Source organism: Sinomonas halotolerans, assembly GCF_039615075.1.
Taxonomy (GTDB): Bacteria; Actinomycetota; Actinomycetes; order Actinomycetales; family Micrococcaceae; genus Sinomonas; species Sinomonas halotolerans.
The window spans coordinates 1-56,282 of the sequence record NZ_JBDFRB010000007.1; the positions used below are offsets into that span (position 1 = coordinate 1).

General features: G+C 72.8%; 48 protein-coding genes and 1 other annotated feature (1 of these 49 running past the window's edge). Of the genes, 21 read left to right on the plus strand and 27 right to left on the minus strand.

Annotated features, from left to right (window positions below):
• Positions 1 to 2: 2 nt before the first annotated feature.
• A protein-coding gene (locus ABCQ75_RS09530) for an IS3 family transposase (RefSeq protein ID WP_345885050.1) occupies positions 3 to 1,267 on the plus strand; the annotation gives its coding sequence in 2 pieces (ribosomal slippage) (positions 3 to 288 and positions 288 to 1,267; 1,266 coding nt in all).
• Positions 288 to 415 (plus strand) — a sequence feature (AL1L pseudoknot). (Overlaps the previous gene by 128 nt.)
• 12 nt (positions 1,268 to 1,279) lie before the next feature.
• Here the strand turns inward: ABCQ75_RS09530 and ABCQ75_RS09535 are convergent.
• From ABCQ75_RS09535 to ABCQ75_RS09545, 3 genes are all read right to left on the minus strand, one after another.
• Positions 1,280 to 2,284, minus strand: a complete 1,005-nt coding sequence (locus tag ABCQ75_RS09535; protein WP_345885052.1) for a hypothetical protein — start codon at positions 2,282 to 2,284, stop codon at positions 1,280 to 1,282.
• 314 nt (positions 2,285 to 2,598) lie between these two features.
• Entirely contained in the window at positions 2,599 to 2,922 is a 324-nt protein-coding gene (locus tag ABCQ75_RS09540; protein ID WP_345885053.1) for a helix-turn-helix domain-containing protein, read from the minus strand.
• Positions 2,923 to 2,926: 4 nt separating this feature from the next.
• The gene (locus ABCQ75_RS09545; protein ID WP_345885055.1) at positions 2,927 to 3,964 is read right to left on the minus strand and encodes a tyrosine-type recombinase/integrase; all 1,038 of its coding nucleotides are present in this window, start codon (positions 3,962 to 3,964) and stop codon (positions 2,927 to 2,929) included.
• 189 nt (positions 3,965 to 4,153) lie between these two features.
• On the opposite strand from ABCQ75_RS09545, the gene ABCQ75_RS09550 reads away from it, so the two are divergent.
• Complete coding sequence (locus tag ABCQ75_RS09550; protein ID WP_345885057.1) at positions 4,154 to 5,230, plus strand: MFS transporter; 1,077 nt, start codon at positions 4,154 to 4,156, stop codon at positions 5,228 to 5,230.
• On the opposite strand, the gene tgt is transcribed toward ABCQ75_RS09550, so the two are convergent.
• The 3 genes from tgt to ABCQ75_RS09565 form a co-directional block, all read right to left on the minus strand.
• Positions 5,221 to 6,507, minus strand: coding sequence for a tRNA guanosine(34) transglycosylase Tgt (tgt, locus tag ABCQ75_RS09555; RefSeq protein ID WP_345885058.1), 1,287 nt, complete (start codon positions 6,505 to 6,507; stop codon positions 5,221 to 5,223). The genes ABCQ75_RS09550 and tgt overlap by 10 nt on opposite strands.
• A 19-nt stretch (positions 6,508 to 6,526) precedes the next feature.
• The gene (locus tag ABCQ75_RS09560) at positions 6,527 to 7,735 is read right to left on the minus strand and encodes a DUF6707 family protein (RefSeq protein ID WP_345885060.1); all 1,209 of its coding nucleotides are present in this window, start codon (positions 7,733 to 7,735) and stop codon (positions 6,527 to 6,529) included.
• Positions 7,736 to 7,845: 110 nt separating this feature from the next.
• Positions 7,846 to 8,385 carry an NUDIX hydrolase family protein gene (locus ABCQ75_RS09565; RefSeq protein WP_345885061.1) on the minus strand — a complete coding sequence of 180 codons (540 nt, stop codon included), beginning with the start codon at positions 8,383 to 8,385 and terminating at the stop codon, positions 7,846 to 7,848.
• A 224-nt stretch (positions 8,386 to 8,609) separates the two neighbouring features.
• Here ABCQ75_RS09565 and ABCQ75_RS09570 point away from each other — a divergent pair, with 224 nt between their 5' ends.
• On the plus strand, positions 8,610 to 9,200 hold the full coding sequence (locus ABCQ75_RS09570; RefSeq protein ID WP_345885064.1) for a YdeI/OmpD-associated family protein: 591 nt from the start codon (positions 8,610 to 8,612) through the stop codon (positions 9,198 to 9,200).
• A 36-nt stretch (positions 9,201 to 9,236) separates the two neighbouring features.
• Here the strand turns inward: ABCQ75_RS09570 and ABCQ75_RS09575 are convergent, their stop codons facing one another.
• Positions 9,237 to 9,626 (minus strand): heavy metal-responsive transcriptional regulator, encoded by a 390-nt coding sequence (locus tag ABCQ75_RS09575; RefSeq protein WP_345885066.1) that lies wholly within the window; start codon positions 9,624 to 9,626, stop codon positions 9,237 to 9,239.
• Positions 9,627 to 9,828: 202 nt separating this feature from the next.
• On the opposite strand from ABCQ75_RS09575, the gene ABCQ75_RS09580 reads away from it, so the two are divergent.
• Positions 9,829 to 10,563, plus strand: a complete 735-nt coding sequence (locus ABCQ75_RS09580; RefSeq protein WP_345885278.1) for an alpha/beta fold hydrolase — start codon at positions 9,829 to 9,831, stop codon at positions 10,561 to 10,563.
• Positions 10,564 to 10,596: 33 nt separating this feature from the next.
• Here ABCQ75_RS09580 and ABCQ75_RS09585 read toward each other — a convergent pair whose 3' ends face one another.
• Entirely contained in the window at positions 10,597 to 11,241 is a 645-nt protein-coding gene (locus ABCQ75_RS09585) for a cysteine hydrolase family protein (protein ID WP_345885067.1), read from the minus strand.
• Positions 11,242 to 11,464: 223 nt separating this feature from the next.
• Between ABCQ75_RS09585 and merA the strand changes: the two genes are divergently transcribed.
• From merA to egtD, 5 genes are all read left to right on the plus strand, one after another.
• Positions 11,465 to 12,889 carry a mercury(II) reductase gene (gene merA / locus ABCQ75_RS09590; RefSeq protein WP_345885068.1) on the plus strand — a complete coding sequence of 475 codons (1,425 nt, stop codon included), beginning with the start codon at positions 11,465 to 11,467 and terminating at the stop codon, positions 12,887 to 12,889.
• 282 nt (positions 12,890 to 13,171) lie between these two features.
• Entirely contained in the window at positions 13,172 to 14,521 is a 1,350-nt protein-coding gene (locus tag ABCQ75_RS09595; RefSeq protein WP_345885069.1) for a glutamate-cysteine ligase family protein, read from the plus strand.
• Positions 14,518 to 15,939, plus strand: coding sequence for an ergothioneine biosynthesis protein EgtB (egtB, locus tag ABCQ75_RS09600; protein WP_345885070.1), 1,422 nt, complete (start codon positions 14,518 to 14,520; stop codon positions 15,937 to 15,939). Before ABCQ75_RS09595 ends, egtB begins: the two co-directional genes overlap by 4 nt.
• On the plus strand, positions 15,939 to 16,739 hold the full coding sequence (egtC, locus tag ABCQ75_RS09605; protein WP_345885072.1) for an ergothioneine biosynthesis protein EgtC: 801 nt from the start codon (positions 15,939 to 15,941) through the stop codon (positions 16,737 to 16,739). The genes egtB and egtC overlap by 1 nt, the downstream gene beginning before the upstream one ends.
• Positions 16,736 to 17,722, plus strand: a complete 987-nt coding sequence (egtD, locus tag ABCQ75_RS09610) for an L-histidine N(alpha)-methyltransferase (RefSeq protein WP_345885074.1) — start codon at positions 16,736 to 16,738, stop codon at positions 17,720 to 17,722. Before egtC ends, egtD begins: the two co-directional genes overlap by 4 nt.
• Here egtD and ABCQ75_RS09615 read toward each other — a convergent pair.
• Positions 17,719 to 19,806: a glycogen debranching N-terminal domain-containing protein gene (locus ABCQ75_RS09615; protein ID WP_345885076.1), complete on the minus strand. Its 2,088-nt coding sequence runs from the start codon at positions 19,804 to 19,806 to the stop codon at positions 17,719 to 17,721. The genes egtD and ABCQ75_RS09615 overlap by 4 nt on opposite strands.
• Before the next feature lie 115 nt (positions 19,807 to 19,921).
• Here ABCQ75_RS09615 and ABCQ75_RS09620 point away from each other — a divergent pair, with 115 nt between their 5' ends.
• Positions 19,922 to 20,206, plus strand: coding sequence for an acylphosphatase (locus tag ABCQ75_RS09620; RefSeq protein WP_345885078.1), 285 nt, complete (start codon positions 19,922 to 19,924; stop codon positions 20,204 to 20,206).
• A gap of 84 nt (positions 20,207 to 20,290) precedes the next feature.
• On the opposite strand, the gene ABCQ75_RS09625 is transcribed toward ABCQ75_RS09620, so the two are convergent.
• The 5 genes from ABCQ75_RS09625 to ABCQ75_RS09645 form a co-directional block, all read right to left on the minus strand.
• On the minus strand, positions 20,291 to 21,103 hold the full coding sequence (locus ABCQ75_RS09625) for an MBL fold metallo-hydrolase (protein WP_345885079.1): 813 nt from the start codon (positions 21,101 to 21,103) through the stop codon (positions 20,291 to 20,293).
• A 252-nt stretch (positions 21,104 to 21,355) separates the two neighbouring features.
• Positions 21,356 to 22,516 (minus strand): ABC transporter ATP-binding protein, encoded by a 1,161-nt coding sequence (locus ABCQ75_RS09630; RefSeq protein ID WP_345885081.1) that lies wholly within the window; start codon positions 22,514 to 22,516, stop codon positions 21,356 to 21,358.
• Positions 22,513 to 23,949 carry an ABC transporter permease gene (locus ABCQ75_RS09635; RefSeq protein WP_427916086.1) on the minus strand — a complete coding sequence of 479 codons (1,437 nt, stop codon included), beginning with the start codon at positions 23,947 to 23,949 and terminating at the stop codon, positions 22,513 to 22,515. The genes ABCQ75_RS09630 and ABCQ75_RS09635 overlap by 4 nt, the downstream gene beginning before the upstream one ends.
• A gap of 199 nt (positions 23,950 to 24,148) precedes the next feature.
• A complete protein-coding gene (locus tag ABCQ75_RS09640) occupies positions 24,149 to 25,183 on the minus strand; it encodes an iron ABC transporter substrate-binding protein (protein WP_345885084.1) in 1,035 nt (344 codons plus the stop codon).
• A gap of 173 nt (positions 25,184 to 25,356) precedes the next feature.
• Positions 25,357 to 26,637: a glycoside hydrolase family 76 protein gene (locus ABCQ75_RS09645; RefSeq protein ID WP_345885085.1), complete on the minus strand. Its 1,281-nt coding sequence runs from the start codon at positions 26,635 to 26,637 to the stop codon at positions 25,357 to 25,359.
• A 218-nt stretch (positions 26,638 to 26,855) separates the two neighbouring features.
• Between ABCQ75_RS09645 and ABCQ75_RS09650 the strand changes: the two genes are divergently transcribed.
• Both ABCQ75_RS09650 and ABCQ75_RS09655 read left to right on the plus strand, forming a co-directional pair.
• Positions 26,856 to 27,632: an SDR family NAD(P)-dependent oxidoreductase gene (locus ABCQ75_RS09650; RefSeq protein ID WP_345885088.1), complete on the plus strand. Its 777-nt coding sequence runs from the start codon at positions 26,856 to 26,858 to the stop codon at positions 27,630 to 27,632.
• Positions 27,629 to 28,894 (plus strand): acyl-CoA dehydrogenase family protein, encoded by a 1,266-nt coding sequence (locus ABCQ75_RS09655; protein WP_345885089.1) that lies wholly within the window; start codon positions 27,629 to 27,631, stop codon positions 28,892 to 28,894. The genes ABCQ75_RS09650 and ABCQ75_RS09655 overlap by 4 nt, the downstream gene beginning before the upstream one ends.
• A gap of 38 nt (positions 28,895 to 28,932) precedes the next feature.
• Here ABCQ75_RS09655 and ABCQ75_RS09660 read toward each other — a convergent pair whose 3' ends face one another.
• Together ABCQ75_RS09660 and ABCQ75_RS09665 are read right to left on the minus strand one after the other, a co-directional pair.
• Positions 28,933 to 29,739 (minus strand): DUF1684 domain-containing protein, encoded by an 807-nt coding sequence (locus ABCQ75_RS09660; RefSeq protein WP_345885091.1) that lies wholly within the window; start codon positions 29,737 to 29,739, stop codon positions 28,933 to 28,935.
• A 54-nt stretch (positions 29,740 to 29,793) separates the two neighbouring features.
• Positions 29,794 to 30,441 (minus strand): LysE family translocator, encoded by a 648-nt coding sequence (locus ABCQ75_RS09665; protein WP_345885093.1) that lies wholly within the window; start codon positions 30,439 to 30,441, stop codon positions 29,794 to 29,796.
• Between the two features lie 223 nt (positions 30,442 to 30,664).
• Here ABCQ75_RS09665 and ABCQ75_RS09670 point away from each other — a divergent pair, with 223 nt between their 5' ends.
• Genes ABCQ75_RS09670 through ABCQ75_RS09675 form a run of 3 tightly spaced genes read left to right on the plus strand, consistent with a single transcriptional unit; the run spans position 30,665 to position 32,504 of the window.
• Positions 30,665 to 32,053: an OFA family MFS transporter gene (locus tag ABCQ75_RS09670; RefSeq protein ID WP_345885095.1), complete on the plus strand. Its 1,389-nt coding sequence runs from the start codon at positions 30,665 to 30,667 to the stop codon at positions 32,051 to 32,053.
• A gap of 1 nt (position 32,054) precedes the next feature.
• Positions 32,055 to 32,156 (plus strand): MFS transporter small subunit, encoded by a 102-nt coding sequence (locus ABCQ75_RS16210; protein ID WP_427916083.1) that lies wholly within the window; start codon positions 32,055 to 32,057, stop codon positions 32,154 to 32,156.
• A 42-nt stretch (positions 32,157 to 32,198) separates the two neighbouring features.
• Positions 32,199 to 32,504: a hypothetical protein gene (locus tag ABCQ75_RS09675; RefSeq protein WP_345885097.1), complete on the plus strand. Its 306-nt coding sequence runs from the start codon at positions 32,199 to 32,201 to the stop codon at positions 32,502 to 32,504.
• Between the two features lie 2 nt (positions 32,505 to 32,506).
• Here the strand turns inward: ABCQ75_RS09675 and ABCQ75_RS09680 are convergent, their stop codons facing one another.
• The 3 genes from ABCQ75_RS09680 to ABCQ75_RS09690 all read right to left on the minus strand — a co-directional run bounded on the left by ABCQ75_RS09680 (position 32,507) and on the right by ABCQ75_RS09690 (position 34,778).
• Entirely contained in the window at positions 32,507 to 33,178 is a 672-nt protein-coding gene (locus ABCQ75_RS09680; RefSeq protein ID WP_345885099.1) for a DedA family protein, read from the minus strand.
• On the minus strand, positions 33,179 to 33,697 hold the full coding sequence (locus ABCQ75_RS09685) for an O-acetyl-ADP-ribose deacetylase (RefSeq protein ID WP_345885101.1): 519 nt from the start codon (positions 33,695 to 33,697) through the stop codon (positions 33,179 to 33,181).
• Between the two features lie 118 nt (positions 33,698 to 33,815).
• Positions 33,816 to 34,778: a pseudouridine synthase gene (locus ABCQ75_RS09690; protein ID WP_345885279.1), complete on the minus strand. Its 963-nt coding sequence runs from the start codon at positions 34,776 to 34,778 to the stop codon at positions 33,816 to 33,818.
• Between the two features lie 138 nt (positions 34,779 to 34,916).
• Between ABCQ75_RS09690 and ppc the strand changes: the two genes are divergently transcribed.
• On the plus strand, positions 34,917 to 37,763 hold the full coding sequence (gene ppc, locus ABCQ75_RS09695) for a phosphoenolpyruvate carboxylase (protein ID WP_345885103.1): 2,847 nt from the start codon (positions 34,917 to 34,919) through the stop codon (positions 37,761 to 37,763).
• A 103-nt stretch (positions 37,764 to 37,866) separates the two neighbouring features.
• On the plus strand, positions 37,867 to 38,289 hold the full coding sequence (locus ABCQ75_RS09700; protein ID WP_345885105.1) for an Hsp20/alpha crystallin family protein: 423 nt from the start codon (positions 37,867 to 37,869) through the stop codon (positions 38,287 to 38,289).
• A gap of 134 nt (positions 38,290 to 38,423) precedes the next feature.
• Here the strand turns inward: ABCQ75_RS09700 and ppsA are convergent, their stop codons facing one another.
• Together ppsA and ABCQ75_RS09710 are read right to left on the minus strand one after the other, a co-directional pair.
• On the minus strand, positions 38,424 to 40,841 hold the full coding sequence (gene ppsA, locus ABCQ75_RS09705) for a phosphoenolpyruvate synthase (RefSeq protein WP_345885107.1): 2,418 nt from the start codon (positions 40,839 to 40,841) through the stop codon (positions 38,424 to 38,426).
• A gap of 3 nt (positions 40,842 to 40,844) precedes the next feature.
• On the minus strand, positions 40,845 to 41,255 hold the full coding sequence (locus ABCQ75_RS09710) for a four-helix bundle copper-binding protein (RefSeq protein WP_345885108.1): 411 nt from the start codon (positions 41,253 to 41,255) through the stop codon (positions 40,845 to 40,847).
• A 184-nt stretch (positions 41,256 to 41,439) separates the two neighbouring features.
• On the opposite strand from ABCQ75_RS09710, the gene ABCQ75_RS09715 reads away from it, so the two are divergent.
• Positions 41,440 to 43,131, plus strand: a complete 1,692-nt coding sequence (locus ABCQ75_RS09715) for a GAF domain-containing sensor histidine kinase (protein ID WP_345885109.1) — start codon at positions 41,440 to 41,442, stop codon at positions 43,129 to 43,131.
• Between the two features lie 27 nt (positions 43,132 to 43,158).
• On the opposite strand, the gene ABCQ75_RS09720 is transcribed toward ABCQ75_RS09715, so the two are convergent.
• From ABCQ75_RS09720 to ABCQ75_RS09730, 3 genes are all read right to left on the minus strand, one after another.
• Entirely contained in the window at positions 43,159 to 43,497 is a 339-nt protein-coding gene (locus ABCQ75_RS09720; RefSeq protein WP_345885280.1) for a class F sortase, read from the minus strand.
• Positions 43,498 to 43,573: 76 nt separating this feature from the next.
• Positions 43,574 to 44,257, minus strand: coding sequence for a response regulator (locus ABCQ75_RS09725; protein ID WP_345885281.1), 684 nt, complete (start codon positions 44,255 to 44,257; stop codon positions 43,574 to 43,576).
• A 106-nt stretch (positions 44,258 to 44,363) separates the two neighbouring features.
• Positions 44,364 to 45,050: a hypothetical protein gene (locus ABCQ75_RS09730; protein WP_345885110.1), complete on the minus strand. Its 687-nt coding sequence runs from the start codon at positions 45,048 to 45,050 to the stop codon at positions 44,364 to 44,366.
• A 156-nt stretch (positions 45,051 to 45,206) separates the two neighbouring features.
• Between ABCQ75_RS09730 and ABCQ75_RS09735 the strand changes: the two genes are divergently transcribed.
• On the plus strand, positions 45,207 to 45,923 hold the full coding sequence (locus tag ABCQ75_RS09735; RefSeq protein ID WP_345885112.1) for an SRPBCC family protein: 717 nt from the start codon (positions 45,207 to 45,209) through the stop codon (positions 45,921 to 45,923).
• 6 nt (positions 45,924 to 45,929) lie between these two features.
• On the opposite strand, the gene ABCQ75_RS09740 is transcribed toward ABCQ75_RS09735, so the two are convergent.
• On the minus strand, positions 45,930 to 46,568 hold the full coding sequence (locus ABCQ75_RS09740) for a TetR/AcrR family transcriptional regulator (RefSeq protein WP_345885114.1): 639 nt from the start codon (positions 46,566 to 46,568) through the stop codon (positions 45,930 to 45,932).
• A gap of 135 nt (positions 46,569 to 46,703) precedes the next feature.
• On the opposite strand from ABCQ75_RS09740, the gene ABCQ75_RS09745 reads away from it, so the two are divergent.
• Positions 46,704 to 49,853: a glycoside hydrolase family 2 TIM barrel-domain containing protein gene (locus ABCQ75_RS09745; protein ID WP_345885116.1), complete on the plus strand. Its 3,150-nt coding sequence runs from the start codon at positions 46,704 to 46,706 to the stop codon at positions 49,851 to 49,853.
• Between the two features lie 118 nt (positions 49,854 to 49,971).
• Complete coding sequence (locus ABCQ75_RS09750) at positions 49,972 to 52,782, plus strand: cation-translocating P-type ATPase (protein ID WP_345885117.1); 2,811 nt, start codon at positions 49,972 to 49,974, stop codon at positions 52,780 to 52,782.
• Positions 52,783 to 52,875: 93 nt separating this feature from the next.
• Here the strand turns inward: ABCQ75_RS09750 and ABCQ75_RS09755 are convergent, their stop codons facing one another.
• Positions 52,876 to 53,772, minus strand: coding sequence for a DNA-formamidopyrimidine glycosylase family protein (locus ABCQ75_RS09755; RefSeq protein ID WP_345885118.1), 897 nt, complete (start codon positions 53,770 to 53,772; stop codon positions 52,876 to 52,878).
• Between the two features lie 15 nt (positions 53,773 to 53,787).
• Positions 53,788 to 56,282: the 3' portion of an ATP-dependent helicase gene (locus tag ABCQ75_RS09760; protein ID WP_345885282.1), read on the minus strand. Its footprint extends 2,500 nt past the window's final position; the window shows 2,495 of its 4,995 coding nt (coding positions 2,501-4,995); its start codon lies off the right edge, out of view; the stop codon is at positions 53,788 to 53,790.

Consider the following 56,282-nt stretch of genomic DNA (forward strand, 5'->3'; position numbering starts at 1 on the left):
TCATGCCAGCACCGAGGAAGTATCCGCAGGAGTTGCGGGAGCGTGCCTTGCGCCTTGTGGGCGAGGCGCGGAAGGAGGATCCGGAGCTGTCGCTGAATGCGGCGGTGGTCAGGATCGGGCAGCGTGTCGGGGTGAACCCGGACACGCTGCGGGGCTGGTGCAAGCAGGCCGCGATCGACGCAGGCGAACGCCCCGGTACCACGACGAACGATGCGCAGCGCATCAAGGCGCTCGAGGCGGAGAACCGCGAGCTCAAGCGGGCGAACGAAATCCTCCTCGCCGCGTCGAGTTTCTTCGCGCGGGAGCTCGACCCGCGACTGCCGTGGTAGTCAAGTTCATCGACGACCATCGTGGCCGGTTCGGGGTCGAGCCGATCTGCCGCGTGCTCACCGAGCACGGCATGCCGATCGCACCGTCCGGTTACTACGCGTTCAAGAAGCGGCCTGCTTCGGCCAGGGCGGTCTCCGACGCGGAGCTGGCGGTGCAGATCGAGCGGGTGTTCTGGGACCGTCGCCTCGGGCGCGGGCTCAGCGGCGCCCGGAAGGTCTGGCGGCTGCTGCACCGCGAGGGCATCCCCGTCGCCCGCTGCACCGTCGAACGCCTCATGCGCCAGCAGGGTCTGCGCGGTGTTCGCCGGGGCCGGCAGTTCGTCACCACCCGCCCTGACGACATCGCCACCCGGGCACCGGATCACGTCAAGCGCGAGTTCCACGCCGAGCGGCCCAACGAGCTCTGGGTGGTCGACTTCACGTATGTGCCGACGTGGTCGGGGATGGCGTTCACCGCGTTCGTCACGGACGTGTTCTCCCGCCGGATCGTCGGATGGCGGACCATGGACCGGATGCCGACCGACCTGCCCCTGGACGCGCTGGAGATGGCGCTCTGGGTCCGCGATCGGGCCGGTGAGGACGTCACCGGCGTCATCCAGCACTCCGATGCGGGGTCGCAGTACACCGCCCTGCGCTACACCGAGCGGCTCGCGCAGGTCGGCGCGGTCGCATCGATCGGGACGGTCGGCGACAGCTACGACAACGCACTGGCCGAGACCGTCGTGGGCCTGTACAAGGCCGAATGCGTGAAGATCGACGGTCCGTTCCGCAGCGCCGACGATCTGGAACTGGCCACCCTGTCCTGGGTGCACTGGTTCAACGAGAACCGGCTGCACTCCTCGATCGGATACCTCACACCCACCGAGAAGGAGAACCAGTACTACCGTGAGATCAACCCCCAGCGTCAGCCGGCGCTGGGAGAACTCACCCTCCACTAAACCCGGGGCGATTCAGAGCAGGCCCCGGATCTGCGCGTTGGTGAGGGCGTGGAAGCCGACAAGGGCCGCGATCAGTGCGCGGGCGGGGTCGGCTGATTCGAGGGCCGACCCGAAGGTGGCGTCGTCGATGGGCAGCGGGAACCGTGCTTCCGGCCTGCCCGTGCGGATGCGGGTGGTGGGGTCGGCGAAGACCAGCTTTCTGGCCTTGAGGGTGCGGAACAGGGACTTCAGCGCTTGGCCGGTCAGGGACCGTTCGCTGCCCTGGGCTGGGAGGACCTGTCGGATGTCTTCCCTGGTGATTTCGCGGAGGGAGGCGCGTCCTGTTCCCGACCAGATGGAGAGAACGGGGACTGCATAGCGGATGCGGTTCCTGACGGTGACTTCGGCGCGGGGGCGGGAGCGCGGCGGCGTGGCGCTGCCGTGGAGCAGGACGTCGAACCAGACGCGGACCTCGTCGGACATCGGCCCGGGCAGGCAGGCGATCTTGCGTTCGAACCAGGATGCGATCGAGGGCGTGCGGTCGTCGACGAAGAGCCCGGCGGATGCGAGCACGTCGATGATGGGGAGCCTGTTGAAGGCCGTGCGGTCGAGGCTCTCCATCTCGCTGGCCTTGATCGCCGCTCCGGGGGTGTCCTGCAGTCCGGCGAGCAGCCTGAGCCCCTGCCGGGTGGCATTGGTTCGCGTCTTGGACCAGCCGTGCGCGCGGGCGTGATCGCGGACGGCTCGGTCGAGGGTTGCGGCGAAGTCCGGGTCCGGCGGGGGCGGGACGGTGTCCGGCAGGACGGCCGTGCGCGGGATATCGAAGAGGGTGAGCTGCTCGTGCGCCACGGGGTACCTGTTCCGGCGCCGCTTGCCTTCTGCCATCGCTGGACGCGGGGGGCGCTTCTGGCGGAAGAGGTCCACGATGAACAGCTGCTGGCCGTGCCGGTTGGCCTCGAGCACGCTGGGGCCCTTCCCATGGGGGCGGGCGCCGACCGAGGTGCGCCAGCACAGGCGGCAGAAGCCCTCGGTGCTCACCGGCACTGGGCTTGAGCAGGAGCGGCAGGGGGTGCCGGGGCCGAATCTCCGGCGCCAGCCGCGGCATGCCTCGCACAGCCAGCCGGTGGTGCGGGTGACGCCCCAGCCGAGGCAGTCGAGGCAGCTGTCCACGATCTGCGGGGCGAACCGGTGGCATCGGCGGCACAGCCCGCCGGAGTAGTACAGCTCCTCTGAGCCGGACCGCCGGCACGGGGGAGGGGTGAAGGGGCCGCCGGGGAGGCAGTCGTGGCAGTGGGAGTGCCGGGCTGTCGCGACCGGCTTCAGGCCGCACGCCGGGCATGTCCTCGGGGCGGTCACGCCGGCGGCATGGTCCGGTTCCGGCCCAGTCGGGGCACGACCGTGATGCTGCCCCCGGACACGGCGTTGTCCACGGCTCTGGGCGGGCGTCGGGCGGCGACCTTCTCGGGCTCGCGGATGAGCAGGTCGGTGGGCTCGCAATGCAGCACGTCGCAGATGACGTCGAGGTCGTCGAGCCGGATCGTGGTCGGGTTGCCGGTCCACAGCGCCGACATCTTCCCGGCGCTGATCTCCAGGCCCGCATCGGCCAGACGGCGGCGCATCTCGGTCGACTTCCAGATTCCCTGCTCGGCTGCCTTCATGCGCAGGTTCCAGAGCATGGGATCACCTCGTTCCCCATCGGAGGGCTACTCGCTCGTTGGCCTTGGCCCACGCGTTCTCGACGTGGTTCTCGTGGACGTGGATGTACCGGGTCGTGGTGGAGAGCCACTCGTGCCCGAGCATGTCCTGGATGGCCTTCAGGTCCATGCCCCGCTCGTAGAGGGCCGAGGCGCAGAAGTGCCGCATCCCGTGCGGTGTCAGCCGGCCCGACCAGTCGGGCAGCCACTTGGCCACCGCCTTCGAGAAACCGGACCTGAGGGCGTCGTCGCCGGCCCGCCGGTTGCGCCCGAGCCCGTGGTCCCGCCGTTCGCTGGGCAGCAGGGGCGCGTCCGGGGCGTTCCAGTCGTCGCCGAACTGGTGCCGCACATCCGTCAGCCACCATCCCAGGAGCTCGTCGGTGCCGTTGATGGCCGGGACCAGGCGTTCCTTCGGGCCGCGGCCCATGCTGCCCTTGCCGAAACGCACGTGCAGCTTCCCGTGCTCGCCGAGGTCAGGCCGCCAGTCCCGGATGTCGAGCATCACGGTCTCGTTGATCCTCAGCCCCACACGCCGCCACAGCGACGCGGCGAGGTAGTCGCGTGCCGAAGGCAGGTACTTGCGCGCTTCGGGCAGCGACCGGCGCCAACCCTCGAAGAGCAGCCCGACCTCGTCCCCGGAGGGCGGGATCCGGATCCGGCCGCCGTAGGCGGCCTTCACCGGACGGTTGAACTCGTCGACCGGCCGGGCCACGACCTGCCCGGTGAGACGGTGGATCTCGCCCTGGTAGCGGCCGACGAGGAAGTCGAAGAACCGTGCCAGGGTCCCGGCCTTGCCGTGGACGGTGCTGTGGGCCAGCCCCTTCTCCTTCCGTTCCCTCCTCAGGAAGCCGTCGACGTCCCCGGGCTGCGCAGTCCACACATAGCCGGCGAGGAACGCCACGAAGGCGAAGAGCACCGACCGCTCCTGGGCGATGTGGCCGTCCGTGGCGCCCGAGGCCGCTGCCGCCAGGGCGAACTGGTCTACGAGCTCCTGCTCGAAGTCCTCGAGCTCCTGAGGCGACATCGGACGCCTGTCCGAGATCGAACGCACCGCCGCCAGCTTCACTCTTCACCTATGACTTCACCCGCACCGCCAGACTGTCGGGAATGCGATAGCAGCATCGGGAATCCTGAAGAAATGTCACTTGCGACCTGCGAGGGTGTTGGCCGGCGTGATGGCGCGGATGCGGCTGTTGCAAGGGGGAGCGAGGCGTTGGGGGAACCCGCGGCAGTTGCGACAGCGGCACCGCTGGCCTCGCTGTGCGCGCGCCGGTTCGGCGCCGAGGTGGCGGTGACGCTCACGATCCTCGGCGTCCTCGCCGGTGTGGTGGTGCGCTCGCTCGACGGCGGGCCCGTGGTCCTGCTGGGCACGGTCGTCATCGGCGTGGCGATCACGGTGGGCAACATCGCCGTGCCTCTCATCATCCGCCGTGACTTCGCGCCCGCCCGGCAGGGAATGGCCATGGGGGTCTACACGGCCGCGCTCAACGTGGGCTCCTTCATCACCTCCGCCGCGACCGCGCCGCTCGCGCAGGCGACAGGCTGGCGGCTCGCGCTCGCCGCGAGCGCCGTCTTCTGCGTGGCGGCGATCGCGTTCTGGACGGCCGCCGTGGGCTTCCGCCGCGCGTTCAGGCCCGACGCCGACCCTGGCCCCGCGGAGGAGCCCTCACCCGGGCCCGGGGGCACCCGCGCGGTGACGGCGGCCCTCCTGATCGGTTTCGCAGGGCAGGCCTTCTCCTACTACGGGGTGACTGCATGGCTCCCCACCCTCCTGGGGGACGAGCTGGGCCTCAGCGTTGCGGCCGCCGGCGCGGGCGCCTCGCTCTTCCAGATCCTCGCCATCGCAGGGGCGCTCGGGACCCCGCTCCTCGCCCGCTGGGCCGGGCAGGCCGCCGCCGCCGCGGCCCTCGGCGTCCTGTGGGCCACGGTGCCGCTGGGACTCCTGCTCGCGCCCGCCCTGTGGCCCCTGTGGTCCTCGCTCGGCGGGGCGGCGCAGGGCGGCGGGATCACGCTCATCTTCACCGCGATCCTCGTGATCGCCCGGGACCAGAATGCGGCGGGGCGGATGTCCGCCCTCGTGCAGGGCGTGGGCTACGCCGTGGCGGCCGGGGCCCCGACCCTGCTCGGGTGGGTGCACACGCTCACCGGTTCGTGGGCGCCGCCGCTCGTCCTCGTGCTCGTCTCGGTGCTCGCCTTCGGCGTCGCGACCCTCGTTGGCCTGCGCCTGGCGGCGCGGGGCGCTCGGCCGCGGGCGCGCACCACGTCCCGCGGCGGCGTGCCTCAGCGGTAGTAGCGGCCCAGCGTCTCGGCCTTGAACTCCCAGAAGGTGCCGTCCTCGATGGCGCGGCGGGCGTCGTCGACCATCCGGACCACGAAGCGCTCGTTGTGGATCGAGATGAGCGTGTGGGAGAGCATCTCGGAGGCCTTGTAGAGGTGCCGGATGTACGCGCGCGAGTAGTTGGCGCAGGTGTAGCAGTCGCACCCGTCCTGGAGCGGACCCCAGTCGCGGCGGTACTTGGCCCCCGCAAGGTTGAGCCGGCCCTCGGCGGTGTAGAAGGCCGAGTTGCGGGCCACGCGGGTGGGGGAGACGCAGTCGAACGTGTCCGCGCCCGCCTCGATCGCCACGAAGATGTCATCCGGCTCCGAGATCCCCAGCAGGTGGCGCGGCCGGTCCTCGGGCAGGACCTCGGAGCACCAGCCCACGATCGTGCCCAGGTTCTCCTTCTCGAGCGCCCCGCCGATCCCGTAGCCGTCGAACGGCATGGCTCCCAGGTCCGAGCACGCCTTGCGGCGCAGGTCCTCGTACTGCGCGCCCTGGATCACCCCGAAGAGCGCCTGGTAGGGCCTGCCCTCGCGCTCGTCGGTGAGCCGGAAGTGCTCGGCGACGCAGCGCTCCGCCCACCGCCGGGTGCGCTCGAGCGCCTCCTCCTGGTAGCCGCGGGAGTTGTACAGGGTGGTCAGCTCGTCGAACGCGAACATGATGTCCGCGCCGATCTGGTGCTGCACCTGCATCGAGATCTCGGGCGTGAACCGGTGCCGGTCCCCGTTGAGGTGGCTCTTGAACCACACGCCGTCGTCGTCGACGTGGGCCAGGCGCTCCTTGCCGGGCGCCACGGCGTCGTCGGTTCCGGCGCTGCCGGGGGAGGCGCCGGGGTCCGGGCCCTTCATGTCGATGACCTTCTTGAACCCAGAGCCCAGGCTCATCACCTGGAAGCCGCCCGAGTCCGTGAACGTCGGGCCCGGCCAGTTCATGAACCGGCCCAGGCCGCCCGCCTCGTCGAGGATGTCCGCGCCGGGCTGGAGGTAGAGGTGGTAGGCGTTGGCGAGGAGGGCCTGAGCGCCGAGCTCCGCCATCGACTCGGGCAGGACGGCCTTGACCGTGGCCTTGGTGCCGACGGCGATGAAGGCCGGCGTCTGGATGGTCCCGTGCGGCGTGGTGATGGTCCCGGTGCGGCCCAGCGAGTGCGAGCCGTCCCGGGCGGCGAGCCGTGTGCCGACCTCGAAGGAGAACTCGGACTGGCGGGGATGGGCGGCAGTCGGGCTCGGTTCGGCGGCGGGGTCAGGCACCGGACCAGTCTGGCACGGCCTAGGCGCGGATGGCGTCCAGCTCCACCTCGATGCGCCGCTCGAGCTCGTCCGGCTCGAACGCCTCGGAGCCGCCGTGCGCGCGCAGGTGCAGGAGGGCCTCGAAGCGGAGCAGCCGCCACGCCCGCTCCTCCTCATGGTCCCTGGCGGCGGAGGCGCGGGAGATCTCCTTGTCGTACAGATTGGGCTGGTTGAGGGCGCGGGTGCGCATGCGCTCCGCCATGCGGGCGCGGAAGGGGTCCGTCTCCTCGGTCTCTGGAGCCCGCAGGAGCCCGCCGTACGCGGCGGCCCGCTCCGCGTCCCCGCTCACGCGGGCGAGGTGGGCGGCGAGCCCGAGCGCGGACTCGATCGAGGTCCACCGGCCGGGATTCCCGTCATAGGGCAGCACGGCCAGGAGGTCCGCGACCTTGAGCGCGCCCTCCGCGTCGCCCTGCCCGATGTAGAGCTCGTAGGCGAGGGTGCGGAGGTCGGCCAAGCACGCCCCGGACTTGACGTTGATGCCCTTCGCGAGCCGGCCCGCGAGCTCGTTGACGGTGTGCCTTCCGGGGTGCACGGCGTCGAGGTGGGCCATGAGCTCCTCGGGCTCGACCTCGGGCGCGGGGATGCGCGCGAGCAGCTCGTGGTTGGGTCGGCCGGTCCGTGCGGGGGCCGCGCCGGGGACGATCACGACGTCCCCGGTCTCGAGGGTGATCTCGGACGGGCCGCGCAGGGGAGCGGGCGTCGCGGCCGGACCGGACGACGACGGCGCGCGGCCGGCGTCGTGCGCCTCTTCCCCGGGGCGGGCGTCGCCGAGCGGCGCGGAGGCGTCCGAGGCCGTGATCTCGAAATCGGAAGGCGAGACCTCGGCAGCGGACGGCGAGACGCCCGGCGCGGGTGGCGGGACGTCGGCGCTGGGCGAGGGATCGCCGTCGTGCGCTGCAGCGACAGCGGAGGTGGGGCCCGAGAAGAGCAGGTCCGCCGGGCGCGGGGCCTTGGTGCGCACCACCCGTACGCGCGTCCCGTGCGCCACGCGGACGTTCAGGTGGTTGTCCAGCACCGCGAAGTACAGGGCGGGGTGGTCGTAGTCGTCCAGGACCGTGTCCACCTCGAGCACGGTGGCCGCATCATGGCCGTCAGGCAGCAGGAGACGCTGTCCCGCCCGCAGTTCGTGGGCGTCGATCTCGTGGAACTCGCCGGTTCCGTGAGCCTCGTGCTGTCCTGGCTGCTGCATGCTTGGATCCTCCGTGGTGGCTGTCGGTCCGCCCCCACTCTATAAAGGATGGGTAACGGCTGCCGCCAGGCTCGCCCCGCAGGCCCGGGCCCGCGTCCCGGGCAGGTGCGTCAGCCGGCGTACCCCGCGTAGGCGAGCGCCTGCCGGACGAGCTCGCCGCGCCCGCCCACGAACTCCATCTGCACGGGCCCGCTCAGCACCTCCTCGGGGGACATCCAGGTCAGCTCGAGGGCGTCCTGGCGCGGCTCGCACTCGCCCGCCACCGGGATGACGTAGGCGAGGGCGACGGCGTGCTGGCGCTCGTCCGTGAAGCCGGTCTGGGAGGGCGAGGGGAAGTACTCGACCACCGTGAACGGCACCGGGCTCACCGGCAGCTGGGGGAGGGCGAGGGCACCGAGGTCCTTCTCGAGGTGGCGCAGGAGCGCGCCGCGGATGGTCTCCTTGTAGAGCACGCGGCCGGAGACGAGGCTGCGCATCATGTTGCCCTCGTCGTCCGCCTGGAGCAGCAGGCCCACCTCCGTGACGTAGCCGAGGGGGTCCAGACGGACCGGGACGGCCTCGACGTACAGCATGGGCAGCCGATTCCGTGCCTCGTAGAGGTCCTCCGGGGAGAGCCAGCCGGGGTAGGGATCGGGGGTGCGGATTGCCATGCATACTGTTCTACCGCATGCCCGGCGGGGCAGGGAGGCGCGGGCACCCCTCCCCTCCTCGTTTCGGGTACACATAAGTCCCCCTCAGGGGCGTTCCGGGTACACATAAGTCCCCCTTGGGAACGTTTCGGGTACACATGAATCCCTTCAGGGTCGTTCCCGATACAGCGCCGCTGCCCGGAGCATGCCTTGCGTCGTCCGGCCCCTCCGGGGAAGCTGGGCGGGTGGCCCCTGAACTCCCCGAGCTCCTCGTGCCGGACGCCAGCGCCTGGCGCGAGTGGCTCGCCGAGCACCACGCGCAGAGCCGCGGCGTGTGGCTCGTGCTGCACAAGAAGGGCGGGGACGTCACCGCGCTCGCCTACCCGGACGCGGTCGAGGAGGCCCTCTGCTTCGGCTGGATCGACGGCCAGCTGCGCACGCGGGACGCCGGCAGCTCCGCCATCCGCTTCACCCCGCGCACGAGGACGAGCCGCTGGTCCCAGGCGAATGTGGCGAGGGTGGAGCGCCTCGAGGCCGAGGGGCGCATGACGCCGGCGGGCCGCGCCGTGGTCGATGCGGCCAAGGCGGACGGCCGGTGGGAGATGGCGTACGGCGGCGCCGCGACCGCCGAGGTGCCCGACGATCTGGCCGCCGCGATCGCCGCGGTCCCCGAGGCGCAGGCGATGTTCGACGTCCTCACCTCCACCAACCGCTTCGCGATCGTGTACCGGATCACCTCGGTCAAGCGGCCCGAGACCCGGATTCGGAAGATCGCCGAGTTCGTGGACATGCTCGCCCGCCACGAGACGGTCTACCCCCAGAAGCGGAAGCTCTGATCAAAGGGTCAGCGAGCGGTCCCCCGCGCGCCGCCGTCAGAGGTAGCTGCAGACCTCGCTCGAGCGACAGCCCTCCGGGTCGGCGCCGGCCACGCGCTCCTGAGCGGTCAGGATGGACCTCCGCACCTCGGCCAGATGCGCGAGCTGAGCCTCGACTTCGGCAAGGCGCTCCGCAAGCAGGTGGTCCACGTGGCGGCAGGGCGTGGTCCCAGCCTGGCTGACGAGGATGATGTCCTTGATCTGCTCGAGGCTCAGGCCCGCGTCCCGGCTGCGGCGGATGAAGTCGAGGCGCCCGAGGGCCTCCTCGTCGTAGTCCCGGTATCCGTTCGGGAAGCGCCGGGCGGCAGGGAGGAGTCCGCGCTCCTCGTAGAACCGCAGCGCCTTGGCCGTCATCCCGGCCTCCGCCGCTGCCTCTCCAATGCGCATTCCATGACCTCCGTGACTTCTGCGCTGACGTGGTTCCGGGGTTGACCTTCCCCAAGGGCGCGGTTCTAGCGTAGGTCTTGTCCTCCGTCCAGCGGCGCAGAGTGCAAGGAGAACCGTTCTGGAGAACATTGCTGAGGAGAAGCTGGCGCGCGTCGGAGGCGTGCCCGTCCGCTGGACGGCACACGGCGGGGGCCCGCCTGTGGTGCTCGTCCACGGCATTCCCACGTCTCCAGGCCTGTGGCGCCATGTGGCACCGCTCGTGCCCGGACGCTGCTACGCGTGGGAGATGCGCGGCTACGGTCACAGCATCCCCGAAGGACAGTCCGCTGACATCGGCCTGTCCGCCCAGGCCGACTACCTCCTCGCTTGGCTGCGCTCGCGGGAATTCACCCAGCCTCCGGTGCTGGTGGGGCACGACCTGGGTGGCGGGGTCGCGCAGATCGCTGCTGTCCGAGACCCTGGCGCCTTCTCGGCGCTGGTCCTCACCAACGCCGTCTGCTATGACTCGTGGCCGATCCCACGGGTCAAGGCGATGCGCGCCCTGGCGCCCGCTCTCGCGCACCTCCCGGATGTGCTTCTGTACCCCTCGTTCGTCCAGCTCCTCCGCCAGGGGCACGACAGCAGGGAACGGGCGCTCGAGTCGATCGGCGAGCATTGGGCGCCCTACGTTGCGCACGGTGCCGCGCCTGCCCTCATGCGACAGGTGTCCGCGCTCCGCACCGAGGACACGACGGCGATCGCCGATCGCCTGCCGGACCTCGGGCTGCCGGCAGCTGTTGTGTGGGGCGACGCCGACCGGTTCCAGAAGGCGGACTACGGCGAGCGGCTCGCAGCCGACCTCGGGACGCGCTTCAACCGCATCCGAGACGGCCGGCACTTCACTCCCGAAGACCATCCGGAGGAGATCGCCGCTGCCATCCGCAGTGTCCTGCCCTGAATCGAGGGGGCGGCAGGAGACTCCCTGCACCGATCACAGCCTGCGCACCGCCTCGTCCGTGCTGAGGACCTCTCCGGCCAGATAGCGGAAGTTGGTGACGGCTGCTGCCATGCCGTCCCCGAGCTCGGGGTGACGGGCGGCTGCCGTGGCGTCTGAGACGACCGCGACCTCGAAGCCGCGCTCAAGCAGGTCGCGGAGGTGGCTCTCGACGCACAGGTTCGCGGACATCCCCGCGAGGACCACCTTGTCCACGCCGCGCTTGCGCAGCTGGAGCGCCAGATCGGTGTTCTGGGGTCCGTAGACCTTGTGGGGGCTGCACACCACGGTGCGCTCGTCCTCGAAGACGGGCTTGTACTCCGCGAGCCAATCCGCGCCCGAGCCCTCGAAGCCGGCGAGGTCCAGCGGCCCCCGCCGCTCGAACATGCTGATCTCGTGCATCTTCTGCTCGAGCGTCCCGCCGAATTGCCATTCCCGGTCATACGGGTAGTAGTAGTGGGGCGAGACGAACACCCCATAGCCCGAGTCCAGGGCTGCGCGCAGGAGGCGGCCCAGGTTCTCGACGGTGTTGTTCTCCTGGACGCTCGCGCCCACGAGCTCCCAGGTGACTCCCTCGGGACTGAGGAAGTCGTTCTGCGGATCTGTCACGACAAGGGCCGTATCGGCTGGGGTGAAGTGCATGGATTCCTCCCGGGTTCGGGTTGGCCGGTTTCCGGTGATGACCAGCTGCACCTGCCACGCTAGGCCGCCCAGAAGACCCTTTCTGCAATCCAGGACACAGTTCGGCAGCCCCAAGGCGGGCGTCCGTCCGGGATGCGCGGCTTGACCTTCCCCCAAGGGGCAGCTTGGAGACTGGCAGCGGCGGGATGGCCATCCCGTGTGGCGCCAAACAGGGGAGGAACACATGTACGACCTCGTGGTCATCGGCTCCGGAGGGGCCGGATTCGCCGCCGCCATCAGGGCAATGGGCCTGGGCAAGCGCGTGGCCATGGTGGAGCGCTCGACGGTGGGCGGCACATGCGTGAACACCGGCTGCATCCCCTCCAAGGCCCTCCTCGCCGCTGCCGAGGCCCGGCACACGGCCCATGCCGCGGAGTCCCGCTTCCCGGGGATCGCTGCGGGTGCCGGCCCGGTCGACATGCCCACGCTGATCGCCGGCAAGCGGGGCCTGGTGGAGCGCATGCGCTCCGAGAAGTACCTCGATCTCATCGACGACTACGGGTGGGACCTCGTCCGGGGCAGCGCCGCATTCGCCGGCACGCCGGAGCGTCCCCTCCTCGACGTGACGGACGACGACGGGAGGCGGCAGACGCTCGAAGCCCACCACTATCTCGTGGCCACCGGCTCGGCCCCGTGGGAGCCTGAGGTGCCCGGACTCGCGTACGTCCCCTACCTGACCTCGACCACCGCGATGGAGCTGCAGGAAGTCCCGGAGTCCCTTCTCGTGGTCGGCGGCGGGTACACCGCGGTGGAGATGGCGCAGCTCTTCGCGCGTCTCGGATCCTCCGTGACCCTCCTGGTCCGCTCGCGTCTGCTCTCCCAGGAGGAGCCCGAGGTCTCGCTGGCCCTCGCCGCCGTGTTCAAGGACGAGGGCATCGAGGTGCTGCGCAGGGCCGCGCTCACGTCAGTCTCGGTTGATCCCGGGACGGGCGCGATCGTGGCGACGGCGGAGACCGGCGGGACCGCGCGCGAGCTCCGCGCCGAGAAGCTCCTCATCGCCACCGGACGCAGGGCTGTCACCGAGGACCTCGCGCTCGGCACGGTCGGAGTCGAGACGGGTCCGCAGGGCGAGGTGCTCGTGGACGGCGGCCTGCGGAGCTCCAATCCGCGCATCTGGGCGGCGGGCGATGTAACGGGCCACCGCGAGTTCGTGTACGTCGCAGCCGCCCACGGCGCCCTCGTCGTCGACAACGCCTTCTCCGGCGCCGACCGGAAGGTGGACTACCGGCACCTGCCCCGCGTCGCGTTCACGAGCCCCGCAGTGGCCGCCGTGGGGCTCACCGACCGGCAGGCCAACGGCGAGGGCACGCGATGCCAGTGCCGGGTCCTCCCGCTCGAGTTCGTGCCCCGCGCGCTGGTCAACCGGGACACCCGGGGCTTCATCAAGATCGTGGCCGACGACGACACCGGCCGGATCCTCGGCCTCACCGCGGTGGGGCAGGACGCGGGCGACCTCGCGGCTGCCGGCGTCTACATCCTCGAGGCCGGCATGACGGTGGACCAGGTTGCCGGGATGTGGGCCCCCTACCTGACGATGGCGGAGGGCATCAAGATCGCCGCCCAGTCCTACAGCACGGACGTCAGCAGGCTCTCCTGCTGCGCCATCTGAGACCCGGGCTGCACGGGGGCCCCGGACTGTACGGGAGATTGCAGAACCTGGCTCCCTGCCCTGCCTACGGTGGCCGGAGCAGGGCAGGAGCCCTGACCCGGGAGCAGGAGGGGGAGCGTGCATGGTCACCGCAACGCCTCTTGCCCGTAGGATCCGGAACATGGTCGCCTTTGACACCGGCGCCGGGATCCGCGTCAGCAGCGTCACGGAACCGTTTCCCTGCCCCATCCGTTCCAGGCACAACACGAAGGAAAACCTCTCGGCTGACAGGAGCACCGATCCGTGACCCAGCCGCTTCCCTCCCCGAGCCCCGCACAGACGTCCCATGGGGACGACCGCGGGGCAGGCCGGCGTCCGGTCACGGTCGCGGAGGCCGAGGAGCGCATCACCTCCGCGTGCTTCGCGCCGCGCGCTCCGGGCCCGGTCGGGGTAGAGGTCGAGCGGACGGTGCACTGGGCGGCGGACCCGGCCCGGGCGGTCACCGTGGCGGAGGTGGAGGCCGCGCTCGCGCCGCTATGGGACGCCGTCCCGGGCGGAGCCGTCCTGAGCGTGGAGCCCGGCGCCCAGATCGAGCTCTCGAGCGCCTGCGCCCCGTCTCCTGCCGCCCTGGTGGGCGCGGTACGGGAGGCGCTCGACGCCGTCGACCGTCACCTTGCGCGGGCGGGGCTCGCGTGCGGGCCGCTCGCGCTGGACGCGCACCGCCCGCCGCGCCGCTCACTGCACGCGCCCCGCTACGCCGCGATGCAGCGGTACTTCGACGCGGCGGGTCCGGCCGGTCGGACCATGATGTGCTCCACCGCCTCCCTGCAGGTGTGCCTCGAGGCGGGGACTGAGGCCGAAGGACGCGCGGGTGCGCGGGAACGGTGGCGCCGACTCCACAGCCTCCTGCCGGTGCTCGTGGCGATGTCCGCGAACTCGCCGTTCCAGAACGGGGCTCCGACCGGCTGGAAGAGCGCGCGCCAGCGGGCATGGGGACGGATCGACCCGGCACGCACCGAGGCCGTCCCTGCGCGGTTCCCAGGGCTCGAGCCGGAGGAGGCCTGGGCCCAATACGCGCTCGAGGCGCCGCTCCTGTGCCTCCCGCGCGAGGGCACCGACTGGTCAGCCCCCGCTGGGCTCACGCTGCGGGGCTGGCTCGAGGGGCACGGCCCGTGGCCGGCCACGCTCGCGGACGTGGACTACCACCTCACCACCCTCTTCCCGCCCGTGAGGCCGCGCGGGTTCCTCGAGCTCCGCGCCCTCGACGCCCAGGCCGGCGGGGACTGGGAGGCCCTGGTCTCCCTGACCGCGGCCCTGGCCGACGACGCCGAGGCCTCCGACGCCGCCGCGGCCGCCTGCGAGCCCCTCGCCGCCCTGCCCGCCGCGATGGGCACCGCCGCCCGGCATGGCCTCGACCACCCGCTCCTGGCCAGGGCCGCGGCGGCGTGCGCCGAGGCCGCCCTGGGGGCCCTCCCACGGCTCGGGCTCGACCCGCGGACCAGGGCCCGCGCCTCGGCGTTCGCGGAATCCTACCCCCTCGTCGGCCGCTGCCCCGCTGACGCCCGCCTGGAGCAGTGGCGCCGGTCGGGGCGCTTGTGGCACGGTCCCCGCGTGGACGAGGATGGCTCAGAGGAACGCGAGGAGGCATCGTGAACCGGACACACGCTCCCCACCCGCTCGAGAGCGCCCTGCGGGCCCGGCCATCCACCGAGGAGGCGCGCACCGGGATCGCGCACCGCCTGGCCGAGGCGCGCGCCCGCACCCACGCGCTCACGGCGTTCGACGACGCCGAGCTCACAGCGCAGCATTCCACCCTCATGTCCCCCCTCGTCTGGGACCTCGCGCACGTGGGGAGCCAGGAGGAGATCTGGCTCGTGCGGGACGTGGGAGGCCGGCCGGCCCTGCGCTGCGACCTGGACGAGATGTACGACGCGTTCCAGCACCCCCGCAGCACGCGTCCCACGCTCCCGCTCCTGTCCCCGGAGGAGTCCCGTCGGTACCTCGCGGAGGTCCGCGAGAAGTCCCTGGACGTGCTGGACTCCTCACCGCTGGAGGGCTCGGCCCTCGTGGACAGCGGGTTCGCGTTCGGCATGATCCTCCAGCACGAGCAGCAGCACAGCGAGACCATGCTCGCCACCCACCAGCTGCGCTCCGGCCCGCCGCTCCTCACCGCCGCGCCGCTGGCTGCCGCGCCGCTGGCTGCCGCGTCCCGTGATATCACGGCGGAGGCGGGGCGGCCGACGACGACGGGCCGTCCCGCTGCCCTCGCTGCAGAAGTGCTCGTCCCCGGCGGGGCATTCGCGATGGGGACCTCCGTGGAGCCGTGGGCCCTGGACAACGAGCGGCCCGCCCACGCCGTCGAGACCGCGCCGTTCTGGATCGACACCGTTCCGGTGACGAACGCGGCCTTCGCGCAGTTCCTCGAGGCAGGCGGCTACGACGACGAGCGCCTGTGGACCCCGCAGGGGTGGGCGCACCGCCAGGAGGCGGGCCTCGAGGCGCCCAAGTACTGGAAGCGCGACGGCGGGGGATGGATCCGCCGCCGCTTCGGCGTCGTCGAGCCTGTGCCTGCGGACGAGCCCGTGCAGCACGTGTGCTGGTACGAGGCCGACGCCTACGCGCGCTGGGCCGGGCGCCGCCTGCCCACCGAGGCCGAGTGGGAGAAGGCCGCACGGTACGACCCGGCCTCGGGGCGGTCCCGGCGCTACCCCTGGGGCGACGAGGACCCCACGGCCGCCCACGCCAACCTCGGCGGGGGCGCGCTGCGGCCCGCCCCGGCCGGGTCCTACCCGCAGGGCGCGTCCGCGCTCGGGGTCCACCAGCTGATCGGGGACGTGTGGGAATGGACCTCGAGCGACTTCCTCCCGTATCCCGGCTTCCGTGCCTTCCCGTATGCGGAGTACAGCGAGGTGTTCTTCGGCAGCGACTACAAGGTGCTGCGCGGCGGCTCGTGGGCGGCGGACCCCGTGGCGTGCCGCGGCACGTTCCGGAACTGGGACTACCCGATCCGGCGGCAGATGTTCGCCGGCTTCCGCACGGCACGGGACGCGCGCCCCGAGGAGGTGCGCTGATGTGCCGCCACCTTGCCTACCTGGGCGAGCCGAGAACGCTCGCGGAGGTGCTCACCGCCCCGGAGCACGGGCTCTACCGCCAGGCCTGGGAGCCGCGCCACCAGCTCCACGGGACCGTGAACGCGGACGGGTTCGGGGTGGGCTGGTACGCCGAGGGCGACCCGGTCCCCGCCCGGTACCGCCGGGCCGTGCCGATGTGGGCCGACCGCTCGTTCGCCGACGTGGCCCGGGTGACCCGCACCCGGTGCCTTCTCGCGGCCGTGCGCTCCGCGACCGAGGGCATGCCCCCGGACGAGTCCGCCGCCGCGCCGTACACGTCGCCGCCCGGTGCCGGGCAGGCGGTCGGAGGGTGCTGGCTCTTCAGCCACAACGGGCGCGTGGAGGGCTGGCCGCACAGCCTCGCGTCCCTCGCGGCGCAGCTGCCGGCCAGCCGGCTCCTCGCCCAGGAGTCCACCGTGGACTCGGCACTCCTGTGGGCGCTCGTGCTCGGAAGGCTCGAGTCCGGCCAGGAGCCGGCCCGCGCGCTCGCCGGCGTGGCTGCCGAGGCCGCCGGGCTGGCCGGGGGACGCTACAACTTCCTCCTCACGGACGGGCAGATGATCGCTGCCACGGCGTGGGGCGACACGCTCTTCTGGCGGGCGCGGGCGGGAGAGGTGCTCGTGGCGAGCGAGCCCTCCGACAGCAGCGGGGACTGGCAGCGGGTTCCCGATGCCAGCGTCCTGACCGCGGCCGCCGGCGAGGTCCTGATCCAGCCCATCGACACCACAGTCCCTCTGACGAAGGAAGCCACCGCGCTATGACCACGGCCTTCACCCCTGCGGACATCACCCACCACCTGCCCCCGCACTTCCTCGCGGACAGCCTCCGCCGGGACGTCCTGGCGGGCCTGGGCAGCACGCCCAAGACCCTGCCGCCCAAGTGGTTCTACGACCAGCGCGGGAGCGGGCTGTTCGAGCAGATCACCCAGCTGCCGGAGTACTACCCCACGCGCGCGGAGCGGGAGGCCCTCGAGCTGCACGCCCGCGAGATCGCCGCGGCTGCCCCGGCGGAGACCCTCGTCGAGCTCGGTTCCGGCTCCTCCCGCAAGACCCCCATCCTCCTGCGCGCCCTCCAGGAGGCCGGCCCCCTGGCCCGGTACGTGGCCGTGGACGTGAGCGACAGCGCCCTCGTCGCCGCCCACGAGGACCTCGCCCGCGCGTTCCCGGAGCTCGAGCTCGAGGCCGTCGCCGCGGACTTCGAGCACCAGCTCCACCTCCTGCCCAGCACCGGGACGCGGATGGTGGCGTTCCTGGGCGGCACCATCGGCAACTTCGAGCCGCAGCAGCGCCGTCACTTCCTCCGGGCGGTCCGGGGCATGCTCGGCGACGGCGATGGCTCGGTGCTGCTCGGGGCGGACCTCGTGAAGCCCGTGGACCAGCTGCTGCCCGCCTACGACGACTCGCAGGGGGTCACCGCGGACTTCAACCGCAACGTGCTCCGCGTGCTCAACGCCGAGCTGGGGGCGGACTTCGACGTCGACGCGTTCGAGCACGTCGCTGCGTGGAACGAGGCCGAGGAGTGGGTCGAGATGCGGCTGCGCGCCACCCGCCCCATGCGCGTCCGCCTGCCGGGTGTGGGGCTCGAGGTCGACTTCGCCGAGGGCGAGGAGCTGCGCACCGAGGTCTCCGCCAAGTTCCGCCCCGAGCGGCTCGAGGAGGAGCTCGACGACGCCGGGTTCCGGCTCGCGGGCCGGTGGACCGACGCCGCGGGCCGGTTCACCCTCGCGCTCGCCAAGCCCTGCTAGCGGGTTCCGAGCGCCTGGGCGACGACGACCGCCGCCGCCGCGCTCCACGCCTGCGGGCGGCACGAGGACGGGTAGGGCAGGGCGTGGTCCGTCTCCTCCGTGCCCTCGCCCGAGAACAGCTCGGGGAGGGAATGCCCGAACGACTCGGAGGCGCGCACGAGGCCCCGCGCGACCGCCGCCGCCTCGGCCCGGAACCCCTCGGCGAGCATGCCGCGCACGGCGATCGCCGTGTCATGGCTCCACACCGAGCCGCAGTGGTAGCTCAGCGGCCAGTACCCCGCCGCAGCGGTGGAGAGCGTGCGGATCCCGAACCCGCTGAAGAGCTCCGGCCCCGTGAGGTGCGCGACGACCGCCGCCGACTCCTCCGGCTCGAGCAGCCCCGTGCCCAGGAGGTGCCCCATGTTGGAGCCCGGGGAGTCCAGAGGCGTGCCCTCGCCGTCCAATGCCATTGCTGGGAACCGGGCCGCCCGGCTGCGGGGCCCCCCGCCACCTGCCGCCGGGCCGCCGTCCGCGCCGCCGGGGGAGTCGGCGTCGGGCGCCTCCTCGAGCCCGACCTCCAGTTGGTCCGCGTCCGCCACCCAGAACTCCGCCCGGAACTTCGCGCGCAGGTCCGAGGCGAACGCGTGCAGCTGGTCGGCGCCGGGCTCGCCGAGCTCGTCGAAGAGCGCGGCCGTGGAGACCGCCGCCTCGTACGCGTAGGCCTGCGCCTCCGCGAGGGCGATCGGCCCCTCGGCGCGCCGACCGTCCAGCGACTGCAGCGCGTCCGCGGAGTCCTTCCAGCCCTGGTTGCTCAGGCCGTGGCCGGATGCGTCGAAGTACGTGAGGAACCGCGCGCGCTCCCCGTCCCAGCCGGCCGCGAGCAGCCAGTCCGCGGCCCGCCGCGCGTGGGGGAGGAGCCCGCGGACTGTGTCGGGCGCCCGCCCCGTGCGCCACAGCTCGCCGAGGAGGCAGAGCCACAGGCCCGTCGCGTCCACGCTCCCGTAGTACACCGGCGGGAGCCGCAGCTGGTCCCCGCCCGGCCCGCCGTCCAGCACGAGCTCGGCGGCGCGCACCTCGTGCGGGATCTTGCCGGGCTCCTCGGCCCCGGCCTCGTCCGTCCGCTCGCCCTGGTACGCGGCGAGCGCGCGCAGCGTACCGGCCGCCAGCGCCGTGTCCAGCGGGAGCAGGAGCCGCGCGGCCCACAGGGAGTCCCGCCCGAACAGCGTGAAGTACCACGGCGCGCCCGCCGCCACGAACGGCGCGTCCGGCACGGCCGCCATGGCCAGCCGCAGGCCCGCGAGCTCCTCGAGGGAGCGCGCGAGCAGCAGCCCGGCGGGATCGTGGCGTGCCTCCGCCGCGACACCGGCGTCCGGGGCAGGGCGCACGATGGCGGCATCGTCCTCGAGCTCGATCGTCCACTCTGCGCGGAACACCTCGCCGCGCCTCACGGAGACGGCCCACGAGAGCGCGGCGTGCTCGGTGGGGAACCCGTCGGTGTCATCGGCATCGTCGTCGGCCTCGCTCACGGCGCGCCCCGTCCCGCCCACTGTCCGGACCACAGCGCGACGCGGGCCGTCCTCCCAGACCAGCGCGCCGTCGTCGTCCGCCCGGGGCGTGGCCACCTCGCCGCCGCGGCCCACCCGGACCGCGTCCATCGGGGCGAAGTCCGCCTCGAGACGCACCGTGAGCGCGCAGTCGAGGTGCTCGAGCGAGGTGCTGAGGTCGATGCGGTGGCGGATCCGGCCCGGTTCCACGCTCCAGTGCTGGCGCACGCGGACCGCCGGGTCCAGGGTGGGGCCGGGGATGGTGCGCGCGAGGCCGTCCACCACGAGCCGGGAGCCGCGGCCGGCCACGCCCACGGGCTGCGGCTCGGCGCCGTCCACCGTCACGATCGCGCGGGAGAGGAAGCGCGTGTCGCCGTGGAACGCGCCCGTGACGCCGCCGGGCTGGGCGGTGCGGGCGCCGTGGTGGGTGTTGGGCTGCTGGCCGCCGGGCTGCGGGGCGAGGCGGCCGTCGGCATCGAGCCAGATCTGGGTAGGGGCCGCGAGGGCCACGTGCTGGCGGTGCAGGGCGGGCTGGAGGGGGGCAGCGTGCTCCGAGGTCATGCGGCCACGCTACCGCCGCCGGCATGGACGGGGACAGGCCGCGGTCGCCACGAGCGTGCCGGATTGCGCGATGAGGGGTGGTCTGGCCCCAGTGCCGGGGCGGAAACTGGTGGGCATGGCTGAGAAACCCGAGGCAAGGCTGGAGGCGACCGTGCGGGGCATGGTCCAAGGGGTGGGCTTCCGTTTCCGCACACTCGCCGAGGCGGAGCGGCTGGGGCTTGTGGGGACCGCGGGCAACCGGCTGGACGGCACCGTGGAGGTCACGGCGGAGGGCCGGCGCGAGGACGTCGAGGCGCTCCTGGCGTGGCTGCGGTCCGACGCGGCACCTGGCCGGGTCGATGAGGTCGAGGCGTCCATCGGGCCCGCGAACGGAGGGTTCACGCGGTTCGGCGTGTTCTGAACGGGCGCCAGGCGGGGGACGGCCGGTGCCGGCGAGGGCGTGGGACGGCCGGTGCCGGCGGAGGCCGCCAGCGCGGGTCCGGGCTCAGCCGCGCAGGTACTCGAGCTGGGCGGCCACCGAGTTCTCCGCCGCCCCCCGCACGCTCGGGTCGATGTCCGCGTACACCGCGTCCGTGACGGCGGTGACCGAGGCATCCTCGCCGAGCAGGACGAGCGCTGCCCGCACCTGGGCGAGGCGTTCCTCGCGGTGCGCTGTGTACGCCTTGGCGATCTCGCGGACGCTCGGGAGGACCGGGCCGTGGGCAGGCAGGACGGTCGCGTCGCCGAGGGCCTCGAGCCTGCGCAGGGAGGCGAGGTAGTCGCCGAGCCGGCCGTCCGGGTGCACGATCACGGTGGTGCCGCGCCCCAGGATCGTGTCGCCGGTGAGCACGGAGCCGTGCGCGCCGTCGTCGGGCAGGTGCAGGCACAGCGAGTCCGCCGTGTGGCCCGGGGTGGCGAGCACCTCGATCCGCACGCCGGCGGCCGAGATGATCTCGCCGTCCCCGAGCGGTGGGGCACCGATGCAAAGGGCCTCGTCGCGGGCGCGGACCGGGGCGCCGGTGAGGCGGTGGAACTCCTCGGCCGCCTCGGTGTGGTCGATGTGGTGGTGGGTGAGGATGACCAGTTCCACGCGGCCGGCGGCGGCCAGTCCGTCCAGATGTGCTGCGTCGAGCGGGCCCGGGTCCACGACGACCACCGACTCGGAGCCGGGGGCCGCGATCACGTAGGAGTTCGTGCCGTCCAGGCTCATGGGGCCCGGGTTCGGCGCGAGCCGGTACCGGGTCAGCGCGGAGCTCGCCACCCAGGGCGCGGGCAGCGCGGTGAGGTCGGGGCGGGAGGAGGTCGCGTCGTCGGCCATCCTCCCAGCCTAGCCGCGCACGAGAACGCTGCCCCCGCCGGGGGTCGGCCCTCCTGCTCCGGGCGTGCAACCAGAGCCATGTACCGAGTTCCCCAGCTTCGGCGGGCCTCGGGGGGTGCCTTGCGGCGATTTTCCCGGACACGCCGTGAATTGAAGGTTGAAGCTGGGGAGATCGGTTCGCGTGGACCGGTCGGTGTACCCGAAACGGTTCTGGCGGGCTTTACGTGTACCCGGAACGGCCGGACAGGGCGGTCAGTCGAGGGGGAAGGCCACGCCTTCGCCGATGACCCGCAGGGCCAGGTCCATGCCCTTGCGGGCCATGGCGGCGTTCCAGTGGCGGATCGTGATGACCTCGCCGCCGCCCGGCGCACGCGGGTCCACGGCCTCCCCGGCCGCGCGCTCCGGGAGTTGGATCCGCACCGAGGACTCAGGGCCGAAGTAGTCCCAGTCCAGCACCGTGCCGTGGATCGGGGAGCTCGCCGCGATGCGGATCTGCTCGGGCCGGAGCATGAGCTGCACCCGCCCCTGCGCCGGCGGGCGGCGAACGGGGATCGCTCCGAGCGAGCACATCGCGAGGGACCCTTCGAGCCACGCGTCGAGGATGACGGCGTCGCCGAGGAACTCGGCCGTGGCCCGGTCTGCGGGCCGCGTGTACACGACGAAGGGGTTGCCGATCTGGGCGAGCCTGCCCCCGCGCATGACGGCGACCTGGTCGGCGAAGGAGAGCGCCTCGCCCTGGTCGTGGGTCACGAGGATCGTCGTGACGCCAGCGTGGGCGAGGACCTTGCCGATCGCCCGGCGCGTCGCGACGCGCAGCCCGGCGTCGAGGGCCGAGAACGGCTCGTCGAGCAGCATGATCTCCGGCTCGCACGCCATGGCCCGCGCGAGCGCGATGCGCTGCTGCTGGCCGCCCGAGAGCTGGTGCGGGCGCCGGCGCGCGTACGAGCCGTCAAGCGCCACCATCTCGAGGAGCTCCAGCACCCGGGTCTGGACGGCCTTGCGCCCGCGGAACCGGTCACGGTCCAGCCCGAAGGCGATGTTCTGCCCCACGGACAGGTGCGGGAACAGGGCCCCGTCCTGCGCGACGTACCCGATGCTGCGCCGGTGGGCCGGCACCCATGACCGGCCGGCCACCTCGCGCCCGTCGAGGAGGATGCGGCCCGTGCCCGGCGCCTCGAACCCGGCGATGAGCCGCAGGAGCGTGGTCTTGCCGGACCCGCTGGGGCCCACGATCGCGGTGGTCCCCCCGCGGGCCACCGAGAGGTTGATGCCCTTGAGCACCTGCTGGTGCCCGAAGTCCTTCGTGACCGCCTCGATCTCCAGATGGTGGTCCGCGCTCCTGGCGATCTGCGGCGCGACGCGCGGCTCGGGGAACCGGGCCGCGGTGACGGGGGTGGGGGTCTGTTCGGTCACTGTCCGGCTGCTTTCTTGGACTGCTGGAACAACAGGTACGTCACGGGCGCGGAGAGCGCGATCATGAGGAGCGCGTACGGCGCGGCACCCGCGTAGTCGATCTCGCTCGAGAGGCTCCAGAACTCGGTGGCGAGGGTCTTGGTGCCGAGCGGGGAGAGCAGGAGGGTCGCCGTGAGCTCATTGACGACGGCGAGGAACACGAGCGCTGCGCCTCCGGCTGCCGCTGGGGCCGCCAGCCGCAGGGTCACGCGCACGAACGCGGTGAGCGGCGCCTTCCCGAGGGCGCGGGCGGCCTCCTCGAGCTCCTTGGGCGCCTGGGCCAGGCCGGCCCGCAGGTTCACGAGGGCGCGCGGCAGGAACAGGAGCACGTACGCCGCGACCAGGAGGCCCGTGGTCTGGTAGATGCCCGGGACCATCCGGAGTGAGACGGTCACGAAGGCGAGGGCCAGCACGATCCCGGGAAGAGAGCTCGTGACGTAGTTGGCCAGCTCGAGCGTGCGCGAGAGCGTGCCCGGGAAGCGGACGGCGAGGAAGGCGAGGGGGAACGCCACCACGGTGGTGACGAGGGCGCCCAGGAGCCCGAGCCACAGGCTGGATCCCACGGCATGGGCCAGCTCGGCGGTCTGCCAGATCGCTGCGCCCCCGGCGACGGCCCAGCGCCCCACGATCCACAGCGGGACTCCGACTGCGAGCACGGCCACCGCGGCGAGGGCGCCCTGGGCGGCGGGCTCCCAGCGGCCCAGCGGCAGCCGCGTGGGCGTCGACTGGGCGCCGGAGCCGATGCGCGCGTACCGGGCATTGCCGCGCAGCCGAGCCTCGGCCGCGAGGAGGACGAGGCAGAGGGCCACGAGGACGGAGGCGAGCATGTTGCCCGCGGCGCCGTTGAAGGTGGAGCGGTACTGCTCCATGATCGCCGTGGTGAACGTGTCGAAGCGGACCATCGCGAACGCCCCGTACTCGGCGAGCAGGTGCAGGGCCACGAGGAGCGCGCCGCCAGCGATCGCGATGCGCAGCTGCGGGAGCACGACCCGGAAGAACACGCTCCACGCGCCGAGCCCGAGGGACGCGGCGGACTGCTCGATCGCCGGGTCGAGCCTCGCGAGGACCGCTGCGGCGGGGATGTACACGAGCGGGTAGTAGGACAGGGTCGCGATGAGCACGCCCGAGAACACGCCCTCGAGGCTCGGCACGGCGGAGACCCACGCATACGAGTTCACGAACGCCGGGATGGCGAGCGGCGCCGCGAGGAGCACCGCCCAGGCCTTGCTCCCGCGAAGGGATGTCCGCTCCACGAGCCACGCCCCGCCCACGCCCACCACGATGCACAGCGGGACCGTGATGGCAGCCAGCAGCACCGTGTTGCCGAGCAGCTCGAGCGTCCGCGCCCTGAAGACGAGCGCCACCGCGGTCTCCCACCCCGCCGCGACCGTCATGGCCACGACGAAGCCGAGCGGGATGAGGGACGCGGCCGCGACGAGGGAGGCGAGGAGCACGACCCCGACCGCTGGGCGCGCCTGCGGCGGGCGAGGGCGCCTGCCCTCGCCCGCCGTCGTGCGCGCCCCGCGCGGAAGGGGCGCCGGGCTGGGCGCCGCTGCCGCGGGGGGCGGTGTGGCTGGGAACGGTTCCAACGGTCTAGAGGATGCCCGCCTCGGTCATGAGCTCGGTGACCTTCTGGGAGTTGAGCTTGGCCGGGTCGATCTTGGGGGCCTCGAGGTCCTTGAGCGGCACGAGCTTCTCATGGGCCGGGACCTTGGAGCCCACGGGGTACTCGAAGGAGGTGCCGTTCTGCAGGACAGCCTGGCCCTTCTTGCCGGTGATGTACTTCAGGAACGCCTGCGCCTGCTCCTGCTTGTCCGAGGAGGCGAGCACGCCGCCGCCCGAGATGGACACGAACGCGCCCGGGTCCTGGTTCTTGAAGTAGTGCGTGCCGACCTTGTCCGAGTTCTCGCCGGTCTTGTTCTGGTCGCCGTAGTAGTAGTAGTGGTAGATCACCGCGGCGTCCACCTCGCCGGCATTGACGGCCTTCATGGCCGTGATGTTGCCCTTGTAGGCCTTCGAGTTCTCCTTCATGCCCTTGAGCCACGCCGCGGTGGCCTCCTCGCCCTTGGACTCGAGGAGGGCGGAGACGATGGCCTGGAAGTCGGCGCCGGACGGGGAGGCGGCCCAGCGGTCCTTCCACTCGGGCTTCTGCAGGTCCAGGAGCGAGGCCGGGAGGTCCTTCTCGGCCAGCTTCTCCTTGTTGTAGACGAAGAGCGTGGAGCGGGCGGCGATCCCGGTCCACTTCCCGGTGGACGGGCGGTACTCGGCGGGCACCTGGGCAACCGTCGCGGCGTCCACGTCCGCGAAGAGGCCCGCGTTCTCCACCTGGGTCATGGCCGGGGAGTTCTCCGTGAGGAAGACGTCCGCGGGGGAGTTGGCGCCCTCCTGGATGATCTGGTTGGACATCTCCGTGTCCGAGCCCTGGCGGTAGACGACCTTGATGCCGGTCTCCGCCGTGAACTCCTCGATCCACTCCTTGGTGAGGGACTCGTGCTGCGCGTTGTACACCACGAGGGCGTTCGGGTCCTCCGACGGCTCGGTCGAGGCGGACCCGCCGCATGCGGAGAGGCCGAGGGCGGCCGTGGCGGCCAGCGCGATGCCGGCGAGGGCGCGGGGGCGGAGCTTCATGCCTGTTTCTCTCTTCTGCTGCAAAGGGATGCTCGGATCCGACTTTAGGTTAGCCACGCCTAAGGAGCGGCCCGAATGGGCACAAGTGTGGTGCACATCATGAGCATTACGCAAATGAGGCGTGCGCTAATGCGGGGCCGTCGTCGGCTCCGGAGGGACATGAGCCTCCGGCCTCAGCCCCCGCGCGTGAGCTGGTCGGCGAACTCGAGCACCATCCATGCCTGCAGCTGCGTGGAGAGCTCCACCGGCGCGCCCGGCGGGTAGGCGGCCGAGGCCGCCTGGCCCGGGTGCATCGGGAAGGTGACGAGCTCCCGGCCCGCGGTGTCCGTGCGCCGCTCCGCGCCCGCCCACAGGGCCTCCGCGGTAGCCACGACGAGCCGTCGCGCGGTGGCCCGGGCCTCATCCGAGAGCCCCTCGTGCGCCGCCGCCACCGTCAGGTACCGCGCAAGGATCCCCATGAAGAGGCCGCCGTCGCCGTCGCCGTTGGCCCGCAGCGCTCCCGCGCCCGTCCGCACGATGCCGGGCGTGGCCTCGGCGCGCGAGGCCGCAGCGGCGTCGTGCGTGCCGTCCGCGAGGGTGAGCCCGCGCTCCACGGCGGCGATGAGCGCCTCGGCGCGAGCGAGGTTCTCGGGGCCGCCGAGCTCGAGGAGGGCGCCGAGGACCGGGCCCTGGTTGTACGTCCACACGTCCCGCACGAGCGTCGTGGAGCCGTCCGGGGCGATCCGGAGGCCGTCCAGGTAGAGGCCCAGATCCGGGTCGAAGAGCCGGGTGCCGAGCCAGTCGACGAGCCGCTGGGCGCGCTCCCGCTCGCCCGAGCGGGCGAAGAACAGCGCGGCGGGGGCCGTGGCGGGGGTGTTCTTGAAGTCCCGGGCGGTGCTCCAGAAGAGCCCGCCGTCCAGGTCGTCCGTGTGCGCCGAGGCGAGCTGTGCGCCCAGGACACGGGCAGCGGTGCGGGCGGCGCGGAGGCCGCGGTGCCGGATGCGCTCGGTGAGGAAGTCCGCGCGGCCGGCGGCCAGGACGAGCCACGCCATGTCGTCGTAGAACGCGTTCTGGAAGCGGAAGGCGTTGCGGATCCGGACGGTGCGCAGGAGTCGGCGGGCCAGGCGCAGCTCCCGCGGCTCGCGCAGCCCGTCCGACGCGGGGTCATGTCCCTGCGGTCCGGGGTCACCCGGCAGCGTTGCGGGGTCGCTTCCCGGCCGTTGCGGGGTCCCGTCCGGCGCATTGCGGGGTCCCGTCCCGAGCTGCCGCCACGCTGCGTCGACGAGGCAGTCGAGGTAATGGGCCTGCCACCAGTAGTGCCACGGGTCCCACGGGCGGCCGAACCGGCCCGCCGGCCGGGAGACCGAGCCGATCCACGTGCCCGGCACGAATCCGAGCAGGCGGCGGCCGAACCCGGCATTCACGCTGTCTGCCGCAGTCTGCGCGCGTTCGGTCCATTCCGCGGTCTGCTCCATGCCCCCAGCCTAGGAAACCCCGGGATGGCGTGCCTATCGACACAACTCACGGCGCGTCGGGGTCCCAACGGGCCGGATCGGCTGACGAGTTGTGTCGATAGGCACGCGGTTCCCTCGCCCATCCGATGCCACATTGAGGTTATGTGATGCGGGCCACTCGGCTAGGATGGTCTGAGTTAGTGAAGATTAACTGGGCGGACTGACTGGAGGGTGGGGCAATGGAGCTTCGGGGTGCGAGCGCGCTCGTCACGGGAGGGGCCTCGGGCCTGGGGGCCGCCACGGCGCGCCGCCTGCATGCCGAGGGGGCCTCGGTGGTGATCGTGGACCTGCCCGGCAGCGCGGGGGAGGCGTTCGCGGCAGAGCTGGGCGAGCGCGCGGCCTTCGCCCCCGCGGACGTCACCGACGAGGGGCAGGTCCGGGCCGCCGTTGCCCGCGCGGCGGAGCTGGCCCCCCTCCGCGCCGTGGTGAACTGCGCAGGCATCGCGACGCCGGGGAAGGTCCTGGGCCGCGAGGGCGTCCTGGCCCTCGAGCAGTTCGAGCGCGTCGTCCGGGTCAACCTCGTCGGCACCTTCAACGTCATCCGCCTCGCGGCAGAGGCCATGGCCGCCACCGATCCCGTGAGCACCGAGCTGGGCGGACCCGAGCGGGGCGTGATCGTCAACACCGCCTCGGTCGCGGCCTTCGACGGCCAGATCGGCCAGCCCGCCTACGCCGCCTCGAAGGGCGGAGTGCACGCGATGACCCTCCCGCTCGCCCGGGAGCTCGCGCGCCACCTCATCCGCGTCGTCACGATCGCCCCAGGCATCTTCGCGACCCCCATGATGGCCGGCCTCCCCGCCGAGGCCCAGGAGTCGCTCGGCCGCCAGGTCCCGCACCCGTCCCGGCTCGGCCGCCCCGAGGAGTACGCGGGCCTCGTGGCCCACATCGTCGAGAACGCAATGCTCAACGGCGAGACCATCCGCCTCGACGGGGCCATCCGGATGGCCCCCAAGTGAGCGCCGCCGTGCTGCCCCCGGAGCCGGGCCGAGCACCCCGAACCGGTGGGCTGCCCGCCGCCGACTACTACGGCGTCGAACGCCGCCTCAGCGAGCGCGAGCGGGCCAAGCTCGCCCAGCTGCGCGCGTTCCTCGCCGCCGAGGTGGCGCCGCACGCGGTGGGCTGGTGGGAGCGGGAGGAGTTCCCGCACGCGCTCCTGCCGCGCCTCGCCGAGCTGGGGCTCTCCACCCCGCACCGGCACGGGTACTCGCGGCTCTTCACGGGCCTCGTGATCGCGGAGCTCACCCGGGTGGACACGTCCATCGCGACGTTCTTCATGGTCCACCACGACCTCTTCGTGGAGGCCCTGTACGAGTTCGGCACGCCCGACCAGCGCGAGCGCCACCTCGCTGACGCGACCGCGCTGCGGACAACGGGCGCGTTCGCCCTCACGGAGCCGGACCACGGCTCCGACGTGGCCCGCGGGCTCGCCACGACGTGCCGGCGCGAGGGGGACACGTGGGTGCTCGACGGCGCCAAGCGCTGGATCGGCAACGGCACCTTCGCCGACCACCTCCTCGTGTGGGCGCGGGAGGCCGCGCCGGCACCGCATGCTGGCGGGGCGGCTGCCGGCGGGAGCGGTGCGCACGACGGCGGGGTCCCCGGGGCGGTGCGCGGCTTCATCGTCGCCGGGGACGCACCGGGCCTCACCCGCACCAGGATCGAGCACAAGACCGCGCTGCGGACCGTGCAGAACGCGGACCTCGTGCTCGACGGGGTCCGTGTGCCCGAGGAGGACCGGTTCCCCGCGATCTCGAGCTTCGAGGACACGCGCACCATGCTGCTCGGGTCCCGGCTCCTCGTCGCGTGGCAGGCGGTCGGGCAGCAGCTGGCCGCCTTCGACCTCGCCCGGGCGTATGCCGTGGAGCGCGAGCAGTTCGGCCGGCCGCTCGCGAGGTTCCAGCTCGTGCAGGCGCAGCTGACGCAGATGCTCGGGAACGCGACCGCGTCCATGGCGATGCTCGCGGAGCTCGCGGCCCTCCAGGAGGAGGGGGAGGCGACGATGGCCCGGGTGGCGCTGGCCAAGGCGTGGGTGTCCGCCCGGATGCGGGAGACCGTGGCGCTGGGCCGGGGGATCCTCGGCGGGAACGGGATCCTCGCGGACCGGGGCATGGCGAAGGTGTTCGCGGACGCCGAGGCCATTTACACCTACGAGGGGACGTTCGAGGTCAACTCGCTCATCGTGGGCCGGGACGTCACGGGAGTCTCAGCGATCGTCTGAACCCCGCAATGGGGTGGGGGGATGTGGCCCCGCGATGGCTAGCTGGCGTCGGGGGCCTTCTCACCCGCCTCCACCGCGAGGTCCATCGAGTTGCCGCGGACCGGCATGGGGCAGGTGCCGTACGGCGTGAACGCGCTGGGGTAGTTGATGGCCCGGTTGAAGTCCACGATCACGGTCCCGTCCGGGCGCGGCGCCGCGGTCGAGACCTTGCGCCAGTCGTCCGTGGTGCGGCCGTTGGTCTCGTCGTGGAACGTGATGGTCAGGTCCCCGAGGCGGCCCTGCTCGGCCTGCAGCCGGTACTCGTGGCCGTGCCGGTGGAACACCACCTCGCCAGCGGACCTGTGCACGCCGTCCACGAGCGGGTTCGCGGTCGAGATCGGCACCTTGCGCGGCTCCGGGTACGGCTCCCACCGCGCCTCGACCACCCACTCCGGCGCGTAGTCGTAGACCGGCACGCCGCGGAATTCGGTGAGGGTGGGGGACTGCGAGTCGCGGGTGCGGACCGCGTAGGAGCCGCCGCGCATGGCGAGCTCGACGACGACCGTCCCGTACCGCACCCAGTTCAGGGATTCCTCGTTGTCCAGGTGCGCGGCGAACGTACCGTCCACCGGATCGCCCTCCTCGACGAACACGAGCCCCTCGTCCGCCCGAGCCGTCAGCACAGCGGTCTCGAGTCCCGTCGACTCGTCCGTGTGCCACAGGCCCGGGATGCCGTCGAGGCGGGAGGGCTCGGGCGTGAGCCACTGGAGGGACGTGAGCGAGAGCCAGCCGTGCTCCTCGGCCAGGGCGTTCGTGCGGTTCTCGCGGAAGCGCTGCCAGCGCGCGAGCTGCGGATCCTCAGTCATGCTTCGACGATGCCACGCCCGCGCGGCGATGCCCAGTCCCCGTGATGCGGAGGCTCAGGCGTGCCGCGCCTCGAGCACCGTGACCACGCCGAACGCCCCGAGCACCGTCCCGGTCACGCGGTCGATCCACTTGCGGAACTGCGCGCCGTTGATCCACTTCTTGAAGAACTGCGCGGCGGAGACGATCGCCACGAACCACAGCACGGCCTCGATGTTGCTGACCACGGTGAGCAGGAGGCCCATGAGGATCGGCGGGACGCCGGGCACGAGGAACTGCGGGATGACGGCGATGCAGAACATCCCGTACTTGGGGTTGAGCAGATTCGAGACGAAGCCCTTGAACCACGTCCGCCGAAGCGGCTCGAGGCTGTGGTGCGGGAGCGCGCCTGGCGGCAGGTCGGCGTCGTGCTTCGCGAAGGAGGCGCGCCACAGACCCACCCCGAGCCACACCATGTAGGCCGCGCCGGCGAACCGGACCACGTCGTACGCGACTGTGGATACGGCGAGGAGCGCGGACACCCCGGTCGCGGCGGCGGCGCCCCAGATGAACGCGCCGGAGATCATGCCGAGCGCCGCAGTGTAGGCGTGTCGGCGGCCCTGGCTGAGGGTGTAGCGCAGCACGAGCGCGGTGTCCGTCCCGGGGATGACGGTGATGAGCGCCGCGAGCGCGGCGAAGCCCAGCAGGGAGTCGGAGAGCGTCACCTCCCAAGGATACGGTCCGCCGCCGCTCGCCCCGCGTCGGCCTCGGGCGCACGACGGCGAACCCTCCGTCCCGCCGTCGGCCCGCCGGGGCGGTGCACCGGCATCGCCGTTCGTCGCGCGGGAGCTACCGTTCGGCGCAGGCTGGATGTTACGTGAGTCACAGACGGGGAATAGTTGTCCTCGTGTGGCCGGCGCTGGGCCCGGCCTGAATGAGAGGAACCGCATGTCGTGGCTCGACCGGGCGCACACCGTGGCGCATCCCGGATTCAACCGATGGCTCATCCCCCCGGCCGCGCTCGCGGTGCACCTGTGCATCGGCCAGGCCTACGCGACGAGCGTGTACAAGACAGCCCTCGTGAAGCATTTCGACGCGAGCCTCACGCAGATCGGCGTCATCTTCTCGGTCGCGATCGTGATGCTCGGCCTCTCCGCCGCCGTCATGGGCACGTGGGTGGACCGCAACGGGCCGCGCAAGGCGATGTTCGTGGCCGCCCTGTTCTGGGCCGGCGGGTTCCTGGTCGGGGCCGCGGGCATCTTCACGCGGCAGCTGTGGCTCGTCTACCTCGGGTACGGGGTGATCGGCGGGATCGGCCTGGGCATCGGGTACATCTCCCCGGTCTCCACGCTCATCAAGTGGTTCCCGGACCGGCCTGGGCTCGCCACGGGCATGGCCATCATGGGGTTCGGCGGCGGCGCGCTCATCGCGAGCCCGCTCTCCACCGCGCTCCTGACCGCCTATGACCCGGACTCCGCCGTGCCCGGCGGCGTGCCGAGCGGCGAGGCCGTGGGCCTGCTGTTCCTGACCTTCGCCGTGGTGTACTTCGCCTACATGCTCTTCGGCGCGCTCACCATCAAGGTGCCGCCGCCCGGTTGGGCGCCGGCGGGCTTCGACCCGGCGTCGGTGCGGAAGAAGGCACTGGTCACCACGGCCAACGTGACCGCCTCCAAGGCCATCCGGACCCCGCAGTTCTGGCTCCTCTGGACCGTGCTCTTCTGCAACGTGACGGCCGGGATCGGCATCCTCGAGCAGGCCGCGCCCATGATCCAGGACTTCTTCCGCCAGGCGGACGGGAAGTCGCTCGTGGCGGCCTCGGTGGCCGGCGGGTTCGTGGGGCTGCTCTCGATCGGCAACATGGCGGGCCGCTTCGTGTGGTCCACCACCTCGGACATCATCGGGCGCAAGCGGATCTACATGGGGTACCTCGGCGTAGGCGCCGTGCTCTACATCCTGCTGGCGTTCGCCGGCTCGAGCGCCACGGCCCTGTTCGTCCTGTTCGCGTTCATCATCATCTCGTTCTACGGCGGCGGGTTCGCCACGGTGCCCGCGTACCTGCGGGACCTCTTCGGGACCCTCGAGGTGGGCGCCATCCACGGGCGCCTGCTCACCGCCTGGTCCGCGGCCGGCGTCGTGGGCCCGCTCATCGTCAACGCGGTCCTGGACGCCCAGGGCACGCCCGGAAAGCTCACCGCCGCGGCCTACCAGCCTGCGCTGCTCGTGATGGTGGGCCTGCTCGTGGTCGGATTCATCGCCAACCTCATGGTGCGGCCGGTCCACGAGCGGTTCCACGAGCCCCAGCAGCCCGTCGCCGTCGGCGCGCAGAAGGAGAACTGACATGAAGGCAGCACGTGTTGCACTCGGCTGGACGCTCGTGGGGGTGCCCCTCCTGTACGGGATCACCATGACCCTGATCAAGGCGTCGGCCCTCTTCGGCTGAGGCCGCGCGGACCGTATCGGGACGGCGCGGTAGCGTGGGCCCATGCCCAGCTACCGCGCCGTCCTGCAGATCACGGGCCTCAGGCCGGGCTGTCCGCCCGAGCGCGTCATGGCGGCGGCCAAGGAGGCGGTCGCCTCGGTGCACCTCGTCGAGGCGGACCAGATCGACATCGTGCGGGGGATCCCGCAGATCACCGTGCGCTTCCTCGTCGAGGCCGCGAACGAGCCCGAGGAGATCGCCGCCGCGCGTCGGGCCGGCCTCATCATGCAGGACTCGGTGGAGGACGTGGCCACCACCGGCCGCCTCCAGGTGCTGCGGCGTTCCCGCGGCCGCTGGCTCCCGGTGTGACCCTAGGAAGGGGCCGCGGGACCGGCCGGACTCGGGGGCTCCGCGGGCCCGGCCTCGGCTGAGCCCGCACCGGGCGAGGCCGCATGGCGCCGCCGGTGCCTCGTCGCCGCCGCAACCGCGACGACGAGCCCCACCACGAGCCCCACCGACGCGCCGACCGCCGTGCTCGCCCAGAACGGCAGGCTCGTCGCCTGGCCCGTCACGTAGCCGAGGGCCACATGCCACGCGGCCCAGAGGAACCCGCCGATCCCCGCCGCCCCCGCGAAGCGGCGGATCGGCACCTCGCCGACGCCCGCCGTCGCACTCGCCGTGAGCCGTCCGCCGGCGAGGAAGCGCACGCCGATGATGGCCCCGTAGGTCGTCGACGTCCCGAACCTCTCCACCACCCTGCGGATGGTGCGGTGCGCCTGCCGCCCCCAGCGGGTCCGGTCGAGGACGTCCGCCATGCGGTAACGGAACAGCAGGTAGACGCCGAGGTCCGCAGCGAGCGATCCGAGGGTGCCCACCAGCACGAGCGCCAGGGCGCTGACCCGACCCTCCTCCGCGAAGCTCCCGGCGGCCACGAGCGCGATCTCCGAGGGGACGGGCGGGATGAATCCGTCGAGCACCACGAGCACCGCGAGCCACGCGAGCATCCATGGCCCGCCCAGGCCGTCGGCGATTCCGGGGTCCACTCAGCCCACCTCGCGCAGCGCGCTGCGGAAGGCCCGGGCCATCTCCGGTCCGAACAGCACGAACTCGACCACCTCCACGCTGCCCGGCGCCGCGGTATGCACCGTCGAGACCGCGATCGAGGCCACCTCGCGGCGGTCCCATCCATAGATGCCGGCCGAGATCGCGGGGAAGGCCACGGATTCCGCGCCGAGGTCCTGCGCGACCGCGAGGCTCTCGGCGAAGCACGAGGCCAGGAGGCCGGGGTCTCGCTCGCCGGCGTGCCAGTTGGGCCCGACCGTGTGGATGATCCAGCGTGCCGCGAGCTGGAAGCCGGGGGTCGCGACGGCGGCCCCGACAGGGAGTCCGCCGGGCAGCCGGACACGCCGCAGCTCGCGGCAGGCTTCGAGGAGCTCGGGTCCTGCCGCACGGTGGATGGCGCCGTCGACGCCGCCGCCCCCCAGGAGGGACGAGTTGGCGGCGTTGACGATCGCGTCAACGTCCCGTCGCGTGATGTCGCCCTCGACGATCTCGATCCGCATGGAACCAGTGTGCGGGATACGGCCACGTGTGGGGCGGGATCTGGCCACGGGATAAGTGGGATCTGGCCACGCGGGGGGTCAGGATCGCGTGGCCACCTCTCGCCGTCCGCGTGGCCGCTCAGGCGGGCGGGGCCTCCTGCAGCGACAGCCGGCTGCGGAACTCCACGTCCTCCCCGGAGACCGGGTCCCGGAACCGGATCCCGCGGGCCAGCAGCTGGAGCGGCTTCGCGTGGTCGTCGGGCGCCTTGTCGAGCAGCACCGGGTAGAAGGGGTCGTGCACGATCCCGGCCCCGAGCCCGGCCATGTGCACGCGCAGCTGGTGCGTCTTGCCCGTGTGCGGCTCGAGCCGGAACAGCGCCCGCGGCGCCTCCTCCGGGCCGCCCACCCGCTCGAGCGCCACCTTCGTCTCGGCGTTCGGCTCCCCGTCCACCACAGAGGCGAGCAGGTAGTCGCGCCGCTTCTCCATCCTGTTGCGCACGACGACGGGCGCGGCGAACCGCTCTGCCGCCCACCCGGCGTCGTGCGCGCCTGAGCGGACCGGCGCCGACGGCGCGAGCGCGGACACGCACTCGTACTCCTTGCGCACCGCCCGCCGCTCGAAGAGGACCTGGTACTTCCCCCGCGTCTCCGGGTTGACCGAGAAGAGGAGGACGCCCGCGGTCATGCGGTCGAGGCGGTGCATGGGGATGAGGTCCGGCAGGTCCAGGGCGTTCCGCAGCCGCACGAGCGCGGACTCCTGGATGTACGTCCCGCCCGGGGTGGTGGGCAGGAAGTGCGGCTTGTCCACGACGAGGACGTGCTCGTCCCGGTGGAGGACGGACAGCTCGACGGGGAGCCGTTCCTCGGCGGGCAGGGTCCGGTAGTACCAGATGAAGGTGTGCTCATCCAGCGGGGTGCCCCGGTGCAGCGGCGAGCCGTCCATCCCGACGATCTCGCCGCCGTCGAACCTCTCGAGGATGCCTTCCGGGTCGATGTGCCCCCACCGGTGCAGCATGTAGTCCAGCGCGGTGTCCCACCCCGTCTCGGGCAGGCGCAGGCGCGTGGCGTTGACGCCGTCGCGCACGGGGAGGGGGGATTTCATCACCGTTCAAGGGTAGCCAGTATGCGGACACCCCGCAGAGGACTGCGGACGGCTGGGGTATCCTCGTTCGCTGGAACTAGTAATCCGGCTCACAGTATCCAGCGACGCATACGAGCCCCTCACCCGCTGGAGTCGCCCATGCCCGCGCCCGCCGATGCCGTCGACGTTCCCCGGGCGGAGGATCCCGGCCTGGCCGCCGAACCGGCAGCAGAGCTCAGAGCGGACGTCCGCCGCGTCTCGACCCTCCTGGGCGAGTCGCTCGTGCGCCAGCACGGCCCGGATCTGCTGCACCTCGTCGAGGAGGTGCGGCTGCTCACCAAGGAGTCCAAGGAGGCGGCCCGCGGCGGCGCCGGTGCGGTGGGCCCGTGGAACGCGGCCGACGTCGCACAGCAGGTCCGCGAGCTGCTCGCCTCCCTGCCCCTCGACGAGGCGACGGAGCTCGTGCGCGCGTTCGCGTTCTACTTCCACCTCGCCAACGCCGCGGAGCAGCTCCACCGGGTGCGCGAGCTGGGGGAGCGGGCGGACGACGCCGGGTGGCTGGCTTCCGCCGTCCGCGACATCGCCGCGGAGGCCGGCGCCGAGGCCCTGCAGCATGTGGCCGACCGGCTCGACGTGCGCCCCGTGTTCACCGCGCACCCCACGGAGGCCTCGCGCCGATCAGTCTTGGACAAGCTGCGCGCGATCTCCCGGGTCCTGTCCGTGGCCTCCCATGAGGGCACCGCACTGCGCGCCCGCCAGGACCGGCACCTCGCGGAGCTCATGGACCAGATGTGGCAGACGGACGAGCTGCGCCAGGTCCGCCCCACCCCGATCGACGAGGCCCGCAACGCCGTCTACTACCTCGGGGAGATCCTCACCGGGGCCATGCCCGAGGTCCTCGACGAGCTCTCGGGACTGCTCGCCGAGCACGGCGTGCGCCTGCCCGAGGACCGCGCGCCGCTGCGCTTCGGCTCGTGGATCGGCGGGGACCGGGACGGCAACCCCAACGTGACCCCCGAGGTCACGCGCGAGATCCTCGCGCTGCAGAACCAGGCTGCGGTGCGCATCGCCGTCGCGCTCGTAGACGAGCTCATCAGCGTCCTCTCCAATTCCACCGCCCTCGCCGGCGCCGCGCCCGAGCTCGAGGAGTCCATCCGCACGGACCTCGCGAAGCTGCCCGGGATCGACCGCCGCGTGCTCGAGCTCAATGCCCAGGAGCCGTACCGGCTCAAGCTCACGTGCATCAAGGCCAAGCTGCTCAACACGGGCCGGCGCGTCTCCGCCGGCACCCCGCACGAGCCGGGCCGGGACTACATCTCGACCGAGGAGCTGCGCGAGGACCTCGCCGTCCTCGAGCGCGCGCTGCGCATCCACTCGCCCCTCGCGGCCGACGGCGTGCTGGCCACCGCCCGCCGCGTCCTCGCCTCGTTCGGGCTGCACCTGGCCACTCTGGACATCCGCGAGCACGCCGACTACCACCACGAGGCCGTCGGCCTGCTCCTGGACCCCCTCGCGGAGCTGTCCCGGCCGTACCTGGAGCTGCCCCGGGCCGAGCGGCGACGGGTCCTCGCCCTCGAGCTGGGGTCCCGCCGTCCGCTCTCCGGCCACCCGATCGAGCTCCCGGGCCACGCGGGACGCGTCTACGAGACGATGCGCGTGATCCGCCAGGCCCGGCGGCTCTACGGGCCGGACGTCATCGAGACCTACATCGTCTCGATGACCCGCGGCGCTGACGACGTCCTGGCGCCGGCCCTCCTGGCCCGCGAGGCCGGCCTGGTGCGCCTGTACGGCGACGAGCCGTACGCGCACATCGGGTTCGCCCCGCTGCTCGAGACGGTCGAGGAGCTGCGCGGCTCCGCCGAGATCATCGACCAGCTCCTCTCCGAGCCGGCCTACCGCGAGATCGTGCGGCTGCGCGGGGACGTGCAGGAGGTCATGCTCGGCTACTCGGACTCGAACAAGGAGTCCGGGGTGCTCACGAGCCAGTGGGAGATCCACAAGACCCAGCGGAAGCTGCGCGACGTCGCGGCCCGGCACGGGGTGCGGCTGCGGCTCTTCCACGGCCGCGGCGGGTCCGTGGGGCGCGGCGGGGGGCCGACGTACGACGCGATCCTGGCCCAGCCCAACGGCGTCCTCGAGGGCGAGATCAAGTTCACCGAGCAGGGCGAGGTCATCTCGGACAAGTACTCGCTGCCCGAGCTCGCGCGCGAGAACCTCGAGCTGTCCCTCGCGGCCGTCATGCGCGCCACGGCCCTGCACAAGGACCCGCGCACCACCGTGGACGAGCGCGAGCGGTACGGCGAGCTCATGGACCTCATCTCGGATGCCGCGTTCGCGCGCTACCGGGGCCTGATCGACGACCCGGACCTGCCCGCGTACTTCGTGGCCTCCACGCCGGTCGAGCAGCTCGGGCAGCTCAACATCGGCTCCCGGCCGTCCAAGCGCCCCGACTCCGGGGCGGGCCTCGGCGGCCTCCGCGCCATCCCGTGGGTGTTCGGCTGGACGCAGTCCCGCCAGATCGTCCCGGGCTGGTACGGCGTGGGCTCCGGCCTGAAGGCCGCGCGGGAGGCGGGCAAGGAGGACGAGCTGCGCGAGATCTCCGAGCGCTGGCACTTCTTCCGCTCGGTCCTGTCCAACGTGGAGATGACCCTCGCCAAGACGGACCTCGAGATCGCCTCGCATTATGTGGCGACCCTGGTTCCGGCCGAGCTGCACCACGTGTTCGAGGACATCCGGGCCGAGTACGAGCTCACGGTCTCCGAGGTGCGGCGGCTCACCGGCGAGTCCACCCTGCTCGAGGCCTCGCCCACCCTCAAGCGCACGCTCGAGATCCGTGACCAGTACCTCGACCCGATCAGCTACCTCCAGGTGGAGCTGCTGCGCCGGATCCGCGAGGCCGGCGTGCCGGCAGAGGGCTCGGAGGGCTCCGGGGAGCTGGCGGGGCTGCAGCGGGCGCTCCTGATCACGATCAACGGAGTCGCGGCCGGCCTGCGCAACACCGGCTGACCCGCCGGCGGGACCAAGGGCCCTCGCCGTCGTTCGCGCAGCCGCACATGCTGGAGGTGCGGGCCCGCCCGACGACCCGCGCGAAACGGAAAGGGGTACACCCATGTCAGAGCTGGCCAAGTGGTTCGACCACCGCCGTACGCCCTTCGAGCTGCTCGAGCGGCTCTTCGAGGGGGAAACCGGCGGCGCGGCGATCAAGGTCGAGGAGGTCCGGGAGGGCGATTCCCTCGTGGTCAAGGCCGAGCTGCCCGGGATCGACCCGGACAAGGACGTGGACGTGAGCGTCTCCGACGGCGCGCTCCACATCCGCGCCCGCCGCGAGGAGAAGTCCGAGCACAAGGACAACGACTCCTACCGCTCGGAGTTCCGGTACGGCTCCTTCTCGCGCACGCTCCCGCTCCCCGAGGGCGTCACCGGGGACGATGTCACCGCGAGCTACAAGGACGGCGTCCTCGAGGTGCGCGTGCCAGTCCCGACGCAGACGGCTCCGCCGCCGTCCGCGAAGATCCAGGTGACGCGCGGCTGAGCGCCCGTCGGGGCGTTTCCCGCGCTGCGGCGCACGACGGCGGGAAGAGGAGCGCGGTGTACCCGGAACGGTGAAAGGGCGCTGTGATGTGTACCTGAGACGTCGAAATGGTCCTGTTATATGTACCCGGAACGTCAGGGGGTGGGGCGCTCGGCCTCGGCGATGATCGGGACGGTCCGCAGGAAGCTGTCCGGGTTGAGCGAGATGGAGTCGATGCCCTCGCCCACGAGGAACTCCGCGAAGTCCGGGTGGTTGCTCGGCCCCTGGCCGCAGATCCCGATCGGGATGCCGGCGGCGTGGGCCTTGCGGATGGCCTCGGCGATCATGGCGGTCACGGCCTCGTCCCGCTCGTCGAACTGCTCGGCGAGGTACGCCGAATCGCGGTCCACCCCCAGGACAAGCTGCGTGAGGTCGTTCGAGCCGATCGAGAACCCGTCGAACCGTGAGGCGAACTTCTCCGCGAGCACCACGTTGGAGGGGATCTCGCACATCATGTACACCTTGAGCCCGTTCTCGCCGCGCGCCAGGCCGTTCTCGGCCATCGCCGCGAGCACCGCGTCCGCCTCAGCGGGGGTGCGGCAGAACGGCACCATGACGACGACGTTGGCGAACCCGAGCACCTCCCTCGCCTTCTTCAGCGCGCGGCACTCGAGGGCGAAGCCCTCACGGTAGCGCTCGTCGTGGTAGCGCGAGGCGCCCCGGAATCCGAGCATGGGGTTCTCCTCGGCCTCCTCGAATGCGGCACCGCCAAGGAGTCCGGCGTACTCGTTGGTCTTGAAGTCGCTCAGGCGCACGATCGCCGGCGCGGGGTGGAACGGGGCGGCGATCTTCGCGATCCCGGCCGCGAGGTGGTCCACGAAGTACTCGGTCGGGTCGGCGTAGGCGCGGGTGAGCTCCGCGATGGCCTCGCGGTCCGCGGGATCCGTGACCCGCTCGGGGTGGACGAGCGCCATGGGGTGCACCCGGATCAGGCCCGAGATGATGAACTCCATCCGCGCGAGCCCCACCCCGGCGGCCGGCAGCCGCCACCAGCGGAACGCCGCGGAGGGGTCCGCGAGGTTCACCATGACCCGGGTGCGCGTCTCCGGCAGCGCTCCGATGTCCGCCTCCTCGACCTCGAACGGCACGAGATCGCCCAGGACGAGGCCCTCCGCGCCCTGGGCGCACGAGACGGTGACGGGGTCGCCGTCCGGGATCGCCGTGGTCCCGTGGACGGTGCCGACGACGGCCGGCACGCCCAGCTCGCGGCTCACGATCGCGGCGTGGCTCGTGGGCCCGCCGTGGTCGGTGACGATCCCCGATGCGCGCTTCATGATCGGCACCCAGTCCGGGTCCGTCATGGTGGTCACGAGCACGGCGCCGTCCCGGAACCTGCCGATCTCGGAGGGGTCCGCGATCACGCACGCCTCCCCGGAGGAGATAGCGTCCCCGATCGCCGCGCCCCGCGCGAGCACGGGCCCCGTGCCGGTCAGGCGGTGGATGCGCAGGGCGGAGGCGCTCCGCCGCGCCTGGACGGTCTCGGGCCGGGCCTGGACCATGAACAGCTCGCCCGTCACCCCGTCCTTGGCCCATTCCATGTCCATGGGCCGGCCGTAGTGCTCCTGCACCGCGACGGCCCAGCGCGCGAGCGTGAGGATCTCGTCGTCGTCGAGCACGAACGCCTCCCGCTCGGCCCGCGAGGTCTCGAGCGCGAGTGTCCCCGAGCCGGAGCGGGCGAACACGAGCTTGCGCTCCTTCGCGCCGGCGGCCTTGCCGATGATGGGCCTCAGCCCCCGCTGCCCGAGGAGCGGGGAGAAGACCTCGTAAAGGTCCGGGTTCACTGATCCCTGCACCACGGTCTCCCCGAGCCCCCACGCCGCGCTGATCTCCACCACACGCGGGAAGCCGGACTCGGTGTCGAGGGTGAAGATGACGCCGGAGCCGGCCAGGTCCGAGCGGACCATGCGCTGGACGCCGATCGAGAGCGCCACGTCGAGGTGGTCGATCCCGCGCAGCTCCCGGTACGCGATGGCCCGGTCCGTGAAGAGGGACGCGAAGCAGCGGCGGCATGCGTCGAGCAGTTCCCGCTCGCCGGAGACGTTGAGGAACGTCTCCTGCTGGCCGGCGAAGCTCGCCTCGGGGAGGTCCTCGGCCGTCGCCGAGCTGCGGACCGCGACCGCGGGCGCTTCCAGCCCCACGCGCGAGGCGAGGCTGCGGTACGCGGCGAGGATCGGCGTCGTGAGCTGCTCGGGGAAGGCCCCGGCGAGGAAGAGCTCGCGGGCCGCGGCGCCGGTCTCGCGCAGGGACGCGCCGCCGCCCCGGTACGCGGAGAGCACCGCGCCGAGGGAGCCGCGGATGCCGTTGGCGTCGATGAAGAGCCGGTACGCCTCCGAGGTCGTCGCGAAGCCCTCGGGCACGGCCACGCCGGCCTCCTTCAGGCTCCGCACGAGCTCCCCGAGGGAGGCGTTCTTGCCGCCCACACGCGCCACATCCCCGATCCCCACCTCCTCGAACGCGACGACGAGGCCGGCCGAGTCCGTCCCGGGGCGGGGATGCTCCACGGCGGTCGCCATGGCTCAGCCCCTCGCGAGGAGGCCGGCCGCGGCGGCGCGCACACGGGCGCACGCTTCGGCGGTGACGCGGCAGTGCTCGTAGGCGCCGGCGTAGACCCGGGCGGCGTCCTCGCACAACGCGGCCACGTCCCCGAGCGCGTGAAGCACGGTGGCGGGAGTCGGCCCGAAGTCGGAGCCGAAGCGGGAGAGGATCTGGGCGGCGGCGGAGCACATGGCGGCGGCGTTCTGCTGGGCCCTGACCACGTTCCTCAGGTGCGCGATGCCCGGCTCGTCGAGGCAGCTGTCCGCCCCCGTGGTGCATGCCTGCGCGCACGCGAGGGCGGCGTCGATCGCCTCGGTGAGCGCGGTCCGCTCCTCCTCGGACATGTCCGGGGCCGCCGGGTGGACAACGAGGGCATCCCGGGTGTGGGTCATGGCGCGCTCCTGGTCGAAGGGGGTGCCGCGGGGCGGTGCGGCCTTCCGGGGGCGGTCGCCATCGCGGACGACGCCGGCCCCTCGCCCTTCGATTCTTGGCGCGCCCGCCGCGCGGTGTAAGTGTCTTTGGTCCCCCTCCTGCCCCCTGCAAGCACTCGTGGTCATACTGGAATCAGGAGGAACAGTGGACGTACACGAGACGGGCGGCGGCTCGATCCTGCCCGAGACGGCGGCGAACCGGATCGAGGACCTGCTGAAGCAATTCGTGTCCCGGGCGCATGAGCTGCTCGAGACGCAGGAGCGCATGCGCGGGCTGCTCTCCGCAGTGGTGTCCGTCGCGGAGGAGCTCACGCTCGAGGCGGTCCTGGACCGGGTGGTGACCTCGGCACGGGACCTGGTCGGTGCCCGGTACGCGGCGCTCGGGGTGCTCGCCCCGGAGGGCGGCCTGCTCAGCCACTTCCTGACCGTGGGGATGGACGACGAGACGGTGAGCCGGATCGGCGCCCCGCCCACGGGGCATGGTGTCCTGGGCCTGCTCATCCGCGAGCCGCACCCCATCCGGCTGCACGATCTGGGCGCGCACGCCGACTCCTACGGATTCCCCGCGAACCATCCGCCCATGCACTCCTTCCTCGGCGTGCCCATCCGAGTGCGGGACGAGGTGTTCGGCAACCTCTACCTCACGGAGAAGGCGGGCGGGGAGGACTTCAGCGCCGAGGACGAGGACCTCGCGGTCGCCCTCGCGGCCGCCGCGGGCGTCGCGATCGAGAACGCCCGGCTCTTCGCGGACATCGCCCGGCGCCAACGCTGGCGCGAGGCGAGCATGGGCGTGGCCGGCGGGATCCTGGAGATGGACGAGCCGGAGGACGCGTTCGAGCTCATCGCCGAGCAGGCGCTCGTGCTGTCCGAGTCCGACCTCGCGGCGGTGGCACTCCCGTGGCACGACGGCGAGCAGGTGCGGTGGCCGGCGGTGGTCGGCGCCGCGGCGGAGGAGTTCGACGCCGTGGCGCGCGCAGGGGCCGTGGCACTCGCCGCACGCGCGGTGGCGGGGGGCCATCCGATCCTGGCCGAGGGCGCAGAGGTGTTCGGCGGGGCGCACCGGGGCATCCGCCAGGTCCTCGTGGTCCCCGGGAGCCAGGGCATCGGCGCCGTCGTCCTGGCCCGGGCGCAGGGCGGCCCGCCCATATCCCCCGTGGACGTCGAGATGGCGCCGGGCTTCTTCGCCTACACGGCCCTCGCGCTGCAGGTGGCCAGGACCCACCTGCTGCGCGAGCAGCTCGTGGTGTTCTCCGACCGGGACCGGATCGCGCGGGACCTCCACGACATCGTGATCCAGCGCCTCTTCGCCGCGGGCCTGAGCCTGCAGGGCCTGCGCCGCTTCATACCGCACGGGGCGGGGGAGAAGATCGATGCGATCACCGCCGAGCTGGACGAGAGCATCGCAGCCGTGCGCAGCACCATCTACTCGCTCAACGAGGCCAGCGCCACGGACCGCCTGAGCGCCCGGCTCGTGCGGGTCGTGCAGGACGGCGCCCGGTCCCTCCCGAGCGCGCCGCGGGTGGAGCTGTACGGGCCGATCGACACCGCCGTCTCACCGGCCGTGGGAGACCATGTGGTCGCGGTGCTCACGGAGGGCGTCTCGAACGTGGTGCGGCACGCGCAGGCGGATTCGCTGTGGGTCACGGCCTCGGTGAGCGGCGGCAGGCTCGAGCTCGTGGTGTCCGACGACGGCCAGGGGCTCGGCGAGGTCACGCGCCGCAGCGGGCTCAAGAACGTCGAGGACCGCGCCCGCGTCCTCGGCGGCACCTGCGAGGTGGGCTCGTCGGACGACGGCGGCACGCGCCTGCGCTGGGAGGTCCCGCTGGGCGGTCGGTAGTCCGGGCGGCCGCCAGACAGAGCCGGGTCAGGCCGGGACCGCGGTCACGATCACGTTCCTGCCGTGCAGGTCCTGGCTGTAGCAGCTGACGAGCACGAGCCGGTTGGGCACGGCGCGCCAGATGCCGCTGTCCTTGAGCGTCTGCTTGTCATGCGTGCTGACCGAGTCCACCCGGTACCGGATCGTCCCGGCCGCAGTGGTCACCGTGACGGCGTCTCCCACCTTGACGTCCGTGCTGAGGCGGTTGAACGGGGCATCCCGGTCCTCCCAGCTGTGGCCCGTGATGTAGGTCGTGTTCTCCGAGCCCCTGCCCGGCCTGCCGTAGGGGGGTACAGTGCCCGCAATCAGGCGCGAGGGAGAAATCAGGGCGCCGACTGCTCACGTGCTGGGGCCGTGCAGCAGGCCCCGTGCACCAAGCCCGCCTGCATGAGGCCCCGTGTGATCAAGCCCCGGTGCGGTTGCGGGCGATGAACAGGGCGGCCTGGGTCCGCCGCTCGTAGCCGAGCTTGGCCAGCAGCGAGGAGACGTAGTTCTTGACCGTCTTCTCTGCGAGGAACAGGTGCTCGCCGATCTCCCGGTTGGTCATGCCCTGGCCGATGAGCTCGAGGACGCGCCGCTCCTGAGGGCTGAGGAGGTCCAGCCGTGGGTCCGTGGCCGGCTCGACCGCCGTGAGGCCCGCGAGGACGCGCGTGCGGACCTCCGGGTCGAAGAGCGACTCCCCGGCCGCCGCCCGGCGCAGTGCCGTGACAAGCTCGGTCCCGCGGATCTCCTTGAGCACGTAGCCGCTCGCCCCGGCGAGGACCGCGCCGCGGAGCGACTGCTCGTCGTCGTAGCTCGTGAGCATGACGCAGGGGAGGGAAGGGTCCACGGCGTGGACGTCGCGGCACACCTCGATCCCGGTCCCGTCGGGCAGGCGGACGTCGAGAACCGAGACGTCCGGCCGGAGCGCGGGAATGCGCCGCGTGGCCTCCGCCGCGGTCGCAGATGTGCCCACGACGTCGAAGCCCTCGCCCTCGAGAAGCTCCTGCAGCCCCCGCCGCACGAGCTCGTGGTCGTCGAGGATGAACACCCTCAGCGGTGCCTTGCCGTCATCCTGATGGTCGCCGAATTTGCCTTCATCCCGCATTCCGTCGAACACAGCCGACTCCTCACTCTGTCCCCCAGCATTCCCCAAGTCCCATCATTCTTCCCGGCACGGGCCGGAGGGGCTAGGGTCTTAGGGCCGTTGAGGGTCAGGCCGCGGCCGGCGCTTGGCGCATCGGGGCCCGGCGCTCGGCAGCGCCCGTGAGCTGGCGGCCGGCGAAGGCGAGCCAGATGGGCCACGCAAGGTAGGCAGCCGCGCCCACGGCACCCCCTACGGCGAAGAGCGCCGTCTGGAGCGCCGGGATCCCGGCAGCCGCGTAGCCGGCGGACACGACCGGCAGCGCGATGACCATGCCTGTCCCGAGGGCCCGGCCGGCCCGCGCGAGCCGCGGGGGATAGGGGGCGCGGTGGGCGAGCTTGTGGTTGGCCACCGCCGTCCACACCGCCTGGCCGAGGATGCCCGCCATCGTCACGGCAGTGGACGCCGTGAAGTCCACAAGGTGCAGCGAGAGCAGGACGCTGCTCACGGCAGCCGCACCGGAGCCGGCGACGGTCGCGCCGAGGGCCAGCCGGCTCCCAGGTCCCTGACCGAGGCGCCGGTGGATCTGGACGATCGCGGGGATGGAGGCGGCGAAGAACAGTCCTCCTGTGAAGTCGTTGATGCCGCCGAAGACGTAGGGGCCGCCGCGCGGGACCTCGACGGCGAACATGGCGGCCAGGGCTGCCGCGCTCACGACTCCGATCCCGGCGGCCGCATAGGCTGCGGCGCCGGCGGGCCTGTCGCCGGGAAGGTGGCCGAGGGGGATGACAGCTGCGCCGTGCGGGGTCGATGCCATGACTGCTCCTAGTGGGGACGCTGCCTCCCAGCCGGTAGCTGCTTCCAGCGTAAGCCCGTTCCACTGTCCCGAACGAGCACCTGCCCGGTCTTGACACGGGAACGCGGCCGTGGCCATCGTGGCACGGCGGCGGCGCCACAGACGAGGAGACCAGCCATGACCGAGAGCCATCCCTTCGAGATCGTCCAGGACGTCCTGATCGACGCGGCGCCCGAGCGGATCTGGCAGGCGCTCACCGAGGACACGGCCGCGTGGATGTACCCGTTCCACGAGGCCTACCCGCACGAGCGGGTCGCGGAGGAGTACCCCGCGCGTCTGGTCCAGCGCATGGAGGGGGAGGGCGGCTGGTACAACCAGCTCGAGTACGTCCTCACGCCGGGCCCGGAGGGGACGCACCTGCACTACGTCCACTCGTCCGTCCTGACCGACGACTGGGAGCGCCAGTACGACGCCGCCGTGAGGCACACGGCCTTCTACCTGCACACGCTCGCCGAGTACCTGGCCCACTTCGACGGCCGGCCGGTCGCGTTCAGCGAGGTGCAGGGGCCCGACGGCGCGGCCGCGCCTGACGCGTTCGAGCTCCTCGTGGGCTCGCTCGGCCTGCTCGGCGCCATCCCGGGTGAGAAGCGGGACCTCGACGTCCCGGGGCTGGGACCCGCGGAGGTGACGGTGGACTACCTCGAGGAGAACTTCCTGGGCCTGCGCACCGAGGACCTGATGGTGCGGGTGTTCGGCCGGCAGGCCTACGGGCACCGTGTGGGGCTCACGGTGCACGACTTCTCGACGGGCGAGGGCTCGGACGGGGACCGGACGGCGAAGGCTGCGGCCAACGCGGAGGCGTGGTCGGCGTACCTTGAAGGCCTGTACGGATAGGCCCTCTCAGGGCGCGTCGGCCGGTGCCGCGGGGGCCGGTGCCGCCGGGGCGGGGAGCATGATCAGGTCCAGATAGGCCTTGAGGGTCGCCGCCATGTCGATCTCCGCAGGAGCGAACAGCCACTGGACCTGGATGCCGTCCCACAGGGCCAGGAGGGTCGTCCCTGCCGTCTCCGGGTCGACGCCGGGTCGCAGCCGCCCGGCCTCGGCCAGGTGCCGCAGCTCCTCGGCGTACTCGGAACGGAGCCTCTCGAAGCGCTCCTCGAAGTACGTGCGGGCTGGATGCCCCTCGGTCGTGGACTCGCCGCACAGGACCGCGTAGAGCTCGATGAGCCCGGGAGCGCCTTCGTTGTGCTCGGCCTGGCGGACCACCGATTCCGCGAAGCGGTCGCCGGTCCCGGGGGACTCGTCGGCGATGGCGTCGCGGTGTTCGAGCGCGGCCACGAGGAGGGCGGCCTTCGTGGGGAAGTGGTGGAGCACGCTCGTCTGGCTCATCCCCACGCGGTCGGCGACCTCCTGCACGGTCCCTCCGCGGTAGCCCCGTGCGCCGAAGACCTCGAGCGCGGCCTGGGCGATCTGCCTGCGCCGCTCTGCGGTCTTCGCGTACGGGCCCCGCGGGCTGCGCCCTGTCCCCTTGATTGCCACAGTCCCCCAGTCTAGGGACGGTCGGACCGATGAAATTCGAGCGACTACTCAATTTTAGGGTAGTGTGGGTCACGTTGGTCCGATCGGCCCGACGCCGCCACCGAATGGATTCCAGTCCACGAAGAGGAAGTCCTCATGACCGCAGTCCCCGAGCAGCACTACGTCACCGACACGGCACCCGGCGGCGGCCGCCGGGTCCCGGCCCGGTCCTGGCTGCGCAGCGACGCGCCCTCGCTCTCCCTCGACGGCGACTGGCGCTTCCGCCTCCTCCCCGGCGTGCCCGGCACACCTGGCGGGCGCGGCGTGCTGCCCGCGGGCGAGGCACCGGAGGCCATGGCGGCGGAGGCGTACGACGACGGCGCGTGGGACACGCTGCCCGTCCCTTCCCACTGGGTCCTGGAAGGCGACGGCGCGTACGGCCGTCCGGTCTACACGAACGTCCAGTTCCCGTTCCCGTGCGAGCCGCCCTTCGTCCCTGACGAGAACCCGACCGGCGACTACCGCCGCACGTTCGAGGTCCCCGCCGCCTGGCTCGAGGACGAGCACGAGGACGAGGGCCGCGGCGCGGCGGGCGGCGGGTCAGGGCGCGTCGTGCTGCGCTTCGACGGCGTCGAGTCCCGCTACAGGGTGTGGGTCAACGGCGAGGAGGTCGGCTGGGGCACCGGCAGCCGCCTGGTCCAGGAGTTCGACGTCACCGAGGCCGTCCGGGCGGGCACCAACACGATTGCCGTCCGCGTGCACCAGTGGTCCGCGTCGAGCTACGTCGAGGACCAGGACCAGTGGTGGCTCCCCGGCATCTTCCGCTCCGTGACGCTCCTGTCCCGTCCGGCGGGGGGCATCGAGGACGTGTGGCTGCGCGCCGGCTACCACGGCGGCGCCGGGACGATCGAGCCCGAGGTGACCGCGCCGTCGTCGTCCTTCCCCGTCCGCCTCGGCGTGCCCGAGCTCGGGATCGACGTCGAATGGGCCGGCCCCGGCGAGGTCGCCCCCGTGCGGATCCCCGCCGTCGAGCGCTGGACCGCGGAGACGCCGCGGCTCTACGAGGCGACCGTGTCCAGCGCCGCCGAGACGGTCTCGCTGCGGATCGGCTTCCGCACGGTCGAGATCCGCGGCGACCGGTTCCTCGTCAACGGCCGGCGCGTCGTGTTCCGCGGCGTCAACCGCCATGAGACGCACATGGCGCGCGGGCGTGCGTTCGACGAGGACTTCGCCCGCGAGGACCTGCTGCTCATGAAGCGCTTCAACGTCAACGCGATCCGCACGAGCCACTACCCGCCCCACCCCCGGCTCCTCGAGCTCGCGGACGAGCTCGGCTTCTGGGTCATCCTCGAATGCGACCTCGAGACCCACGGGTTCGAGCGCCACGGCTGGGCAGGCAACCCGAGCGACGACCCGTCGTGGCGTGCCGCGTACCTGGACCGGATCGAGCGGACCGTGGAGCGGGACAAGAACCACCCCTGCATCGTCCTGTGGTCCCTCGGCAACGAGTCCGGAACGGGCGCCAACCTCGCCGCGATGTCGGCGTGGGTCCACGCGAGGGACCCCGAGCGGCCCGTGCACTACGAGGGCGACTACACGGGCGCGTACACGGACGTGTACTCGCGCATGTACGCCTCCGTCCCCGAGACCGGGACGATCGGGCGCGACGGCGACACCTCGCCCCTGCTCGGCTGCTCGCCCGCCGAGGCCGCCCGCCAGCGCAGCAGGCCGTTCCTGTTGTGCGAGTACGTCCACGCGATGGGCAACGGCCCCGGCGCGATCGATGCGTACGAGGACCTCGTGGACCGCTACCCGCGCCTGCACGGCGGGTTCGTGTGGGAGTGGCGCGACCACGGCCTGCTCGCCCGCACTGCGGACGGGACCGAGTACCTCGCGTATGGCGGCGACTTCGGCGAGGAGGTCCACGACGGCAACTTCGTCATGGACGGCATGGTCCTCTCCGACTCGACCCCGAGCCCCGGGCTCTACGAGTTCAAGCAGGTCGTCGCGCCCGTCCGCCTCGGCTTCGTGGCCCGCGACGGCGCCAAGCCGGCCGTGCGCGTGCGGAACCTGAGGCACACGGCCGACGCCGGCGACCTCGCCTTCCGCTGGCGGCTCGAGGACGATGGCGTGCGCGTCGCCTCGGGCGGGCTGGCCGTGGCCGGGCCCGCGGGCGGGCCGCTCCGGGCGGGCGAAGAGGCCCTCCTCGAGGTGCCCGTGCCCGCGGGGCTGTGCGCGGGCGAGGCGTGGCTCACGGTCACGGCCGAGCTCGCGGAGGCAGCAGTCTGGGCCGAGGCCGGCCACGAGGTCGCTGCCGCACAGCTGCAGCTCTCGGAGCGTGCGGCCCGTGTGGCCGGGCCACGGCCGCTCCCGGCTGCGCCGCTCCCGGGGCTCCCGGCGGCGTCGGGGGCGCGCGGTCGCCTGGTGCTCGGCCCTGCGGAGTTCGAGGACGGGCGGCTCGTGGCGCTCGCCGGGCTGTCCGCCGAGGGGCCGCGGCTCGAGCTGTTCCGCGCGCCCACGGACAACGACCGGGGCGGCGGGTTCGGCAGCTACGAGGGCGTGGACCCCTGGACTCCCGACGCCCACGGCGTCCCGGGCAACGGACGGCCCGCGCCGTCGTCGGCCGCGCGCTGGGAGGCCCTGGGCCTGCACCGGCTCCGTGCCCGGGTCGAGTCGGTCGAGGCGGGGCCGGCGGCGCTGCGGGTCCGCACCCGCTACGCCGCGGCGGACCGCGCCTGCTCGGTGACGGTCGAGGAGCAGTGGCAGCTCGACGGCGCAGAGCTGTGGCTGCGCGTGGACCTCGTGCCGAGCACCGGCTGGGACGGCGTCTGGCCGCGCGTGGGCGTGCGCTTCGGCCTCGACGCGAGCGTGGACCGGGCTGCCTGGTTCGGCCTCGGCCCGCGCGAGTCCTACCCGGACAGCATCAGCTCCGCGCTCGTCGGCCGCTGGGAGGCCGGGATCGACGAGCTGTCCGTCCCATACGCGCGCCCGCAGGAGACGGGGCACCGCGGGGGCCTGCGCAGCCTCGACCTCGCCGCTGCCGGCGCCCCGTGGCTGCGGATCGAGGCATCCGCCGACTCCCTCGGCCGCCGGCCGGGCTTCACCCTGAGCCGCCACACGGCGCAGGAGACCGCAGCGGCGGCGCACCCGCACGAGCTGCCGGGCTCCGGGCGGTCGTGGCTGTACCTCGATGCGGCGCAGCACGGGCTCGGCTCCCGGGCCTGCGGGCCGGACGTGTGGCCGACGGCGGCGCTGCGGCCCGAGGCCCGCACCCTCACCCTGCGGCTGAGGGCGACGGGAGGGTAGCCCGGTTCCCCTCCAGCGGGCCCTCGCGGCGGGCTGCCCACCGGGGCTCCCCGCCTCTGGGAGACGGACCCGCCGAGGGCCGCCCACGCCCTGCCCGGCCCCGCGTAGAGTGGGCCGCGTGAGCGTCGAGGCCGTCTCCGATCGCTGCCAGCTGCCGGCCGCCCAGGCCGCCGGCATGCCTGCGGACGAGGTCCTCGCGGCCCTCGGGACCGGTCCTGCCGGGCTGGGCGAGGACGAGGCCGCCCGGCGGCTCGCGCTCGGCGCGAACGTCCTCCAAGCCCGCCGCGTGAGCGGGGTACACGTCCTCGTGCGGCAGTTCGCGAGCCCGCTCCAGGGACTGCTCGTCGCAGCCGCGGTCCTCTCCTTCGCGACAGGGGACCGGCTCAACGCGGTCATCATCGTCGCCATCCTCCTCGGGAGCGCCCTGCTCGGGTTCGTCAACGAGTTCCGGGCAGAGAAGACGGCTGCGGACCTGCACGCACGCATCTCGCACACCGTGGTCGTCACCCGGGGAGGGAACGAGCGCCCGGTGCCGGTCCGCGACCTGGTGCCGGGCGACGTCGTGCGCGTGGGACTGGGGAACATCGTCCCCGCGGACGCGCGCGTGATCGAGGCGGACGGGCTCGAGGCGGACGAGGGCGTCCTGACCGGCGAGTCCGCGGCGGTGCCGAAGCACGCGGATCCGGTCCCCGAGGGGACGGCGCTCGCAGAGCTGAGCGCGTGCCTGCTCATGGGCACCGTCATCCACGCGGGGACGGGGCGCGCCGTCGTCACCGCGACGGGCAGGGACGCCGAGTTCGGCCGCATTGCCGCGGGCCTCGCCCAAGGGCTCCCCGAGACGGGCTTCCAGCGCGGGCTCAAGGACTTCTCCGTGATGCTCCTGTGGGTCGGGATCGCCCTCACGGCAGGGATCCTCGCCATCAACCTCGTCCTGCAGCGGCCGTTCATCGAGTCGGTGCTGTTCTCCCTCGCGATCGCGGTCGGCATCACGCCCCAGCTGCTTCCCGCCGTCGTGAGCACGAGCCTCGCGGCCGGCTCGCGGCTCCTCGCGAAGGACCGCGTGCTCGTCAAGCGGCTCCTCGCAATCGAGGACCTCGGCAACCTCGACGTCCTGGTGACCGACAAGACCGGGACGCTCACCGAGGGGCGGATCGGCTTCGAGGAAGCTGTGCCGGTCAGCGCGGCGGGAGGCGGGAACACGGGAGGCGGGAACACGGGAGGCGGGAACACGGGGGGCGGCGAGCTGGAGCGGCGGCGCCTCACGGAACTCGCGATGCTGTGCTGCGAGGTCGACCCGAGCGAGGCCGGCGCGTTCGGCGCCGGCCAGAACCCCGTCGACGCGGCCCTGTGGGAAGCCTTCCCCGAGCTCCCCGCCGCCCTTGCCGGGAGGATCCGCGTGGCCCTGCGCCCCTTCGACCACGGCACCCGCACCATGGAGACCGCCGTGCGCTGGGACGGACCGGACGCCGGCCCGGAAGGGACCCTGCGGATCGTCAAGGGCGCGCCCGAGGCGGTCCTCGCCCTGTGCTCCGGTCCCGCCGCCGGCGCCGACGACCACGCCCGGGCCGCCCTCGACGCCCTCTTCCGGCGCGGGGCGCGCGTCGTCGCCGTCGCGAGCGGGCCGGCGGGGACAGCCAGAGGCCCTGGACCCGGCGGAGGGGCGCCGGCCGCGGCGGGCACGGAGGGCGGCCCGCTGAGGCTCGAGGGCTTCCTGAGCTTCATCGACCGCCCCAAGCAGGACGCCCGGGCGTCCCTCGGCCGGCTTGCCGAGCTGGGGATCGAGGTCAAGATCGCCACGGGGGACAACGCGCTCGTCGCCCAGCACGTCACCGGCGTGCTGGGGATGCGCGCCGGCGACGTGCTCACCGGCGCAGACCTCGACGGGATGGACGACGACGAGCTTGCCCGCGCGGCGACCGGCGCACGGGTCTTCGCCCGGGTCTCGCCGGAGCAGAAGGCCCGCGTCGTGGCGCTCCTGCGGCGCCGGCACTCCGTCGGGTTCCTCGGCGACGGCGTCAACGACGCGATTGCGCTCGCGAAGGCCGACGTCGGGATCTCCGTCGATTCCGCGACCGACGTCGCGAAGGACGCCGCCGACGTCGTGCTCCTCGACAAGGACCTGGGGGTACTGGCCGACGGCGTGGTGGGCGGGCGCCGGATCTTCGCCAACACAGTCAAGTACCTTCTCATGGGCACCAGCAGCAACTTCGGCAACATGTTCTCGGCCGCGGCGGCGAGCTCATTCCTGAGCTTCCTGCCCATGCTTCCCGGGCAGATCCTGCTCAACAACCTCCTCTACGACTCGAGCCAGCTCGCCATCCCGACCGACCGCGTGGACCGCGAGCAGCTGCGCCGGCCCGCACACTGGGACATCGCCGGGATCCGGCGGTTCATGCTCGTGTTCGGGCCGATCTCGTCCCTGTTCGACTTCGCGACCTTCGCGCTCATGCTCTGGGTCCTGCACGCGGTTCCCGAGGAGTTCCGGGCAGGCTGGTTCGTCGAGTCCCTCGCGACCCAGACGCTCATCGTCTTCGCGATCCGGACACGGCGCATCCCGTTCGTGCGCAGTCGGGCGTCGGCGGTGCTCACGGCCAGTGTCCTGGCGGTCGTGGCGGTCGGCGCCGTCATCCCGTACACGCAGTTCGGGACGCTCATCGGCTTCTTCCCGCTCCCGGTGCCGTTCTTCCTCGCCCTCGCCGGGATGGTCGTGCTGTACCTGGTCCTCATCGAGACGGCCAAGCACTTCTTCTACCGCACCGCGCACGAGCAGGCCCCGCATCCCTCGGCTCCACCGGCCCCTGTCCCCTCCCTCGCCGGGCATGACGCCCACACGCGGGTCCATCGGCGTGCCGTGCCCTTCGTGGTGCACACGGGGAAGGCGAAGGTCCGCCGGCCGCCGGGGCACGGCGTGGCGGCGGGGCGGCGGTAGGCAGCGCGGAAGGCCGTCGCTGAAGGCCAGCCCGCTGCAGGCCGGCCCGCTGCAGGCCGGCCCGCGGCAGTGCGGCGGAGCCGGGGGGGCGGTTCAGCGCAGCGGCTGGCAGCTCGGGCAGAACCAGATGTCCCGCTCGAACTCGTCGCGCCCGTCGGGGGCTGTGGGCCCGTCCCGGCCGCCGAGCGTGGCGTGCTGGACCCTGGTCCGGCAGCGGAGGCAGGGCTGGCCGGCCCGCCCGTACACCCACGTCCCGTTGCGCGGCCCGTAGCCGCCCACGGTGTTGCGCGAGCGGTCTTTGTTCGCCTCGAGCAGCCGCTTGGCCATCGCGACGATGCCGGGCAGGTCCGGCACCTCGCCCACGGGCGTGGCCGGGTGCACGCGCCCGAGGAAGCACAGCTCGCACCGGTAGATGTTGCCGATCCCGGCCAGGTTGCGCTGGTCCAGCAGGGCATGGCCCACGGCGCGTGCCGGCTCTGCCCGCAGGTTCGACTCGGCGAGGGCAGCGTCCCAGTCGCGGCCGAGGAGGTCCGGCCCCAGATGCCCGACGGCCTCGCCCTCCTCGGCGGTCGCGACCACCTCGAGCAGGCCGAGGGAGAACCCCACGGCGCTCGTTCCGTCCTCGGCCGTGAGCACGGCCCGTGCCGTGTGCGCGGGCCTGCGCCACCGCTTCCCGGGCGGATAGACGTCCCAGGCGCCCTCCATGGACAGGTGCGAGTGCACGCTCAGCCGCCCATCCCCACGCGTGGCCACCTCTCGCCCGTCGCGTGGCCATGTCCCGCTGCTCGCGTGGCCACTCGCGCCCTCTTCCGGCGGCGCCAGGCGGTGCAGGAGGTGCTTGCCGCGCGAGACGACCTCGAGCACTGTCCATCCGGTGAGGTCGAGCGTCGCGAACGCCGGCACGCGGAAGTCGCTCGCGGCGAGCCGCTTCCCCGCGAGGGCTGCGTGCATGCGGCGAGCGGCCTGGTAGACGTTGTCGCCCTCAGGCACGCCGGCCCCCTCCCGTCACGGCCGGATCCTCACTCCGCGAGGGGTGGAGTACGCCCCCGCCGCGGTCAGGGCGCGCGCGAGCGGCGTGTCGAGGAGGTCGTGCCCGTTGACCTTCTCCATGGCGAGCTTGTCCACCGCCCCCGAGCGCACGACGCCGACCAGCGCCTCCGCGGCCGGCGCCAGCACGGCGTCGTCCTCCGTGAAGGCGAGCAGCGTCTTGCCGCCGCGCTCCACATACAGGGCGAGCGCGCCGTCGACCGTCACGACGAGCGCGCCCGCCTTGCGGCCCGGGCGGTGGCCGGTCGCGGCGCCGGGGACCTCCGGCCACGCGAGCGCGGCGCCGTACGGGTTGGCGGGGTCGGTCGCGGCGAGGGCGAGCGCCTCGCGGGGAGGCCCGTCCGGCGAGCCGGGATCGTCCCGCGCGAAGGTGCGCAGCCTGTCCACCGTGGCGGGGACGGCGAACTGCGCGGCGCCGAGCCGGTCCACGAAGTACCCGCGGCGGCAGGTCCCGGACTCCTCGAGCCGGGCCAGCACCCTGTACAGGAGCCCGAACCCGCCGGGGATGCCCTCCGCCATGACCGAGCCGCGGGTCAGGATCCCGTAGCGGTCCAGGAGGAGCTCGGCGAGGGCGTGCATCCGCACGGTCGTCTCGAGGCTCGTCAGCGGCACCGCTGACCAGCGCCCTGCCGCCATGGGCGGCACGGTGGCGGCGGGAGCGTCGAAGCCGCTGCCGGCCACGGCCCCGAGCCGCCCCACGCGCGGCAGCCGCCCGCCGCGCAGTGGGCCCGCGTACGTGCGGGCGCGCGGCGTCCTGGCCCGCTGCCGGTGCGCGCCGCCCTTCCCCCCGTCGAGGAGCGCCCGGACGGGGGCGAACGTGTCGCCGGTGACCCGGCCGGCCCACACGAGGTCCCACAGCAGCTGGACCGCGGCCTGGTCGGACAGGGGCGCTTCCGCTTCCGCCGAGCCTGCGCCTGCGGACCCCGCCGCCGCGAGCTGCCGGAAGAAGTAGCCGCCCCCGCCGGCGAGGAAGTCGAGGACGCGCTGCTGCGCGTCGTCCGGCTCGAACTCCGGGTCGGGCGAGAGCGTGAGCGCCGCCGATTCGGCCACGTGCAGGGTGATCCAGCCGTCGTGCCCGGGCATCGACCCGGCGCCGGTCCACATCACCTCGCCCGCCGCCATGAGCTCGTCCAGCAGCGCCGGCGAATAGTCCGAGACGCGCGAGCGCAGCACGAGCGGCTCCCACGCGCTCGCCGGCACCGGCACCCCGGCGAGCTGGTCCACCACGGTCAGCACGCCGTCGTGCCCCCGCAGCGTGCCCCGCGCCCGGCCTCCGGACACGCCGATGTGCTGCCACGCCGCGAGGAACCGGGCGAACGCCGCCTGGTCCACGGGCTCCACGTCCGCGCGAAGCGCCGCGAGGGAGCGGCGGCGGATCCTCCGCAGCACCTCGGCGTCGCACCACTCCTCGCGGGCGACGGCGCTGGGGTGCGTCGTCGCCTCCGCGACTGAAGGGGGGACGGGGCCGCCGCTTGCTGTCGGCTCGCCTTCCGCTGCCGGCGCGGCCGGGCGGAAGGTGCCCTCGATGACCCGTCCGTCCGCGGCGAGCCGCTTGAGGGTGGTGTGGACGACGGCGACGCCGAGTCCCAGCCGGGCCGCCGCCTCGCCTGCCGTGAAGGGCCCGTGGGTCCGGGCGTACCGGCCGACGAGGTCGCCGAGCGGATCGGCCACGGGCTCGACGAACGCGAGCGGCACCCCAATGGGCAGCGGAACCCCCAGAGCATCCCGCAGCCGCGAGGCATCCTCGATGGCGGCATACTGCTCCACCCCACCAACAGAAACCAAGAGGGCGCGGCGGGCCGCGACCAACTCCTCGAGGTGACCCGCGACGTCGACGAGGTGCGCACGAGCGTCGGAGGCGCGGAGGTGAGCTTCGCCGTCGTCAACGAGCCGCTCGGCCACCTCATCAACGGACAGAGGCCCGAGCAGCCGCAGCAGGTCCGCCGCGCCCTCGAGGCCCTTGAGCTTCCGGTCTTCGGCGAGCCGCTGCAGCTCCCGCTCGGTCTGCTCGATGACCTTCGCGTCGAGCAGTTCGCTGAGCTCGGCACGGCCGAGGAGCTCGTTGAGCAGCGTGGGGTCGAGGGAAAGGGCAGCGGCGCGGCGCTCGGCGAGGGGGGAGTCGCCCTCGTAGAGGAACTGCGCCACGTAGCCGAAGAGGAGGGAGCGGGCGAACGGGGAGGGCTGCTGGGTGGTGGTCTCGACGAGGCGAAGCTCGCGGCGCTCGACGGCGGCGGCGACGTCACGGAGGGCGGGGAGGTCGTAGACGTCCTGGAGGCATTCGCGCACGGCCTCGAGGATGATGGGGAAGGTCGGGTGCTTCTTGGCGACGTCGAGGAGCTGGGACGCGCGCTGGCGCTGCTGCCAGAGGGGCTGCCGCTTGGCGGGGTTCTGGCGGGGGAGCAGGAGCGCACGGGCGGCGCATTCGCGGAACCGCGCGGCGAAGAGGGCAGACC

What these genes read in the sequence shown, in the direction of transcription:
- ABCQ75_RS09620 (WP_345885078.1), top strand. Translation starts at nt 19,922, where the DNA reads ATGGCTGAGAAACCCGAGGCAAGGCTGGAGGCGACCGTGCGGGGCATG.
- ABCQ75_RS09690 (WP_345885279.1), bottom strand. Translation starts at nt 34,778, where the DNA reads ATGAAATCCCCCCTCCCCGTGCGCGACGGCGTCAACGCCACGCGCCTG.
- ppc (WP_345885103.1), top strand. Translation starts at nt 34,917, where the DNA reads ATGCCCGCGCCCGCCGATGCCGTCGACGTTCCCCGGGCGGAGGATCCC.
- ABCQ75_RS09670 (WP_345885095.1), top strand. Translation starts at nt 30,665, where the DNA reads ATGTCGTGGCTCGACCGGGCGCACACCGTGGCGCATCCCGGATTCAAC.
- ppsA (WP_345885107.1), bottom strand. Translation starts at nt 40,841, where the DNA reads ATGGCGACCGCCGTGGAGCATCCCCGCCCCGGGACGGACTCGGCCGGC.
- ABCQ75_RS09640 (WP_345885084.1), bottom strand. Translation starts at nt 25,183, where the DNA reads ATGAAGCTCCGCCCCCGCGCCCTCGCCGGCATCGCGCTGGCCGCCACG.
- ABCQ75_RS09730 (WP_345885110.1), bottom strand. Translation starts at nt 45,050, where the DNA reads ATGGCATCGACCCCGCACGGCGCAGCTGTCATCCCCCTCGGCCACCTT.
- egtC (WP_345885072.1), top strand. Translation starts at nt 15,939, where the DNA reads ATGTGCCGCCACCTTGCCTACCTGGGCGAGCCGAGAACGCTCGCGGAG.
- ABCQ75_RS09625 (WP_345885079.1), bottom strand. Translation starts at nt 21,103, where the DNA reads ATGGCCGACGACGCGACCTCCTCCCGCCCCGACCTCACCGCGCTGCCC.
- ABCQ75_RS09675 (WP_345885097.1), top strand. Translation starts at nt 32,199, where the DNA reads ATGCCCAGCTACCGCGCCGTCCTGCAGATCACGGGCCTCAGGCCGGGC.
- ABCQ75_RS09700 (WP_345885105.1), top strand. Translation starts at nt 37,867, where the DNA reads ATGTCAGAGCTGGCCAAGTGGTTCGACCACCGCCGTACGCCCTTCGAG.
- ABCQ75_RS09745 (WP_345885116.1), top strand. Translation starts at nt 46,704, where the DNA reads ATGACCGCAGTCCCCGAGCAGCACTACGTCACCGACACGGCACCCGGC.
- ABCQ75_RS09540 (WP_345885053.1), bottom strand. Translation starts at nt 2,922, where the DNA reads ATGCTCTGGAACCTGCGCATGAAGGCAGCCGAGCAGGGAATCTGGAAG.
- ABCQ75_RS09645 (WP_345885085.1), bottom strand. Translation starts at nt 26,637, where the DNA reads ATGGAGCAGACCGCGGAATGGACCGAACGCGCGCAGACTGCGGCAGAC.
- ABCQ75_RS09660 (WP_345885091.1), bottom strand. Translation starts at nt 29,739, where the DNA reads ATGACTGAGGATCCGCAGCTCGCGCGCTGGCAGCGCTTCCGCGAGAAC.
- ABCQ75_RS09585 (WP_345885067.1), bottom strand. Translation starts at nt 11,241, where the DNA reads ATGCACTTCACCCCAGCCGATACGGCCCTTGTCGTGACAGATCCGCAG.
- ABCQ75_RS09560 (WP_345885060.1), bottom strand. Translation starts at nt 7,735, where the DNA reads ATGCAGCAGCCAGGACAGCACGAGGCTCACGGAACCGGCGAGTTCCAC.
- ABCQ75_RS16210 (WP_427916083.1), top strand. Translation starts at nt 32,055, where the DNA reads ATGAAGGCAGCACGTGTTGCACTCGGCTGGACGCTCGTGGGGGTGCCC.
- ABCQ75_RS09545 (WP_345885055.1), bottom strand. Translation starts at nt 3,964, where the DNA reads ATGTCGCCTCAGGAGCTCGAGGACTTCGAGCAGGAGCTCGTAGACCAG.
- merA (WP_345885068.1), top strand. Translation starts at nt 11,465, where the DNA reads ATGTACGACCTCGTGGTCATCGGCTCCGGAGGGGCCGGATTCGCCGCC.
- ABCQ75_RS09635 (WP_427916086.1), bottom strand. Translation starts at nt 23,949, where the DNA reads ATGACGGTCGCGGCGGGGTGGGAGACCGCGGTGGCGCTCGTCTTCAGG.
- ABCQ75_RS09575 (WP_345885066.1), bottom strand. Translation starts at nt 9,626, where the DNA reads ATGCGCATTGGAGAGGCAGCGGCGGAGGCCGGGATGACGGCCAAGGCG.
- egtD (WP_345885074.1), top strand. Translation starts at nt 16,736, where the DNA reads ATGACCACGGCCTTCACCCCTGCGGACATCACCCACCACCTGCCCCCG.
- ABCQ75_RS09685 (WP_345885101.1), bottom strand. Translation starts at nt 33,697, where the DNA reads ATGCGGATCGAGATCGTCGAGGGCGACATCACGCGACGGGACGTTGAC.
- ABCQ75_RS09735 (WP_345885112.1), top strand. Translation starts at nt 45,207, where the DNA reads ATGACCGAGAGCCATCCCTTCGAGATCGTCCAGGACGTCCTGATCGAC.
- ABCQ75_RS09710 (WP_345885108.1), bottom strand. Translation starts at nt 41,255, where the DNA reads ATGACCCACACCCGGGATGCCCTCGTTGTCCACCCGGCGGCCCCGGAC.
- ABCQ75_RS09565 (WP_345885061.1), bottom strand. Translation starts at nt 8,385, where the DNA reads ATGGCAATCCGCACCCCCGATCCCTACCCCGGCTGGCTCTCCCCGGAG.
- ABCQ75_RS09615 (WP_345885076.1), bottom strand. Translation starts at nt 19,806, where the DNA reads ATGACCTCGGAGCACGCTGCCCCCCTCCAGCCCGCCCTGCACCGCCAG.
- ABCQ75_RS09725 (WP_345885281.1), bottom strand. Translation starts at nt 44,257, where the DNA reads ATGCGGGATGAAGGCAAATTCGGCGACCATCAGGATGACGGCAAGGCA.
- ABCQ75_RS09650 (WP_345885088.1), top strand. Translation starts at nt 26,856, where the DNA reads ATGGAGCTTCGGGGTGCGAGCGCGCTCGTCACGGGAGGGGCCTCGGGC.